This window comes from Spirulina sp. LEGE 11439 (genome assembly GCF_059821285.1).
The window spans coordinates 98,033-155,703 of sequence record NZ_JCAMRX010000003.1 but is presented as its reverse complement, the minus strand read 5'-3'; the positions used below and the strand labels follow the sequence as shown (position 1 = coordinate 155,703).

Below are 57,671 nucleotides of genomic sequence, written 5' to 3'. Positions count from 1 at the left end.
AATCGCAACAGACTCCTCTCCTCCCACATCTCGCACCACATGAGCGCAAGTGAGAATATAGGACGTGCCACTGTTTTCATGAATCACAAAACCAGTGCCAAATTTTTTGTTATTGGGTTGCGTGCTAACAATTGAAACAATTGAATCTTGAAGATCGCGATCGAGCAACATTATTTTGCCTGTTCTTTTAACGATTTGCTGGTTTTTTGGGTTTCAGAATCATTTTTACTGTTAAATTTGCACCTGCTTTTGATTTGGTAATATAGAGATTGCCCTCGCTTTCAAAACTCAAACCAATTTCGACCTCTACTCCTTCTACCTCCATCTCTGTATTTAACTCTTTCATGGCACTCGCAACGGGTTTACAGGTTTTAACAATGAGTGTTTTAGCACGCTCTAGAGTAGACTGTACTTTATCCACAAAATTCGTCCCTCCCGAAATTTCCTCCGTTTGTTCTCCCGGTATTTCCACCTCCACTAAAATATCATCTTCCTCGAGTTGAATGAGTTTGCTAGCCATTGCGTGTTTCTCGTTAAAAGTAGTTGAACTCTAAAACGATATAAGATTCGATCGCAATTTGACAAGGAAACTAGAATTCCAGACAATCTCTATCTCAAGTAGCCCTTCAGTTTCTATTTCCTGAAGTCAAGTCAAGACATCGCGATCGCATCTTTTAGCAACAAGGGCTATCGGCCATCAAGTATACTGGTTACGACCGGCCATAACTCCCCCGTCCACATCCCAGATTGCACCGGTCACCCAAGCAGCTTTATCAGAGAGTAAAAAGGCGATCGCTTCGGCAACATCTCCAGGAGTCCCGACGCGACCGAGGGGATGAAAGTTGTTAAAGCCCTGTAAAGCAGAATGTACTTGGTCTTTAGCGATAAAGCCCTCATAAATCGGCGTTTCCACGACGGCTGGAGATACGGCATTGACGCGAATATTTTTCTCGGCCAGTTCCATTGCCAAATGTTGGGTTAAGGAGTGCAAACCCGCTTTAGCCATAGAATAAGCTGAGGAAGGAGTCGCTTGCACTGCTTGCTTAGCCCACATGGAACCGACGTTAACTATCGCTCCCTTTTGTCCGTGCTTGACCATTGCTTTAGCGATCGCTTGGGTAATGAAAAATGTGGCTTTATTGAGTTCCATATAGAGATCGTAGTCGGTTTCGGTTTGTTCTAAAAATGATTTAGGTAAGAATACCCCCGCCGCGTTGACCAATAAAGTTGCATCGGTATGATTGCGATCGAGGCGAGAAATTAAGGCTTCTCGGTCTTGGCGATCGCTAATGTTGGCGCGTTCTCCAAAAACTCGACCGTATTGACTCAGTTCGGAAACGGCAGCCTCTAATTTTTCGGCACGGTTGCCAATCAGTACCGCAGAGCCGCCACGTTCTAGGATAAGTTGAGCCGATGCTTTCCCTATCCCGCTACTTCCGCCGACAACAATCAGTTTTTGACCTACAAATTCTTGGGACATGATAAACCTCTCTATTGATTAATAATGGCGATCGATTAAATTCTTTGTTCATTTACCTATTAGTAGGTAGATGAACGGGTAAAAAAATTACCTTAAGGAAAACTTGGCAGCAAGCAAAGGATAAACCAGTTGTTCAAAGGCAGCATTACTATCCTGTGCCGATCGCGCCAGCAATTGTGCGCCTTGTAACAGGGCAATTAGACCTTTGGCTTCTTGCTCGCTGGAAGGAGAGCACTGCCAGATTTTAGCGTCACAGCCCTGCTGAAGCAAGGTCGCCAGCCAAGTCTCTGTTTGTTGGAAAAAGATACGAATTTCATCCTGCACGGATTGAGGCAAAACTGTAAAGTCAGCCGCTAACATGGCACACAGACAAATTTGATTTTGCTGCAAGCCATCTTGGTAGAGCTGGGCAAATTGTCTCAATTGCTGAGGGGGACTTGCGGTGGATTGGGCAATGCGATCGCATTTACGAGCCATGCCTTCTCGGTATTGTTGCACCAGTTTCCTCACTAATTCATCTTTCGAGGGAAAGTGGTAGTGAATGCTGGCTTTGCGAATTCCCACTCTCTCGGCAATGTCGGCGTAACTGAAAGCACTGTAACCTCGGTTTCGCACGATGTCTTGCGCGACATCCAGAATGTTTTGAGCGGTATTTTTTTCCATACCCTTATTATCTACCATCTAGTAGGTAGATGTCAAGAGCATGGGCAAAATTATTTTAGGTTAAATGCGATCGCCCTTTTGGAGGTCAAGGAAGCAGCCTTAAGATTGCGAACGGCGCTTGCTGGCAATAAAACCGAAAGCGATCGCACCCAAACCCAAAATCAGACTCGGTTCGGGAACAGAAAGATCGACTTCTCCTTTCACAGCCACGCCATCATTGCCGCATTCTAAAATAATGTGAGCCATAAAGTCATTCATTCCTGCCGGTAAAACGCCTTCAAGAGAAGATTTTTCAATTTCAAAGCCAAAGACATCGGATCCCACGGCATTAAAATTCTCGAAATCTAAACCATACTGGCCTTTTAAGGCGGCAAAATCAAGCATAGCAATATCAGCGATTTTCGTTCCCGATTTCATCCCACTTAAAAACGGTGTATTGTGGTTCGCGGGATTTTGGGCGACGGTCTCCCCATAAAAATACTCGTAAGCAGCCTCCTTCGTCGGTAAATCGGTGCCGTAGGTGTTCGGTCGCTCGAAACCAGCGTTATAGTATTGTTTCAGGCTGCCATAATAGCCACTGTGGTTAATATTCGCAAAGTCGTTAATATCGCCGACAATGACATCTTTATATAAGCCCGCGTTTAAATCCGTGTCATTGGGCGCAAATTTAATCCCTAATAGGCTTGATGCCTTAGTCATGCCTTCCCCGGGGAAATTAAGAATTAAATCTCCGTGAGTAAACTTTCTGTTGCTTTCTTCGTCATAATCTAAACCCCCACTCAACGCAAAGATAACTTTATCAGAAGTTTCGGTGAAGGCCAGTCCTTTATATTCATAAGCACTGCCCCCAGAACCATCCTCGAAACTATCAATACCATAGTTCCAAGTAAATCCATTATGCGTGTGGAGTTGTCCTCCCCGTGCGGGAGTGGCGATCGCGCAGGTTATCCCCACTGCTATAAGAGCGATCGCGATCGGTTTGATGACTTGCACGATCTTCATCATTTTTCCCTCCTCCTCGGCCGCGAATTTCAAGAGGCCGGATCTCAAGCAATTTGTTCCTCACATCCTTCGATCTAATTTAATCCTAACATTCGGCAGTTGATTTTTAGCGTAATTTATGGTAAAGAGAATTTTATTTTTGTAAAGATTATTCGCAAAAAAAAGGAAGGGCTAATTTTTAGCCCTTCACTGTATTGACCGTTCATTTCAGACTGTGCGATCGCACTGAATTGAATCGCTAAGGAAAAAACTAAGCCGACTGACGGCGCTTGCGAGCCAAGAAAGCCAATCCAACAGCACTCAAACCCAATAACGCTGAAGGCTCGGGGACGACTTCATCATTATCATCTGGCATATCGAAAGTACCGGCTAAAGCAACACCATCATTCGCGCACTCGAGGAAGACATGAGCCATAAAATCGCTAATTCCTCCCGGGAGAATTCCTTCTAAAGCAGATTTGTCTAAGGAAAAACCAAAGGTGTAATCTTTGTTTCCCGTATAAGTATCAGTTGCGAGGAACGGATCGAACTCTAATCCTTGAGCCGCAAGTTCGGCTTCAGTTAATTGAGTAATACTCGCGACTTTCGTTCCTTCTTCAACAACATTAAGAATGCGCTTATCCGTGCCAAAGTAGTCCGTTACCTCTGCTTTAGAACCCAGATCCGTTCCCATTGCCTTACCTTGAGCATCTCCTTTGTTCAAATAGTTATTGTAGTGATTCATGTCTCTGTAACCCAAATTATCTGTAGTAATGCTTTTGAGGGAGTCTACAGAATAAAGACCATATTCACCACCTTGGTCGTTGGGGGCAAACTTAATGGCTAAGAGGCTCTCCTTATATTCGTCTTTGACATCATAAACGTGATCGGCTCCTGGATTATCATAATCGATCAGGTCGGTAAAATCGGTGGCACTTCCATCAGCTTCAGTGCTGAAGTTAAAGAACATATCCCCCCAGCCTACTTTGCTGCCACCGGCTGAAGAATTATAATGACCATCCAAATCTGTTCCTCCCGTTAAACCAATGAAAATCTTATCCTCCGTTTCCTTAATGGCAAAACCTCGAATATTGTATTTTTCACCCCCAGAACCATCATGGGATGCACCTTGATCGCTAAACGCATCAATGCCGTAATTCCAACCGTTGTGCATTTGTCCCGCGTTTGCTGGGGTCGCGATCGCAAGTCCCAGAGTCGCGATCGCGCCACCAACCAAAGTTGCCATTTTAAAATTTTTCATAACCCTTTGCCTTTCCTTGAGTTGATTGTGTACTGGTTTAGAGAGTGACAAGCACTGTTCTGAAAATGCAACCTGAGAACTTCTCAATTAACTTTAAACAATAAGATTAGGAAAACATCAACCTAACACTTCGTTTAATCCTGCACTCGGAAGTCTTATCCAGACAGCCCTTCAATGACTAATCTATTGCTTCTTCTCAAGAATAACATTAGATTTTGCTGGGTTTCATCAAGATATGATTTAGATCGAACGATTTTCTGTAAAGATTGTGCAAAATTTTAGGGTTGGTAGAAAAACTCCCTGTTTCTGTAGAAAATCATTCTTTTTTTGACCTATCCCACGATCTCTATTTTGTCATCAGACAAATAACCATAATGAAGAACCACCTCAAGCAGTTCTTCATATAACTTAAAGATACTTAATAGTAACCTTTGCATCATTACTTTACGTGGGAAGTGCGATCGCAATTGTGATTTCCCTTGCACTTCAAAAAGGCCAAGCCTATAACGCTCAAACCCAATAAAGTAGAGGGTTCTGGTACAGTTTCTCCTTCCGAAGGAACTTCCTCAGTCGGGATATTGATTCCCCCTTGAATGGCAACTCCATCGCCATATTCCATCGCAACATGAGCAACCAAGTCTGCCAAACCATTCGGCAAAAGTCCTGCAAATAAAGACTTATCGATCGCAATGCCAAAAATATCCTCATCAGCCGCACTAAAATACTCGAAATCTAATCCCAAATTCGTTAAAGCAGCTTCATCCAGCATAGATACATCGCCAATTTTTGTTCCAGACTGAATGCCATTGAACAGTGGCGTATTGTGAAGTGTGGAAGTATTCATATTGACGGAGTTAAAGTAATCGTAAACATCATCGGGGTGATACAGATCCGCACCGAAGGAATTAAGCGCTAAGTTATTGGCAGAATAGTAAGCCTTTAAACTATTCCAACGAGAACCTGCCAACCTTCCAGCCACAACATCTTTGTACAAACCTAAGGCTAAATTCGTATCGCTTTTAGGAGCAAACTTAACTGCAAAGAGCTTATCGCCACCATTAGCAGTATGGAACTTTTCTCCGGAAAAGTTTAAGAATAAGTCTCCGTGAGTTGTATTGTAGATACTACTTTCCTCGTCATAACCGAGATCGGAACTTAATGCGAAAATATATCGATCGTTGGTTTCCGTTAAGGCCATGCCTTTATAATTCAAGGTTCTACGATCGTAACCATCTTTGATGCTATCAATACTATAGTTCCATTCAAGATCGAAGCCCGCTTTTGTGTGAAGTGTTCCTGCATTTGCAGGGGTGGCGATCGCAGTAGTCACTCCCAAGATTGCGATCGCGCCACCGATTATAGTTTTAGATAATCTTTTCAACATGAATCTTTCCCTCTATCTGAAATTTTTGCAAAAATAAACGCGATTTCTTTCCCTTTCATTCACGGTATCACTGTGAATAAAGATTGAGATTAAAGAAGTTGTATAAATGTTTCTCGCTTCTATAAAGTTTGTGTGAAGTTTGCATGCGATCGTATTAGGTTTTTATGGCTTTGGAGCTTGATTATTTTTATTCTGTTGCTAAAAATACTTGTTTTTTCTGTAATTTCCCGGAGAAATAAGATTTACTTTATGAAGATAAAAAAAAATGCGTAAGTGATTCGAGTTGAGTTCGGCAAAAATTATTTTTATTATTCTTTAAAGCGAGCCATTAAATGGAGGAAAACCACAATTTTTTCAGTCTTGAGAAAGATACGCCAAGGGACTGCACCGATAGAATGAGCAACAGGGAAATCCTTGCGAGATACTATTTTGAGTTTGGCGATCCCTTCGTATTTTGAAAAAATGGGTAGGATTGGGATGGTAAAATTAGGAGTTAAACCTCCCAAGATTCACTGAATGACCTCCCTAACCATTCCTTCTCAACTCCAAAATTTTCCCCTCACGGCAGTTGTCGGGCAAGATGCGATCAAGTTGGCGTTATTATTAGCCGCCGTCGATCCCGGACTGGGAGGGGTGGTTATTGCTGGTCGTCGAGGAACGGCTAAATCGGTTATGGCGCGGGCAATTCACGCCCTTCTGCCTCCGATCGAAGTGGTGGAGGGATCTTATTACAATGCCGCCCCCGAGGAAGAAGCGGGAGAAACCGCGATCGTTTCCGCCCCATTCGTACAAATTCCCTTGGGGGTAACAGAAGACCGCTTATTAGGGTCGGTGGATGTGGAAGAGTCGGTGAAGCAAGGAGAGCCTATTTTTCAGCCCGGACTGTTGGCGAAGGCACACCGAGGCGTTCTCTATATTGATGAAATTAACCTCCTCGATGACCAAATTAGCAACCAACTTTTGACGGTTTTAACGGAGGGCAAAAATCGTATCGAACGAGAAGGGATTAGTATCGAACATCCTTGTCAACCGATTTTAATTGCCACTTATAATCCTGAAGAAGGGGCATTGCGGGAACATTTGCGCGATCGCATTGCCATTAGTTTGTCGGCGGATGGGGTTTTGGCGTTAGATAGTCGGGTGGAAGCAGTAGAAAGGGCGATCGCTTATGCGGGTTCTCCTCAAGCATTTATCGCCCAGTACGATGAGGAAATTGAGAATATTAAAACTAATATTTTATTGGCCAGAGAGTATTTAAAAGAGGTTGAATTAACGGACGAACAGATTGCATATTTAGTGCAAGAAGCCGTTCGCGGCGGCGTACAAGGACATCGGGCGGAACTCTTTGCCCTGCGAGTGGCTAAGGCGGCGGCGGCTTTGGAAGGACGGGAAGAAGTGACCCCGGAAGAGCTGCGCCGGGCGGTAGAATTAGTTATCGTGCCGCGATCGTCGTTTATGCCGCCACCAGAAGACGAACAACAAGCACCGCCCCCTCCTCCGCCTCCCCAACAGGAGAATCAAGGGGAAGAGGAAGACGAGGAAGAAAAAGAAGATGAAGAGAAGGAAGACGAAGAACAACAAGAACCCCCACAAATTCCCGAGGAGTTTGTTTTCGATCCGGAAGGGGTAATTCTCGATCCGAGTGTCTTGTACTTCGCACAGATGGCTCAACGACAGGGAAATACGGGGGCGAGGAGTATGATTTTTTCTGACGATCGCGGACGCTATATTAAACCCATGTTACCGAAAGGAAAGGTGACGCGGGTGGCTGTCGATGCGACTTTACGGGCGGCGGCACCCTATCAAAAACTGCGACGGTTGCGCCATCCTAACCGTAAGGTAATTGTTGAACGAGGAGACTTGCGATCGAAGCGGTTGGCACGAAAAGCGGGGGCATTGATCGTGTTTGTGGTGGATGCCTCGGGATCGATGGCGTTAAACCGAATGCAGTCGGCAAAAGGGGCGGTGATGCGTCTGTTAACAGAGGCGTATGAAAATCGAGATCAAGTGTGTTTGATACCTTTTCGAGGAGAAAAGGCAGATGTTTTGTTACCGCCAACGCGATCGATTACTTTAGCGAAAGGACGTTTAGAAAAATTACCTTGTGGTGGTGGATCGCCGTTGGCACACGGGTTATCTCAAGCGGTTCATGTGGGGATGAATGCCAAGATGTCGGGAGATATCGGTCAAGTGGTGATTGTTGCTATTACCGATGGACGAGGGAATATTCCTTTGGCGCGATCGCTGGGAGAAACGCTACCGGAAGGCGAAAAACCGGACATCAAAGGGGAACTTTTAAACATTGCCGGGCGCATTCGCAGTATTGGTTTTAAATTGTTAGTGATTGATACGGAAAGTAAGTTTGTTTCCACAGGGTTTGGGAAAGAATTAGCGAAGAATGCTGGGGGAAAATACTATCAGTTACCCAAGGCGACGGATAGTGCGATCGCAATGATGGCTAAGGGGGCAATTTCCGAGCTAAAGTAGAGATGCAATACATTTGTTTGTCTTTGAGGGAATTTTCCGGATACCGGGGGGTCTCATTTTGGGATTCCCTTTTCAAGTAGGGTCAAATGTAGATATAGCGAGGGTTTGACTCCATTTTTACCCGGCAAGGGGTATCCGGAAACGCTGAATGCTTTATTGAGCAAGGGTTTAGCGCGATTTTTTCTGGAGGGTCTTGCGCGATCGATGGCTGAAATGCTACATTGAGCCTCGGTATACGGAACTGAACCTTGAAAACTAAATACAGCAAAGGTTTCAACACCGGGCAGTTTCAATAAACGTTAATCCCTATGAGGGATTGAAACTCGCGGCCGCGGGGACAATCGCGGGGATACTTCAGTTTCAATAAACGTTAATCCCTATGAGGGATTGAAACCCGATTTCATCCTAGCACAAGGCTTGGATGATTTGCAAGGTTTCAATAAACGTTAATCCCTATGAGGGATTGAAACTTGGAATATCCAATTTTTGAATATTCCTTCTGACCCGTTTCAATAAACGTTAATCCCTATGAGGGATTGAAACCTGTCCTAGATAAAAAGACTCAAAGAGTAGGATTTCAGTTTCAATAAACGTTAATCCCTATGAGGGATTGAAACGCGATCGGTGGCTGATGAAGGGGGGAAAGTTTACCGTTTCAATAAACGTTAATCCCTATGAGGGATTGAAACGAGACAATTCTCAACTTTGCTAAAGAGATCTTTAGGTTTCAATAAACGTTAATCCCTATGAGGGATTGAAACCTGCGAGAAGGAGTTTACCATAACGAAGGTTTGTTTCAAGTTTCAATAAACGTTAATCCCTATGAGGGATTGAAACTTTTTTGACAGTATGCGGCACTTACTAACAGCAAAAAGTTTCAATAAACGTTAATCCCTATGAGGGATTGAAACTGCAGCTTCCCCAACAAAGGGAACACTTCTTGTGAAGTTTCAATAAACGTTAATCCCTATGAGGGATTGAAACTCAGTTACACGAAATTGACGAAAAAAGAAAAGGAAATGTTTCAATAAACGTTAATCCCTATGAGGGATTGAAACCCGATTGCCGCACCGCTATCGATGCCTGTTGCCTCCCAAGTTTCAATAAACGTTAATCCCTATGAGGGATTGAAACATGAGTTCGAGGCTGCTTTTAATATCCCAAATCTCCTCTAGTTTCAATAAACGTTAATCCCTATGAGGGATTGAAACTTGCGATCGCTTTTTTAACGGTGAAATGGACAAGTTTCAATAAACGTTAATCCCTATGAGGGATTGAAACTTTTCTCGGGCAATTGGGCTTAAATTGCCCAAACAAGTTTCAATAAACGTTAATCCCTATGAGGGATTGAAACGTGATTCTGGCTAAAACTTTAGAAGAATCATTGAGTTTCAATAAACGTTAATCCCTATGAGGGATTGAAACTGAGGAATACGAAGTTTATCGAAATCGTCAGAAATTAAGTTTCAATAAACGTTAATCCCTATGAGGGATTGAAACTAATGATACAACTTGCTCGTAAAGTAAATCTTCCTGTTTCAATAAACGTTAATCCCTATGAGGGATTGAAACCTTAAATCTCGATTGAGCAGCTCTAGCTCTCTTACGTTTCAATAAACGTTAATCCCTATGAGGGATTGAAACGATATGAATAAACGAACCGGGGGAAATGGCTAAAGTTTCAATAAACGTTAATCCCTATGAGGGATTGAAACCTATATTGTTGCCACTTTGGAGAGGTGAATCAATAGTTTCAATAAACGTTAATCCCTATGAGGGATTGAAACGAAAACGATCGTCCCTATTAACGAAACCGAAAGTGTTTCAAGTTTCAATAAACGTTAATCCCTATGAGGGATTGAAACAATAATCTGCTAGAAATCTGCTAGAAATCTTGTAGTTTCAATAAACGTTAATCCCTATGAGGGATTGAAACTCGGTGGATTGCGACATCGGGGAAGTGAGAGGAGGTTTCAATAAACGTTAATCCCTATGAGGGATTGAAACAAGGAAGATATGGCGATAAAGAGATCGCCGCCCTGTTTCAATAAACGTTAATCCCTATGAGGGATTGAAACACAGCCCTCTTATCACGCCCTCTTCGACTCCTCGTTTCAATAAACGTTAATCCCTATGAGGGATTGAAACGTGAATGAGGTTGAAGGCGAAATTCTACAAGATGAGTTTCAATAAACGTTAATCCCTATGAGGGATTGAAACTTAAAAGGATCGGGGACTTGGTTTGACGGACAGTTTCAATAAACGTTAATCCCTATGAGGGATTGAAACTTACGGGAACAGCTAAGAACATTCTCGAAGAATGTTTCAATAAACGTTAATCCCTATGAGGGATTGAAACCAACTCAAAAAGGCGATTCACGTAGCCATCGGAGTTTCAAGTTTCAATAAACGTTAATCCCTATGAGGGATTGAAACTTGGAGTCTAAATTAGAGTAAAAAATATTCATAAAGTTTCAATAAACGTTAATCCCTATGAGGGATTGAAACGCAAAGTTCTTCCGCCTTTTGTAATTGCTGCTTGTTTCAATAAACGTTAATCCCTATGAGGGATTGAAACTTTGTCTCCATTTGCCGCCCCCTCAGATACAGTAACGTTTCAATAAACGTTAATCCCTATGAGGGATTGAAACTGCAAAGGATTGCCGATCGCGAAAACTGGGAATCCCGCAAGTTTCAATAAACGTTAATCCCTATAAGGGATTGAAACACAACATCATTGATAGCATCAGATTTATACTCAAGTTTCAATAAACGTTAATCCCTATGAGGGATTGAAACGATCGCTTTATTGAGGACGCGGGACTCGATGATAGGAAAGTTTCAATAAACGTTAATCCCTATGAGGGATTGAAACTGTCGTAAAATGAGTGGGAGGAACTGACCAATTGTTTCAATAAACGTTAATCCCTATGAGGGATTGAAACATCTCAACTGTGATGGATATGGCAAACCCAAGGTTAGTTTCAATAAACATTAATCCCTATGAGGGATTGAAACAAAGTAAATGCTTGATTATGAAGCTCTAATATCTTGTTTCAATAAACATTAATCCCTATGAGGGATTGAAACCCATCTAACGGGACTATTGCAAAATGCTTCGAGTTTCAATAAACATTAATCCCTATGAGGGATTGAAACAAAGCCCTCGACGTGGCATGGAAAAACCCCCGGCGGGTTTCAAGTTTCAATAAACATTAATCCCTATGAGGGATTGAAACCAGTCGAGACAAGCTGCGTCCCCACAACTTACTCCATGTTTCAATAAACATTAATCCCTATGAGGGATTGAAACAGGTCAGATGCCGTCATCATAAATCAACTCATCATGTTTCAATAAACATTAATCCCTATGAGGGAGTATTATTCATTGCTAGAAAAAAGACTCAACAACAAACATAATAAAAATTGGTTAATGGGTTATCATCCCAACCAATTACCTTCACTTGTGGCGACCTATCGTCAATATTTACAGCAGTGGGATAGTAATGTAAAAATTCTGTTAGTTGAACCCGATCCTCTGCACTTTCTAGCCAAGTTTTGTGCTGCAGTCATCGAAAACTATCCTGTTTTTCTCTGCAATCCTGATTGGGGCGATCGCGAATGGGAACAAGTTTTTCAACTGGTGCAACCCAATCTCGTTTGGGGATCTTTAACGGTTTCTAGCGAGCATTTTACCGCATCTGAGGCAGTGAGAGAGATGCCCTCAGAAGCGAGAATCATGATTCCGACGGGAGGAACATCAGGAAAGATAAAATTTGCCATCCACGATTGGCGATCGCTTTCTGCCTCAGTCTATGGATTTCAGCAGTATTTTGACCAACCAGCAATCAATTCTTTTTGTCTTCTCCCCTTATATCATGTTAGTGGCTTGATGCAGTTTTTGCGATCGCTACTCACTGGAGGAAATCTTTTTATTTTCCCCTATCAATCTTTAAAACAAGGAGAGTTAGGAATTGAAAATCCGAGGGATTTCTTTATCTCTCTCGTCCCTACTCAACTACAATTTTTACTCGATTTTAATCCGCAATGGTTGTCTCGTTTTCAAACAGTTTTATTAGGCGGTGCGCCGATATGGAAAAAGTTGCGCGATCGCGCCCGTCACTATAAAATTAAACTAGCCCCAACCTATGGCATGACGGAAACGGCTTCTGGAGTGGTAACGCTGAAACCCGCAGAGTTCTTGAAGGGTAACGAAAGTAGCGGTCGAGTTTTACCCCATGGGACAGTTGAAATATTAGACGATCGCGCAACAAAATTACCTCCAAATCACATCGGTACGGTCTGCATCCAAGCAAAATCAAGTCATTGGGGCTATTATCCCCCCCCAAAAAAGTTTTTAAAAACCGCGATCGCTACGGACGATCTGGGCTATTTCGACGAGGACGGCTATTTATATCTCGTCGGGCGAAAGAGCCAAAAGATAATCACTGGTGGAGAAAATGTCTTTCCCGTGGAGGTAGAAGCGGCAATTTTAGAGACGAATTTAGTGCGAGATGTCTGCGTTGTTGGCATTCAGGATACAACGTGGGGAGAAGCGATCGCCGCCGCTTACGTTCCCAAAAATCCCGCGATCGCAGAAGATGACATTAAGCACCAATTGGCAGGAAAATTGAGCAAATTTAAACAGCCTAAACATTGGCTGGCACTCTCGGAATTACCGAGATGCGATCGCGGTAAACTCAATTATGCCCAAATCAAACAATTATTTCTGCCCCAATCTTAAATTAAACAAATATGGCCTTAATTATTGCTGGAGAACGAAGCGGCTCGGGAAAAACGACGATTACCATGTCTCTACTGGCTTTTTTGGCTCGTCGCGGTGACAAGATTCAATCGTTTAAAGTCGGTCCCGATTACATCGATCCCATGTTTCATACTGCAATAACAGGGCGTGCTTGTCGCAATCTCGATCCGATTTTAACGTCTGAAGATTATGTCCGATCTTGTTTTTCTAAGCATGGACAAGGGGTAGATTATGTCGCGATCGAAGGAGTAATGGGCTTATTTGATGGCATTAAAAAACAAGAAGCCGATATTAACGATTATGCCAGTACCGCCCATATTGCTCGTATTTTAAATATTCCCGTTGTTTTAGTCATTGACTGTAGTAGTTTATCCGGTTCCATCGCCGCGATCGCTCACGGTTATCGTTCCTTCGATCCTCGCGTCAAAATTGCCGGAGTTATCCTCAATCGTATCGGTAGCGATCGCCATCTGGAACTGCTACGAGAAGCCCTAGAACCCCTCAAATTACCTATTTTAGGAGTATTATATCGTCACGCCGAGATTGCCATTCCTGCAAGGCATTTGGGTTTAGTTCCCACGGACGAACTCAACAACTTACAGGGATTGTGCGATCGCCTCTCCGAACTCGCTCAAAGTTGTTTCAATTGGGAACAATTACTCCCTCTCCTCTCTCCCGAATCGCCTAAATCTTCCGAATCTTCTGAATCGCCTGAATCTCCTCTAGCTTTGAAAAAAATAGCGATCGCCCGCGATCGCGCCTTCAGTTTCTATTATCAAGATAATCTAGATATATTATCTTCCCTCGGGGTCGAATTAATCCCTTGGAGTCCCCTCGAAGATGAAGCATTACCCGACAATATTCAAGGACTTTATTTCGGGGGCGGATTTCCGGAAATGTTTGCCCGAGAATTAGCCGAAAATAAAGCAGCACGTCACGCTGTTTTCCAAGCCATTAAAAGCAGAATGCCAACTTATGCCGAATGTGGAGGATTGATGTATTTATGCGAAAATTTAATTGATTTTGCGGGAGACAGTTGGGAGATGACAGGTATTTTACCAACGACAACTGTAATGAGAAAACGCTTAAATTTGGGTTATCGAAAAGCGATCGCATTACAAGACAGTCCCGTTCTGAAAAAAGACGAAATAATCTGGGGACATGAGTTTCATCGTTCTTCTTTAACCCACGAACCCAAACAACCTTTATTTTCCTTGCAGGGATATCGCCGCCCGAGTAAAATAGAAGGATGGCAATGCGATCGGCTTCATGCTTCTTATCTTCATCTTCACTGGGGAAACCAACAGCAATTACCCCAAAGATTTGTAGGTTGGGTTAAATGATAGTGAAACCCAACCAAAAACTAAAATCGGGTTTTGTCCCTACAGCTAAAGCCACGCTTCGCGAACAAACCAATCTATAAAACTCAATAACGTTTCATTGCCCGTTGCATATCCCGTTTATCTTGACGTTGTTTAAGCGTTTCGCGTTTATCGTGCAGTTTTTTCCCGCGTCCTAATCCGAGAACAACCTTAACCCAACTGCCTTTAAAATACATTTTTAACGGGACGAGAGTTAACCCTTGCCGTTCTAGTTTACCAATTAGCTTGTTAATTTCCTTGCGTTTGAGTAATAACTTGCGCGTGCGTCGGGGATCGTGGTTAAAGTATTGACTACTGGCTTGATAGGGAGAAATATGGACGTTAATTAATATCGCTTCACCATTGCGAATGAGTCCGTAACCATCCCGTAAATTGATTCTTCCCGCACGAATAGACTTGACTTCCGTACCCACCAATTCAATTCCCGCTTCGTAGGTTTCGAGAATTTCATAAAGATAGCGTGCCTGACGATTATCGGCAATAATTTTAATACCGTTGCTTTTCTCGCCCATATTATCCTTAAACTCTTCTAACTTGAGACTATTTTATTGCATTTGCTATTATAACATTTTCTATGGATTTTTTCAAAGGTTATCTTGCTGCTCTGTGCGATCGCAATTTTGTCCCAACTGGATTAAAAGTCGCTGCGATCGTCGGGTCTCTCCTGTTTGCCATTAACCACGGATCCGCACTAATCAATCAAAAAATGACGCGAGAACGCTGGCGATCGGCTCTATTAACCTATCTCGTTCCCTATGCCGTTAATATTCACGGTCAATTTGTCAGCCAACAGAAAAAGAAAAAATCTAAGTATTAGTTTCGAGAAACTTCTTAATTTTTGTTTTCACACCAATCAGTCTTTTTCGCCCTTCTAGATTGGTTACACTAATGGTTGCATTGTGAAAATATCCTTCAGCAAGAGTAGAGAGAACCTCTAAATTAAACGGACTGGCATCATCAATATTTAAACTAATTTTCGGCTTCTTTCCTTTTAATTTTAGAGTCAATTGACCTCGTAATTCTGCATCGAGAACGCGTTCTAAATAGTCATCAGATAGTTGGGGTTGCAAGCGAAGATAGCGATCGCTATCCTTATCATTTTGCAAAACAACTTGTCTGGCGATATATTCATCAATATCCAAAGGCGCATCCATCAAAACATCAAGAATTCTTGCTGCCCATTGTGTCATTCCCCAGTGTTTGGCTTCCTTGTAAGGATAACCATTGATTGCCTCTCCCGTCCCAATAGAAAGAACGCGAATTTCTTCTAATTTATGCCCCAAAACAATAGCCTCTGCAATCGCACAAGCCGCAGGATTATTGACACCAACTCCACCATCAATCATCGAAAAAATTTGACCGCGATGCTCGAGAGAATAAGCTGGAAAAAATGTGGGTGCAGAAGCCGAACAAACACAAGCCTCCCAAATCGGAACTCGGGAGTACCATTTTTTAGTTTTCCAAGTTTTAAAGAAAATAGGTTGGCGATCGGCAGTATCGTAAGTGGGAATTAATAGATAAGGACTGCGGCGATCGCTGTGAATTTCAGCTAAAGTTTGATTGCCTAATTCCTCTTGTAAAACTCTTTTTAGTCCTCTATGAGAAAATTTAGGTGCAGATACGCCATGTTGTACGAGTAACGGCAATCTTTGCGGCACAAAATAGCCTTGGTTTCCCCAATAAGGAAAAATATCGCGACCTCTTTCTCGATAAAGCTGCACTAATTCTTCTCCAGTTTTCCCGATCGCAACGCCTGCGGCTAATATCGATCCAGTGGAAGTTCCCGCGACAAAATGAAAGTATTCTTGTAGAGTTTGACCCGTGAAAATATGAATTTCCCGTTCGATGAGAGAAAGCAATTTTGCTGAGAGCATTCCTCGCATTCCTCCTCCATCAAGACTCAAAATTCTGTAAACCATCTTTTCAGTTATCAGTTATCAGTTATCAGTTATCAGTTATCAGTAGGGACGTTGCATGCAACGTCCGTACACCAGTTATCAATTATTAACTCCTATCCTTCATCCATGAGTTCGTGAAAGCGATCGCGTCCGGCATCATAATCTTTACTGGCATAGCCTAATACGGTGCGGATAATCCATTTTTGCGGTTTTCCGGCTTTGATGAGTTGCGCGATCGCATCTCGTAAAAGCTCGTCTTCGTCTACAAATTCTTGTAAAAACCAGTCTCGCATTTGATTAAATGCAGTACGATTATTCGCCTTATCTCCTTCGAGATACTTTTCGCCGATAAACTGTTTAAATCCTTTTCCTGCATCATTTCCCAAGTTTTGCGAGTGCGCTTTATAGTCAGCGACACGAGCTTTGCCGATCGATTGTCGATGAAAGAAATTTAAGGTTTTCACATCGACTCCCGGTAGCAAGCGATAGAGAAGATTAGCAACGATCGCATTCAATAAAATATTCCCTAAATATTTAACTTGAGTTACAGGTTCAACGCGATCGCTAATATCTTGCAGGCGACTTTCTAACAGAGGGGAAATAGCGTGTTTGATCAGCCAATTCCTCGCTTGAGGAAAGCCGCGATCGCAGTGAATGGCTCCAATCAGAGCGAGAAAGGCAAACTCAAAAGGATTATTCTTTTTCTGGCGCAATAAGGCACGTTCTTCTTTCAAGGCCAAAAAGGGATAAGATTCCCCCAAACCCAATTGAAACCATGTTTTCGTCAGTTGTTCGCTACCGATGAGCTTTTGCTGTAAGCCTTTATAATTAGCGACAGGAAGATAGGGACAGTTGTAATAAAGATAATGAGTTAGGGTCATTTTATAGACCGCTTCTCCTAACCATCTCAATCGTTGATTATGGGCATCGGGATCGCCAAATTCTTTGGCATAAGAAGGATGGCTTAAAGCCAAAAATAATAGATCGGGATGTTTGAAGTTAAATTCAATTTGCGTTTCGATCGCAGCGTGATTCCAGTCCATCTTGTTTAGATGCTTAGAGGGAGTGACACTAGAATAGCGCATTCTCAGGGCGATCGGGTTGTTTCCTGATTTTTCGACGTTTTTGCAGATGGGAACGAGCTTGAGAAGTTTTTTAAGTAAGGTTTATGATTTTCTTCGCAAAACTACCCTCAATATTTCTCTTTTAAAATACTCTATATTGTCAGTTTTTTGTCTGCAAGAACATTTTCCTCCGCTATGTCATGCGTGAGAGCAATATCCCTCAAGGAGTCATCAAAATTAAGCAAAATGGAGATTTTTTTCTGCCTCAATGTAATGAGCGCTACCTTGAGATTAAATAGACCAACCGAGACAAAATAATGACTCAAGCAGCCACTACCAATTCTGGTGAATTTTTCAATTTTGAATTCTCTCCTCCTTATCCCACTCAAGACAGCGAGCTTCTCAAAGCCCTATCATTTATCCCCAGCTTGCAAGAAGTTTTAATGTTGCGTCAGGTTCATGCCCTCGAACATGCAACAGTTTGGGTTTTAAGCGAAATGACCAATATTTCTGCGAACTCCAATCAAAAAGATGATAATACTTTAGGGGGATTGTCCACAGAAAAAGGGTTTTATTTATACGGTACCGTCGATCTCTCCCATTTGCGCCAAGCCGTTCGACGCGCTCTCGATCGCCTGCAAGGAGGAGAATGGGAACTCGCCGTTCATCCACGCTGCGGAACGAATGTCTCCGTATCTTTACTTCTCGCGATCGGATTGGCAACGACATCCTCTTTCTTTTTACCACGCAATCCCCTCGCGCAAATGTTAGGATTGGGACTGGCAACTGTTGCCACAACTCAACTTGCCCCGGATCTCGGCGAAATGGCACAAAAATATATCACCACTTCAATCCCTTTTAATTTGGTTGTCGAAGAGATTGTCCCGACCTCGGATTTCTGGGGACGTTCCGCTCATTTTGTTCGAGTGTGCTGGCAAGATTAATTGTGTTAGCTCTCGCCTTGCTTAATAAAACTTAAACACGAAAGCGGGTAGAGGCTTCCCGTTCAATAGTAGGCTGTAAGCTATAGAATCAAAGGAGAATAATTTATGGTTAAACGCAACGACAAAGTAAGAATTCTTCGTAAAGAATCTTACTGGTATCAAGATGTGGGTAAGGTTGCCAGTGTTGACAAAAGTGGTATTATCTATCCCGTCATCGTTCGTTTTGATAAAGTTAACTACTCGGGTGTAGCCACTAACAATTTTGCCGAAAGCGAACTCGAAGTAATTGGGTAAGCGTTGGCCAAATTATTGCTGTGTTGTTGCCCGATTGGGTGTTAATAAGACTAATTGTGCCGGAATTACCAGAAGTCGAAACGGTACGTCGAGGGTTAAATCGCCTGACCCTCGATCGCGAGATACAGGGTGGGGAAGTATTGCTCGAGAGAAGCATTGCCTCCCCTGTTTCTGTGCAAGAATTTCTCACGGGTTTACAAGGAGTCTCGATCGCTTCTTGGCAGCGACGGGGAAAATATTTACTTGCATCCCTGCGAAAAGCTGAAGGTAAGGGGGGTTGGTTGGGAGTTCATTTACGCATGACAGGACAGTTATTGTGGGGCGATCGCAACGATCCCGTGTCTCCGCATACGCGAGTGCGTTTGTTCTTTCCAGAGGGTAAAGAATTGCGTTTTGTGGATATTCGCACCTTTGGGAAAATGTGGTGGATTCCCCCCGATCGCGATCCCGAAACGATTGTCACGGGATTACACAAGTTAGGACCCGAACCCCTAACGAAGGCTTTTTCTCTGACTTATTTACAAAATACTCTAGCCAAAACAAAACGACCCATTAAGGCCGTTCTTCTCGATCAACAAGCGATCGCGGGATTGGGTAATATTTATGCTGATGAAGCACTCTTCAAAAGCGGCATTCGTCCCGATACGATCGCTGCCCATTTAGACAAACAACGAGTGGAGGATCTCCATCAAGCAATTGGAGAAGTATTGTCAACCGCGATCGCAAAAGGCGGTACTACCTTCAGTAATTTTCTCAGTCTCCTCGGCGTTCCGGGAAATTACGGAGATACTGCCCTCGTCTACGGACGCAAAGGACAACCCTGCCGGCATTGCGATTGTGCGATCGAGCGCATCAAAATAGTTGGGCGTTCTTCTCACTTTTGTCCTAGATGCCAGCAGTGAAATTGCCGATAGTCAAGTTGTCTGTCGTGAAATATTGCGATCGAATTCCTGCAAGAGCGAATTTAAGAGCATCAGAATAAACAACCCTTGACTCGGTTTGTTTATTCGTTGGTCATTTCCTTAACAATCCATAGCGGCCAAAAGAGCGGAATTTCTAACTTTTGTAAATTCGAGAGAGATTTTCCTTCGCGATTTTTTTCAGCCCGTAAAGCCAAATAGCACACCGACCCCGAAAATAAATATGCCATTGCAGAGGAAGTTAAAAATAAAGCGGCTAACATAGCAATGCACTCCTTATTACTAGAAATGATGGAGAAAATGATGGAAGCAGTAAAGATAAAGCGTTGAGTTCTATAGTATAGCGATTGACCTGCTATAAATCTTCAGCTTCCGCATTTTTACTGATTCTTCTACAAACGTCAACTCAGCCCGAGAGAGTTGAAATTCACCCTTAATTTAAAAATATCCCACGCTTGGGACGATTTGTTCGGGTAAATTGCTGAATATGTTTAACTTTTTTTCGGCCAGATGACCTTAATCCCTGCATCGAAAATAAATTATCAGAATTGATACAATTAGGTTATCGAACTGATAAGCAATTTTTATTGGAGTCGTCCTCTAAAAGGAAGAGAAACTCTTGGACGAGAAAAAGACTAAAATAAAAAATAGATTTGCCAATATTAAATTTTATTTTGTTCATGCCTCTACACCGAATCATTATTCTTATTGTTGGGATTAGTCTAATTCTCGGCTTAATGTTATGGCTGGTGGATTCAATCTATCGACTTTATTTGCAAATTTCTTTTACGGCTCCTCTTTTAGCTAATCTTGTTCTCTTATTGTTAGTCATTTTGTTAGGATTGCTTATTGCTGCCTTTGTTTACTATTTTAACTTATTTACTCTCAAAAACTCTCGACAAAAAAATACGAAAGGGCGCATCTTAGCAAAACTTCCCGAAGAAAAAACAGAAGTTGCTGGCGAAACCTTAAAAGCCGTCCGTCAACAAGTCGAAAAAATCCAAGATCGTATTAGTCGAGAAGCACTATTGAGTCGATCTCGAGAAATTGAAGCCAATTTAAACCGAGGAGAAATTAAAGTCGTCGTGTTTGGGATCGGGTCTGCTGGCAAAACCTCTCTGATTAATAGCTTAATCGGTCAAATGGTGGGAGATGTTGGGGCAGCAATGGGAACGACGCGATCGGGAGAAACTTATTGTCTGAAATTACAAGGTTTAGAACGGACTATTTTGCTCATCGATACCCCCGGAATTTTAGAAATCGGGAGTGAAGGAATGGCAAGAGAAGGAATGGCAAGAAAACTCGCAACAGATGCCGATCTTTTATTATTTGTCGTGAATGGCGATCTGCGACAATCGGAATGCGATCCCTTAAAAATTCTCGCTCAAATTGGCAAGCGGTCTGTTTTGGTCTTCAATAAAATCGATCTCTATACGGAAGAAGAAGTCGAAACGATTCTACAGCAATTACAAGACCGCGTGCAAGATTTCATTGCGGCCTCTGATGTCGTGACGGTTTGTGCGAATCCTCAACCCGTTCAATTAGAAACCGGGCAACTTATGAATCCAGAACCAGAAATCCTCCCTTTAATCAAACGTTTGGCAGCCATTTTACGAGCAGAAGGAGAAGATTTAGTCGCCGATAATATCTTGTTACAATCTCAGCGTTTGGGAGAAGAAACTCGCAGTTTAATCGAACAACAGCAACGCAAACAAGCCGACAAAATCATCGATCGCTTTCAATGGATCGGCGCAGGGGCAGTGGTCGTGACTCCTTTACCCGTTGTCGATTTGTTAGCAACGGCGGCAGTTAATGCTCAAATGGTGGTAGAAATTGGGAAAGTTTATGGTTGCGAATTAAATATGGAACGAGGGCGAGAATTAGCCCTTTCTTTAGCAAAAACCTTGGTTAGCTTGGGGATTGTCAAAGGAGCCGTTAAAATGCTTTCAACGGCATTGCAATTTAATGTCGCGACCTATTTCATCGGTAAAACCATTCAAGGTATTACGGCTGCGTATTTAACTCGCATTGCTGGCAAAAGTTTTGTGGAATATTTTCGACAAAATCTCGACTGGGGAGATGGAGGGATTACAGAAGTGGTGCAACAACAATTTAAGTTAGTACAAAAAGAAGAATTCATCAAAGTCTTTGTCAAAGATGCGATCGCCAAAGTCGTGCAGCCGTTACAAAAGACTTTTACGATAGAAACGCCAGAAACTGAGACTCCAGAACCCGAAACCAGTCGCGATCGCATTCCCAAAGCGGCGATCTCCCCCAATAGAAGATCGACAGAGATCGTCACAGAGATTATCGAAGTTGAGTTACCCGAACAAGCCTTAACAGCGATCGATGATTGGGACAGTCCACGCCCTTCCCAATCTGATGATTGGTAGCTAAATATTTTAGCGTCTTTTGGGTATAAAGCCTAGCTTAGTCTTATTTCTTAATATTTAAATAAAGATATTCAAACTATTGAAGAAAACAGTAAAACTTGCTACGATAGTAACAACGAAAGAAATAATAAATCATCAAAGAAAAGTAAGGGGAGGCGTGACATGAAAAATTTAAGAATTGTTGCTCCCATAGCCGTTGCGATCGCTCTATTCGTCGGCATACCAGCACAAGCAGAAAATCCCGGTCACGTCGATCGGCTATTATCTACAGGTCAATGTCGCGGATGTGACTTATCAGGAGCAAATCTCTCAGAAGAACACTTAATTGGAGCCGATCTGAGGGAAGCCAATTTACAAGGGGCTAAGTTAGTCAGAACCAATTTAGAAGGTGCAGATCTAACAGGAGCCAATCTTACCGATGCCAATTTAACCGAAGCAATGCTCTCTGATTCTATCTTGGATAAGACCATTCTCAATCGCGTTAATTTGACGAATGCCAGGCTCTATAACATTACGGCAGCCGGAGCCGAAATGAACGATCTCATTTTAACGGGAGCCGAAATTTTAGATACCACTCCGGGGATTGGTGGCGATCGCGAACAATTTGATGAAAATTCGATAGAAATGGATGCAAACTAATAACAAACTCTGCATCTTTAGCATTACAATTGCAAGATAGAGGCGTTTTCCATAGCGCCTCTTTTCAATGAACAATTATCAATGAACAATGAACAATAAAATAATAAACAATAACCTATGTTTAAAGTCCTTCATGTTATTCCCTCTGTGTCATCGATGCGAGGGGGACCGACTCAAGTTGTCTTAAATTTAGTGAAAGCATTGCGCGATCGCGATGTGGATGCAGAAATTGTCACCACAAATGATGATGGTGTGGGCGTTTTAGATGTTCCTTGCGATCGCTGCATTGAATATGAAGGAGTTCCCATTTGGTTTTTTCCTCGTTTTTCTTCTGTAAATAATACAGTTTCTTTGGGTAACGATCGCGGATTTCTCTTTTCTTGGCCGTTGACGCGCTGGATGTGGCAAAATTTGGGGCATTATAATGTTTTAGATCATCATTATTTATTCTCTTATAGTTCGACTTGTGCGGGGGCGATCGCGAGATGGCAAAATATTCCCTATACTGTCCGGACAATGGGGCAGTTATCTCCTTGGGCTTTAGCGCAAAGTCGCCGTAAAAAACAAATTTATTCTGCACTTATCGAAAGGCAAAATCTCAATCAAGCGGCCTTCATTCACTGTACTTCCCAAGGAGAAGCCGAAGATGTGAATAATTTTGGCGTGACTGCACCCAAAGCAATATTACCGTTGGGCGTGCGATCGGGAGCAAAGATTGATAATGCTGGTTTAAAACTTCGTCAAGTTTATAATATTCCTTCAGAAAGTGCGATCGTTCTCTTTCTTTCTCGCATTCATTATAAAAAACGTCCTGAATTATTACTCGAAGCACTTCATTCTCTCAAATCTAAACATAATTTTCATCTCATTTTCGCAGGGACAGGGGATAAGGATTACCTGAAAACAATTGCAAATTTAGTTGAGTCTTTTCATTTAAGCCAAAATGTTACCTTTGCTGGGTTTGTAACAGCAGAAAGCAAGGAGTTAGTTTTACAAGGTTCGGATTTCTTTATTTTGCCCTCCTTTGCCGAAAATTTCGCCATTGCAGTCGCAGAAGCAATGGCCGCAGGATTACCCGTTATTGTCACCCCGCAAGTGCAAATTGCCCCAGAAATTCGCGCTGCAAATGCCGGATTAGTGGTAGAAGGGAAAGTGAAGTCAGTTGCAGAAGCGATCGCGACTCTCCTCACTTCTCCTCAATTGCGCCAAGAATTCGGTCAGAATGGCAGAAAATTGGTCGAGACTCGCTATTCTTGGGATGCGATCGCGGGAGAACTTATCTCAGTTTATCAAAAAGCGATCGACAGTAAACAGTAAACAGTTATCAGTTATCGATGAAAAACTCACCCTCTACCTCTTCTGAGAGAGGAGAAACACAGGAAAACAACCCACGACCAACAACCAATAACCAACAACTTTGCTTGCATATCGGTTGCGGTTTGATTATTGCTGAAGATTGGCTCAATTTTGATGCTTCTCCGTCTTTAAGATTAGTAAAAATTCCTATTATTGGGCGTTTTTTAATTTCTATTCTCAATCTGCCTGAATGGTCTGAGAATGCACAATATGGCAATATTGTCAAAGGATTAAATATTGCGTCAAATAGTTGCGATTTGGTTTATGCTTCCCATGTTCTCGAACATCTTAGTATTATAGATTTTCATATTGCAATGGATCGCATTTATTCTTATTTAAAGCCTGAAGGTATATTTCGAGCAGTGGTTCCCAATTTAGAAGATTTAATTAATATTTATATTCAAGAAAGAAAAGAAGAGCAATTTGCTTCCCAAGCGTCTGTTAATTTTATGACCAATTCACTCATCGGACATTTGGGGACAAGGAGAGTGTTGCGCGATCGCTTGCGAGAAATGTTTTCTAATAATCGCCATCAGTGGATGTGGGATGAATCTTCTCTTACCAATGCCTTTCTCGAACATGGATTTCAAGAGGTTTGCTGCTGTCAGTATCAAGAATGGAGAAGCGATCGCTTTTCGCAAGTGGAACATCCCGAAAGTTTTGAAAATGCGATTTGCATTGAAGGCATTAAACGATAACTTATATGGAACAAACTCTCCTTGCAACCCTCAAACAGCTTTTCTCAGACAAGAAAGTAATCCTCTCAAACCTAGCGTGAAAAGCGATCGCAAAATTCCCTCTCTGTGAGAAATCGCTAAACTCCCCTATGTTGTCAGGTTAATGCGATCGCCTTATCTTATAAATGCTCCTTGATTGAAAGAAAAAAGAGGAAGACTTATTTGTCTTTCACCCTTTATTCTTTGTTTAATTGGCTTTAACCTTTTCGGTCGTTTTATTTAAGAAACTACTAAACACTTGTACGATTTGATAAACGCCTTCCGTACCACCAGAAATTAATGCACCGGTTAAAAAGACATCCATAATATTAAAACCCAAGGCTTGATATTGTGACATTTCTTTCAGTTGAGCGGGATCGATTAAGCTACCTAAGATACGAATGCCGACAACACTGACAAAAACTCCCGAAAGGAGAGTAATCCACAAGGCCAGTTTTCTCGTTACCGTTTTAAACTCTTTAATTTTAATATCAATTTCTTTTCGCTCTAAAATCCACTGTTTGCGCTGTTCTGGGGTTTCATCTTCGACTTCGAGTTCGGCATCTAATCGCTCGATTTCGGCTTTGAGTTTTTCTTGTGCTGGATCTCGCCAAGTAGACATAATAACTTCGACGGCACTATGTTGTAGTGCGGCAACAAAACCAATGATAGTTAATAACTGAAAAATATCATTCGGTCCAAAATCACCAACACTAATAACATCGGGAGAAACTGCTGTTAATGCTAACAATCCGATCAATAAGATCGTGCCAATTATTTGAATCATTGTGTTAAACTCCTGAAGATTCCTAATTTGAGTGAATTAGCTTGCAGTTTAAAGGGGATTTTTCCATTGGTCAAGAGATTGAGAAGAAAAGGCAATAATATAAAGATTGAGTAAAGATTTGATACCCAATCTTTAAGGATTTTTGGTATTTTTGCAATGAGAGAATTAAACTAGAGAATTAAATTTGCGTGATATTGACTTCAATAATTAAGTCATTGAAGTCATTATCGCCCCCATTCACGAAATCTTCAAAACCAAAGGTATTATTAGCCAAGAGGCGAATGTGATCGACTCCATCGGGATTTGCCCCGATGAAAGGGAAGTAAGCAATAATATCGCTGTTGATATTATTAGCGTCATTTTCAAGTAAGAATTGACCCGGTGTTCCATTTACAGTCATAAAGGGCATTAAAAGGGAACCCGCAGAAAATTCATAGGAGAATTCATTAATCCCTTGATTGGCAACAGAGAGTTCGATATCGGTCAAGCGATTATTAATTGCTGCTGCTGCATAACCGTCATCACCTGGCGTTAAACCATTAACAGTCCCATTTTCATCGCTGGCTAAGAAAAAGCCGATAGAATTGCTAAAATTAGCCTCTCGGTAAACTGTAAAACTACTACTGACGAGTCCAGAAATACTCCGTAAATCAAGGAATTCTTTGCCTTGTTTTTGAATGCTGCCTACGCCGAGAGGAGTTCCTTCGCTGGTTTGTTCGAGCAACACAGAAATCCCTTCTGTGAAGTTGACTTGAAAGCGTCCGGTGGTAATTTCTGCAAAGCTGACTTCTTGGGTAAGAATGTCGCCATCAATGGTTTGTAATTCAATCTCAAAACTTTGGTTGCTGTTAATTCCTTCTAAAACATAAGTTTGTCGGCTGGCATTGAATCCGTTGGGACGAAAACGGGCGGGAAGTGCCGTAAAGAGAACGTCGCTGAGGGTTCGATCGCCATTGGTATTGAGGTAAACAATACTAATTTGGGTAATGCGATCGCTGCTATCATTGGAGAGTTGCAGTTTGAGATTCCCTCCACCTTGACTGCCCGTGGTAAATCGTTTGAGACTGGTATCGACGTGCAGGCGATCGAAAAAGGAACCGCCGGAACCGGAATCTGTGACGGGTAACTGATTAACCATGCCACCGATATCAAAGTTATAGATACTATCGCTTAACCCTGTATCGTCGGTTTGAAATGATAATTCTCCGCTATAGTCTCCCACTAAAGAAGCATCGAGTTTTACCGTAAACGTTTCCTCGCTGCTGGCGGCGATCGAGACGGGAAAATCTCCCATGAGACTAAACCCATCGGGTAGCATAAAATCGCTCAAGCTGACCGTATCGCTACTGACATTCTTCAGGGTAAATGCGATCGCAAGCGGTTCATCTTTGTTGGTGCCGCCAAATTGAAAAACTCCCGTATCGTCGGGAATAAATAAACTATCGGCGAAGACCTGTAATTTAACATTGGGATCGAAAACTGTTCCCTCAATGTCAAAATTGTAGGTACTATTCGTTAAATTGGTATCGGTGGTTTGGAAAACCAATTCCCCTTGATAAGTTCCTAACGCCGTCGCGTCTAATTGAATCGTAAAGGTTTCCTGTACGGGATTGTTCGGATCGCTTGTCCCGGCAATGGTACTCGGAAAACTCCCCACCAAACTAAAACCGTCGGGTAAAATTGGATTTTCCAATGTGATGGCCTCAGTGTTGGGATTGCTGAGGGTAAAGGTAATCTGAACGGTACTATCTTTATTCGTCGTGCCAAAATCAACATTGCCCGAGTCGTCAGCAATTAAATTGCTATTGGCATCCAAAACTTGCAGGATGAGAGGCTGGGTGACTGTTCCCGTGAGGGCGAAATTGTAGGGGTTTTGGGTTGAGTCATTGGTTTGGAAAGAAAGTTCCCCAGCAAAGGTCCCGATGCTAGAGGCATCTAATTGAATCGTAAATGTTTGTGTTTGGGGGGCATTGGGATCGCTGGTGGCTGCAACGCTATTGGGGAAACTGTTGACAAGGCTATACCCCGTCGGGAGGGTCAAGTTGCTCAAACTTAGAGGGAGGGTTCCCGTACTGGCGATCGTCAAGGTTTGCTGAAGAACAGTGCCTTGAGCGGTTGCCCCAAAATCGACACTTCCTGTATTGTCGGGAATGAGGATACTGCCAGAATCTCGAACTTCTCCGCTACTTTGAGCGCCGCTTTCGTAAGCACCAATATCGGGAACTCCGATCGCTACGGCTCCGCGTTGATCGGTGGTAAAACTGCTGCTTCCCGCATCAATTGCCGGACTTCCACTCACTAAAGCATGAGTCAAGGGATCTCGCTCTAATAACCCATTGTCGGCTAAAGTCGTGTTGAGAATGTCTGTAATGGCAAGGTTCAGATTGCCAACATTCACAATATCGCTGCCTGTTCCGATTGAACCCGTACTACCCGCAGTATCGCCAATTAAGTTATTTTCTGCCCCGGTAATGGCTCCGCTCAGATCGGGGTTAGCGCCAATATTGCCCGCGATAATTGAATTCTTAACAGTAACGGCTCCTCCCGTAGAATCGTTATAAATGCCGCCCCCGCCACTCAGACCGGTATTCTGAGTTAGGGTACTGTTGTTCACTTCCACAATACCGCCATTGCGATTGCGAATGGCTCCTCCTTGGTCGCCTTGATTACCACTGAGGGTACTGCTATTAATGATTAATTTGGCGATCGCTCCCCCAGAGCCATCATTTTCAACAACCCCGCCATCTGCGGTCGTCCCGAGGGATTTATTACTGTTAATCGTGCTACCATTAATCGTGACTTCTCCAGAGAAATTGGCGATCGCTCCTCCTTCATCAAGTGCCTCATTATTGCGAAGGGTGCTATTATTAATTGTGATTTTGCCGCGATCGTTAAAAATTGCGCCACCATCGTCACCACCAATAGTTGCAACCCCGCCAACAATCTCTAGATTGGCATTTCCATTTTCCAGGGTAATATCATTGAGAATTAATTCTCCAATTGTGGTTTTTGTCTGGGAAGTCGTCCCGTCAACATAAATCAGGCGAAATGTTTCCGAAACACTAGAACTTCTGCGAACGATAGAATCATTCCCATTAATCGTCATTTTTGTCAGAATAGCAGGCAAGCCACTCAAGCCGCGATTGAGATTGGGACCATCTGCGGGAGTATTAAATGGGCCGGTATGACCGAGCAAATCATAAGTACCATTCGAGGCAAGATTAATGGTTGAATCCCCTCCTTCATTCGCAGCATTAATCGCGTCAATTAATCCCTGAACATCTCCATCAGCAATATCGATGGCTAAGACTGCCGGATAAGTTGCCATCACCTCGGGTTGAAAGGCTAAAGCGGCCTGCATTTTCCCGGTTTGATAATCCAGCCGCCACGTTCCCCCCCAAGCGGCATTTCCGGTTAAATCTATTGAGGCGGCAATGGGGGTGGTGGTAATTTTACTTAATGCCTTGACAAATTCGCGACCTCGTGCAGTCTTGGCGACTTGACAGCCATAGAGGAGAATTTCGCGATCGCCACCTTTACCCCACTGTTGCAGGACGGGAACATACTGCGCCAAATTATCGAGACTGAGTTTGCTGCTGCCCAGATAGAGACTTCCGGGTGCACCGTGACCTAAAAGATGCAGGCTCGTAAATTCTGGATGCTGCTGTAAATATTCGCCGATTTGCAGGATGCCATCTCGAAGGGGATCGAGTTGAAACACTGTGGCACTCGGCAAAACACCTGTTGCCAAAAGATGGGCATCGGCCAGACTCGGGTCGATAATGACGAGCATTCCCTTTCCTTGGGGGGCGAGGGCTTTTTCTGGGTCGATGCTGGACGCCTGAAGTAAATGATTCATTGGTACTATCTCTTTCCTCTGAAATTCAAATTTAACTTTAAAGTTTGTAATATTATCTGTGTTTAATTCGAGAGCCGATATCAGGATAGCTTGCCGATCGCGCGATCGCATCTGGAAAAAATATTATTTTAAATCATCCCGATTGCCAATTCTCAATTTATCTCACTTCCTTGAGACTTTCGATACTATCGGTAAACAGTTCGGTAAATAAGCTGATCACCTTGCGATTTTCGCGAACTTTGATATTGATGGTGACATCCATCCCAGATTGCAAAGAGATCTGACGATCTTTAGTAAGAAGATATTGGGTATCCAAACTCACTTTTGCTGGGAAACGATGGTATTGATAAATTTCATCAGGGGGAAGGGCATCGGAACCAATAGAAATCACTTCACCTTTCACGTCACCAAATTCACTAAACGGAAAAGAGGTGAAGCGAACATCAGTTTTCATGCCCTCGCGCACGAAACCGATATCTTCGCTGGTAATGAAGATTTCTGCCACAAGATTATCTTCAGGAACAATGGAGAGGAGGGTTTCGCTGGGGTTGGCAACAAAGCCCCGATATGCTTGCAAATCAAAGACTTTTCCGCCGACGGTTGCCGTTACTTCTTGATATTCCAAGGTTTGCTCGAGTTGGAGGATTTTGCCAGCAAGCTCTTTAATTTGCTTATCATTGCTGACAATGATATTGAGAACCGCTTGAATGAGTTGACTGTCAATTTCAGCGATGCGCTTGTTATTTTGCGCCATGGCCTCCCGCACGTCTTTGACAGTGACGGTGGAGGTATTAATCGATTCTTGTTGGGCTTGGGCAATACTTGCTGTTAGGCGTTGCTGTTCTTTGTTAAGCCGGTCGATATTGGCTCGACCTGTATTGATTTGCTTGCGCTGTTCTTCCTCTTCAATGCGGGCATTATCCTGTTCAATGCGGGCATTATCTTGTTCAATGCGGGCATTATCTCGAATTTGTTGGATTTCCGACTGGATTTCGCTCACCCGGAGGCGCTGTTGCTCGTATTGATACCGTGCCATTGCGCCTTGTTTGACAATCGGGGCCATATCTTTAAGAATTCCTTCTTCAATGCTCAGGGCTTCAAGTTTGCTTTGAATCTCATTTTGAGCGCGTTGCTGCGTTTGTCGAGCGCGTTGCTGCATTTGTTGAGTACGCTGCTGCATTTGCCCGAGGAGTTGGCGATCTGTTTTGAACGTTGCTTGTGCGTCGGCGATTTGGACTTGATTTTGTTGTCGTTCTCTGGCTAATTGAACGACTCCTAACTGGGCTGCTGCTTCTCGCGATCGCGATTCGGCGTTGGCCACTTGCAACCTCGCCTTTTGATCGGCAGCTAAATTACTCCCATTGCCACTTAATTGTGCCTGATAAAAGCGATTTTCTGCAATCAGTTCTTCACGGTTGCGAGTGAGGAGAAGAATGCTGGACGGGAGTTTTAATTCAATAATGGCCTTGCGAATGGCATTCGGATCTTTAGTTTCAATGAGACCGCGATAAAGTTTATTTTCTTCCTCGAGGGATTTCTTGAGCGATCGCGAGGTTTCCAATTCAGCCAAAGCAGCAGTCGAGTCAAAAGCCATGAGAACTTGCCCCGGTTCCACCGCATCCCCTTCCTCGACAAAAATTGCCTCTACTACCCCTTCAAGAGGCGCTTGGACTTCTTTAACTGTTGCTTGGGGTTTGAGTTGACCCTGCGCGGGAACGACCTGCTCGATCTCCGCCAGATACGCCCAACCGATGCCAAAGGTCACTACGCCTAAAATCGTCCAAACAATGAAGCGCGACCAAATTGGAGACTGACGCAATACTACGGGTTGTTCAAAGACTGGATAAGCCAGTTGTGTCGGTTCGGCCTTCACCAATTGTCCGCTCTTTTGGGGAACGAGGGCAGATTCTTGGGGTTTGCTTCCCTGTTTGGGTTGCTGATAATCGCTCTTTTTGTCCGCAAAGTTAATGCGCCGTCTTTTCGGTTTGAAGCCGTTGCCGTTCATAGGATCGATGGGGGATGCAATCTTTTTAATTTATACCGCATTGCCCTAGCAATATTCGCTTTCTTCTAGTACCGATAAGGGTAATTATCGGTATTAGAAGGAAGTAAATAGCGCGATCGCCTTGACAGAGAGTCTCTTTTTTTTGTAACAATATTTCGTCAAATCGAGAGCGATCGCTCTCGATTTGACTTGCAATTTAACCAGTGGTTTTACGAGAAATTTTATTCTTCGTCTAACTCCGAGTCCTCATCATCTGTAATTTGTTTCAGATGAATATGTTTGCGTCCGAGAGAAATTTCAAACTCATCGCCAGGCTGTAATCCCATTTTTTTCGTATAGGCCGAGCCGATTAAAAGATTGCCATTAGATTGTACGCTAATACGGAAACTCGCAGAACGTCCGCCGCGTCCGCCACCGTTGCTCGCACCATCTAATTCAATCCCCTCTGCATCAATAAGAGCATTGAGGAACTTCATCATATTAACGCGCTCGATGCCATTCTTTGTAACGGTATAGTAACCGCATTCTCTGGCTTTTTCTTCTTTAGGGCGATCTTCAAGAGCTTTGAGTTTATCAAGGAGATCTTGACCGACTAAGGGGTCGGGATTTTTGGTCGTACTCATTAATTTAATGCTCGGTGTTGGTTGTTCTTCGTCTTGGTTCTTCTTATTGTCCGATAACAGAGGTGTAAAGACAATAGTTTTAACTTTTAACTTTCATCACTTTACCATATCCAACTATATTTTTTGTCTTGAAGTCAACCAGAGTTTAAACTTATTAAAGAGGATTGGAAGCAAACATGAGAAAATCGTAACATTTTGTACCTGCAAGCCTTCCTTGCTCATAACAGCCTCTAAGTTTATCGAACAAACTAACTGATGAAACTGACAACTCGCGGGCATTACAGCGTCAAGGCTTTATTGGATTTGAGTTTACAACCCAAGAATAAACCGGCTTCGGTTTGCACGATCGCACAACGTCAAGATATTCCGGCTCCCTATTTAGAAAAACTCCTGATTGAATTGCGTCGAGCAGGTTTAGTCCAATCAATACGAGGTTCTCGAGGAGGCTATCAACTTGCTCGCCATCCGTCACAAATTTTTCTAGGACAAATTTTCGCGGCAGTAGGAGAAGAAGTCGCGCCTTTACCCAAACATATTCCCGATGCCGATCGCGCAGAAGATTGGGTCGCATTGAGTTTATGGAAGCGCTTGGACGAACAACTCAAAGAGTCGCTTTATCGCATCACTCTTGCCGATCTTTACTACGATGCTCGCAGTTGGCAAGCCACGCGCGGAGAAGAAGCTAGTTTTGTTGTCTAAAATAGGAATATATCTTCACTTGCAAGAAAAAACTTGACTTTAAAGACGTAAAGACCTCGTGAGAAAGCATTAATAATCTGCTGGCTCTTTGTCTTGCCTCTCCTACAGACTCAGAAATGCTAAATTGAGCTTAAACTCTTTCTCTACAAAGCATTACAGGAATTATCGAAGGGTTATTAATTTGACAGACATCTCTCGATGCTTGTAAGATCGAAGCCGAATTTGCAGCGTTTTGCATTCCCAGTGTTCTATTTTCCCCTATTTTACGATCGCGGATTTCTCGGCAATCCATTCTCGGTCATGCTGGCAATTTCTGACAAGATTTAATTCAATTAGCGAGATAACTTTTTCGTTGATTTTTACATCATTAGCTTGTTCCTTACCTGTTGTTCTCAAAAAAAAGTAATCATCTTTCCGATGAGAAGGCGATCGCATTGTTAGCAAGCCTCCAAAATCATCTGATTTTATCGGTTTTAGGTTCTGGGAATAGTAGAGATCGGCACTCCTTCGAGTCAGAAAGAAATTAGCGATCGCCGAGTCGCAAACAGGAGGCTTCTGCCAATTTAATCGGGTAAGAGAGAGCGCGATCGCCAGAGTGGAAAGATGATTTTATAGGCTGGACCGATAATATTTTCGGCGGGAAGAACCCCCCAAACATGAGAATCAAAACTATTATTGCGATTATCCCCGAGTACCCAATAGGAATGAGGGGGAATCTGTTGAGAAGGAAGTTCGTAGGTAGGAAAATCCGTCAGATAGTTTTCGGATAAGGGTCGATCGTTAACGTATACCAATCCTCTTGTAACTTTCACTGTTTGTCCGGCAGAAGCGATCGCTCGCTTGACGTAAAAAATCTCTTCTTGGGAGTGAACTTTTGAATCGAGGGCGCGGGCATTTTGAGGCGCGACAAACACCACTAAATCTCCCCGTTGCGGTCGATAATGAGCAAATTTACTGACCAAAATACGATCGCCAATTTGTAAGGTAGGCTGCATCGAAGAACTGGGAACGACAAACATTTCGATATAATGCGCCAATCCAAGGGGAAGATAGCGAATAAAAATGCCCCAAATTAAAATTGCGATCGCCATACTCAGAACCAGAAATCTATTCCCCTTGACGTTATGTTTTCGAGGAAAAGCAATATAAGCAACAGCAGCAGCAAAGGCCGCGATCGCACCCGTGACAACCGATAAAATCGGCAGGAAATCATCTGCAAACGAAAAAATAATTGTCAGTCCCAAAAACAGTCCGCCCAAGGCCGCATCTTGCAGGTAAAATTGTCCCAATCCGGGGAGAATGCGGGATAAGAAAACAGCAAACCAAGGATTTTTACGAATTCTCGGTATTTTTTCACGCTTAGGGTTGTTCGAATGGAGATCGAGTCCTGGAAAAAACAGAGAGAGATTAACCCCCAACCACGGATCTTTAACCTTCAACAATGACTGATTCCCTCTTGTCCATGACCCATTCTTCTACATCTTCGGCAAACTTGGGTAATTTTTCTGTTAATACTTTACATCCGGATTCAGTCACTAAAACATCGTCTTCAATGCGAATGCCACGCACGTCTGCGAATTGTGCCAAACGTTCCCAATTGACAATATTTTTGTATTGAGTCTGCGTTCGTGCCTGCTGAAGTAAAGCAGGAACTTGATAAAATCCGGGTTCGATGGTGACAAGCATCTGAGATTGCAGGGGACGATCTAAACGCAAGTATCCCAAACCAAAGCGATCGCTACGTTTTCTCCCCTCTGCATAGCCGGCTAAATCTCCGAAATCTTCCATGTCGTGTACGTCTAAGCCTAACAAATGTCCGATACCGTGAGGAAAAAATAAAGCATGGGCATCGCAAGCGACTAATTCGCAAGGTTGACCTCGTAAAATTCCTAAATCTATCAATCCTTCTGCGATCGTCAAAGCGGCAAGGAGATGAATCTCTCGATACTCTACCTCCGGCGCTATGAGATCGATACATCGCTTTTGTGTCGCCAGAACCAGATCGTAAATATCCCGTTGTGTTGGCGAAAATTTCCCTGTCACGGGAAAGGTACGGGTAATATCCGAAGCCCAACCCGAGGGGGTTTCTGCTCCCACATCGGCTAAGATTAAATCCCCGGGTTGCAAGGGGTGATGATAGCGTTCGTTATGCAGGACTTCTCCGTGTTTGGTGACGATACTGTTATAAGCACAAGTCATATTGCGAGCAATAATGACCTTTTCCATTGCCCCTCGGACTTCTGCTTCCGTTTTTGCTCTCGTTACTGCGGCCATTCCTGCTTTATGCGCTTCTATGCCAACCTCAATCGCTTGTTGCAACTCCGATAAGGCATCGCGATCGTGGGTTAATCTTAAAGAAATAATCGCTTTAATCAGTGCTAAATCTAGATCTTCACTCTCTTGTGGCGGTTGTAGGGGACGATTTAAAATTTTAATTTGTTGTTGATAAGTAACAGCATCTTGAATGGCGATGGTTGCTGCACCTCGAGCGCGATCGCTTAATTCGGTGAAGGGATAAGCGGCATTCGCGCCAATTTGGGCGGCAATTTCGTCGCGATCGCGTTGCTGTCCGTACCAAAGGGTGCTTTCTGCTGAAGGGTTATCCCAATATAATTCTAATTTGCCACCATCCAAATAAATAGCGGCATTTTCTAACGGCAATCCCGCAAAATAAAGGAAATGACTGCTGGCGCGAAAGGGATACAAATTAGCGGGAAAGTTTCGCGATCGCGCACATCCCGACCACAAGATCGCGGGAAAATCGATCTGGCGATCGAGATTTTGGCGGCGTTGGCGCAGGGTAGAAGCAATATCTCGATTGGAACAATACATTCAAATACATTCCTACATCACCATATCTGGGATAAGGTATTGAGATCGAACAAACCGATGCGATCGCGCTTGTCGAATGCGTCGCATCTGAATTCAAGAAATTCACAGGGAATTAGAGGGCAAAACCAGCCAAACTCGCCGAACCCACTAAAAACTGTCCAATCATTCGCCCGATAAAACTTAAAGCGATCAGAGCCAATATGGGAGAAAGATCAAATCCACCTAAAGGGGGAATAAACGAACGGAAAATATTGAGATAGGGATCGGTAATGGGGCCGAGAAAACCAATGATTTGTTGCGCCCACTCCGCAGTCTGAAACCAAGTCAGTAAAATGCGAGCGATCAGCAGGTAAGAATAAATAGTAATGAACGTAGACAGGCTTGTAACCAAGAGGATAATAATAGACGAATCCATGTTGTTAACTCCCTTAAATCGATCGTTTTTTCTATTGTACAAGCTCTCGTTTCGAGATATAGCCGGGAAGTATCGAGAAATCATTCACGATCGCCATTTTCGCCACTCACGGGACTGCTCAATTGTTGCCGCACATCCTCAATGGCTGAATTTAACTGGGCGATCTTGGCCTCTAAACTACGACGGGCAATTTCAATACTGTGTTCGGCACTCTGTTCGATACTTTCAGATCTGGCCGCAGATTGGAGGATATCATCTTCATTGGCTGGCACGCTCTCTGGGTTTAAAGCATTGCGTTTAGAGGTTGCCAGCACTCCCACGATACCGCCGATCGCGCCGCCCACGATCGCGCCGAAAATAAATCCACTCGGAAATCCATCTCTTTGACTCATATTCCCCTAGCTCATCTTTCGTTCTGAGTTGTTCTTTCTTTTAGTTTAACGGTTTAAGTGCCAAAGGCGCGATCGCCAGCATCTCCCAAACCGGGAACGATATATCCTTTTTCGTTTAAAGTTTCGTCAATAATTGCCGTATAAAGATTGAGGTTGGGATAGGTTTGGCTCAATTTTTGCAAGGCGGGATGAGCGGTAACCACGCAAATCACTCGCATCAGTTCTGGGTTTGCCCCTCGTTGGGTCAATTCTTCGAGGGCCGCGAGCATCGACCCTCCGGTCGCGAGCATGGGGTCGAGAAGTAAGATGCGGGTTTGCGGATCGAAGCGATCGGGGAGTTTATTGAGATAACAACTGGCTTCTAAGGTTTCTTCGTCTCTCACCAAACCGAGGTGATAGGTCGTCGCAAGGGGAAGTAACGTTTGCGCCCCATCTAACAAAGCCAGTCCCGCTCGCAAAATGGGAACGATCGCTAAAGGTTGAGTCGGATCGATTAAGGTCGCAGGGGCAGGGGCAAGGGGCGTTTCTATCGTCGTCTCTCGAGTCGGCAACCAATGACGACAGGCCTCATAGGTCAACCACCGTCCCAGTTCGACGATCGCGCTTTTGAAGAGAACTGAGGGGGTATCGCGATCGCGGGCGACTCCCAGCCAATGCTTGATTAAGGGGTGATCGGGAACGTAGACGCGAAATTGCAAGCTCATCGTTATCGGGATTTTTGTCACAAACTCGACCAGTATACTGCAATTGCTCCGCGATCGGAAAATCTTCCCAGTAGTTGAGAAAATTTCTCATTTGCTATTGACATTTATTTTCAATAAGGTTATCTTGAATTCATGGTGTTCTCCTCTTATAGGAATACAACAAAGCGGGACGGGGCATGGATAGCAGCCGAGTCCCGTTTTTCTTCGTTTGGGGGTACACTGGGGATTGCTTTGAAAGAAGAAGGCTATGAATACCCCAGTTAAATCTGTACGAGAGAAAGAACCTGTCACCCATTGGGATGCGATCGTAGTTGGGTCGGGAATTGGTGGTTTAGTGACAGCGACGCAACTGGCGGCAAAAGGCGCAAAAGTGCTGGTTTTGGAGCGCTATCTCATTCCGGGAGGAAGTTCGGGATATTTTGAACGAGAGGGGTATCGCTTTGATGTTGGAGCCTCAATGATCTTTGGGTTTGGGACAGAGGGCACGACAAACCTGTTAACTCGCGCCCTTGATGCAGTGGGAATGAGTTTGGAGACCATTCCCGATTCCTGTCAGATTCACTATCATTTACCGGCGGGTTTGGATTTAAAAGTTCATCGCGATTATGAGAAATATTTGCAAGAACTGGGCAAACATTTTCCCCGAGAAAAAGCAGGAATTCGCAAGTTTTATGATGAGTGCTGGCGAGTCTTTAACTGTTTGAATGTGATGGAATTGTTATCCCTCGAAGAGTTGGGTTATTTAATGCGCGTCTTTTTCCAGCATCCCCTCGCTTGCCTCGGTTTAGTAAAATATTTGCCTCAAAATGTCGGAGATATTGCCCGTCGCTATATTAACGACCCAGTTTTACTCCAGTTTATCGATATGGAATGCTACTGTTGGTCGGTGGTTCCCGCCGATCGCACGCCAATGATTAATGCAGGAATGGTGTTTAGCGATCGCCATTATGGGGGAATTAACTACCCGAAAGGAGGAGTCGGTCAAATTGCCTTGAAATTGGTAGAAGGCTTGGAAAAGGCTGGAGGACGCATTCAGTATAAAGCGCGGGTGACAAAAATAATAATGGAAAACGGGAAAGCGATCGGGGTTAAGTTGGCAAATGGGCAAGAATATCGAGGCAAACGCATTATTTCTAACGCAACCCGTTGGGATACCTTCGAGAAATTATTACCCCCAGAAATGATGCCGAAGAAGGAAAAGAATTGGCAAAAGCGTTATCAGAAATCACCCAGTTTCTTGAGTTTGCATTTGGGAGTGAAAGCAGAAATTTTACCCGAGGGGACAGAATGCCATCACATTCTTTTGGAAGATTGGCAGCGCATGGAAGACCCAGAAGGAACAATTTTTGTCTCTATTCCCACCCTACTCGATCGCGACCTCGCCCCAGAAGGACACCATATTATTCATGCCTTTACACCGAGTTGGATTGACGATTGGCAAGGACTTTCCAGTAAAGAATACGAAGAGAAAAAAGAGGAAGCCTCTTATCGCTTAATTGAACGTTTAGAGGCAATTTTTCCCGGTTTAATTGCCGGTTTGGACTATCAAGAAGTAGGAACCGCACGTACCCATCGGCGCTTTTTAGGACGGGAAGATGGCACCTACGGACCCATTCCTCGACGCAAATTAATGGGGTTATTGGGAATGCCCTTTAATCGGACTTCGATTCCGGGTTTATATTGCGTGGGAGATAGTACATTTCCGGGTCAAGGATTAAATGCAGTGGCGTTTTCCGGGTTTGCTTGTGCTCATCGGGTGGCAGTAGATTTAGGTTTATGATGCAGGAAAGCGATCGCAATTCCTATCGATTAGTAATTTAACATTTTTTCAAAGAACATCCAGATGGATAGACTTACAATATACATTGAACAATCAATCTTTGTCTCCTCCCAATATGACCTACTTAGAAGCAACAGCACAGTTTTATAAAGAAGTTGCCGAAACTCCCGAAACAGGACTTTGTTGCATACAAAGCCCCCCACAACAATTTCCCGGTTTAAATGTCCCCAACATCATGTATGACATGAATTATGGGTGCGGAACAACCGTACAAGCCACCGAACTCGTCGGGCAGCCCAAAGTACTTTATATTGGTGTTGGAGGTGGTTTAGAAGCATTGCAATTTGCTTATTTTTCTCGCCAACCCCAAGCCGTTATTGCGGTCGATCCTGTCGCAGAAATGCGAGAAGCAGCCACGAGAAATCTCCTCATCGCTTCAGAAAAAAATGATTGGTTTGAACCTGAATTTGTCGATATTCGCGTCGGAGATGCCTTTAATTTACCCATTGCTGACAATTCAGTGGATGTAGTCGCGCAAAATTGTTTATTTAACATTTTTTCTCCAGAAGATTTAGCTCGAGCCTTGGGAGAAACTTATCGAGTCTTGAAAAGAGGAGGACGGTTATTAATGAGCGATCCTATTGCGACTGTTCCGATCCCCTTTCATTTGCGAGAAGACGATCGCTTGCGGGCCATGTGCTTATCAGGAGCGCTAACCTATGAAGAATACATCCAGCAATTGGTGGATGCAGGTTTCGGACAAGTTGAAATTCGGACGCGTCGTCCCTATCGTCTCCTCGATCGCCAGACTTACCAATTAGAAGAAGATTTGTTATTAGAAAGTTTAGATTCTGCTGCTTTTAAAATTCCCACTCCTCCCGATGGTGCTTGCATTTTTACAGGGAAAATGGCAATTTATCGAGGCAGCGAAGAAAATTTTAACGACGGTAACGGTCACATTTTACAGCGCGGCGTACCTCTGGGCATCTGTGACAAAACAGCAGCACATTTTACAACTCATTTTAGCGATCGCATTACTCTCACACCTTCGACTTGGCACTACAACGGCGGCGGTTGCTGCTAATATCAATTCACAAAATTAACCTTAAATCAGGGCAATACGCCAATTTTTGCCCTGATTTAAGGATTTAGCGTTTTGGCTCAACCTGAACTCCGATGAAAAAGGTATTTAAAAAGCGATCGCGATCCGGTATCATATACTCTTGGTTATTTAAGCTAGATTTTAGGTATATCTCGTGTTAGCTCAATTTCGTCTTAGTTTCCTATTGGCTGTTCTTTCTTGTCTTCCCTTTGTTCTACCTCAAAATCTTCGCGCTCAATCGATTGTTTCAGCTTCCGATCGCACTAATACGATAGTCACGCAAAATAATGATATTTATACGATTACAGGAGGAACGCGATCGGGGTTTAACCTATTTCACAGTTTCCAAGAATTTGGCTTAACACCTCACGAAATTGCCGATTTTATTACTCATCCTCAAATTAACAATATTTTAGGGCGAGTCGTGGGCGGAAATCCTTCAGTGATTGAAGGACTAATTCGCCTGAGTGGTGGAGATAGTAATTTATATTTAGTCAATGAAGCAGGATGGGTCTTTACTCGCGGGGCAAGATTAGATGTACCGGGAAGTTTTGGCATTTCAACAGCAAATCGGATTGGGTTTGACAATGGCTTTTTTAATGCCTCGGGAACGAATGATTATTCGTCTTTGACAGGCAACCCTACAGGTTTGTTTTTTGATACCCTGCAACCCGGAGTAATTGTGAATGGAGGTGATTTAGCAGTTAAACCGGGAGCAAATATTTATGCGATCGCGGGATCTGTATTCAGTACGGGAACATTTTCTGCACCGGGAGGAAATGTTACCATTGCCGCAATTCCGGGACAAAATCAAGTTAAGATTTCTCAAACCGGAATGCTTTTAAGTATTATTCTTGATGTCGAACCCGTACAAGCTGGAGACCGAGAAATCACGGGCTTAAAACTATCAGATATTCCTCGTTATTTGCTAGGAGAAAGCAAGACTGGATTGATAGAAAATACAGAAGGTACAGTTCACTTGGCCGATCGCAATATGCGTTTACCCGAAACAGCAGGAACGGTCATTATTTCGGGTGCGATCGCTACGGCAACGCGATCGCCAAACTTAACCCCGACCATTGATATTATTGGCAACAACATCGGCTTACTGGCTGCAAATTTAGATGCGTCTGGAGTCAATAACGGTGGCAATATTCGCATTGGGGGAGGCGATCGCGGCTCGAGTTCTCTTTCTATCGCAGAACAAACTTTAATCAGTTCCGATACCATGATTCAAGCCAATGCTTTAACTTCTGGCAACGGGGGACGAGTGATTGTTTGGGCAAACGAAACCACTCGCTTTCATGGAGAAATTGCAGTACAGGGCGGTCAAAATGGAGGCAATGGGGGATTTGTTGAAGTTTCTGGAGCAAATTTTTTAGACTTTCAAGGTCGCGTCGATACTTCTGCTTCTCAAGGAGAATATGGGACATTATTACTCGATCCCACGAATATCGAAATTGTTGCCAGTGGGGGCAACACCAACAATACAACATTGAATTTTAGCGATACACCTCTGGATGCCAAATTAAATGTAAGTTTGATTAACAATGCAACAGCAAATGTAATTTTAGAAGCGACCAATCGTATTACTGTTAGTAGTGCGATCGCCCTATCAACAGAAGGAATCGGATTGCAGGCATCTGCGAATAATGGCATTATCATCAACGCCAACATCACGACAAACAACGGTTTTGTCAAGTTGAATGCCGATGCCGATAATCGTAACGGCGGAGAACTTGCTCTGAATAATGCGGCGATCGCCACGGAAACCGGAGATATTACCCTCATCGGTCGAGGAACAACAGGTTCTGACGGCGGCGGGACAGGAGGAACAGGAATTGCGCTCAATAACAGCAGTTTGACCACCACAAGCGGCAATATTTCCCTCACAGGGGTCGGTGGCGATGGCGGTACGGGAACCCACGGTGCAAATGGTGCAAATGGTGGCGTAAATACTTTGGGAGGTGCTGCAGGAACAGATGGAGGAAGCGGTGGTAATGGAGGAAGCGGAATTTCCCTGACTAATAGCTTAATGAGTTCTACAAATGGTTTAGTAAGTTTGATTGGAACGGGTGGAAATGGTGGCAATGGTGGAATTGGCAGTGGTGGGAGTGGTGGTGGTAGCAATACCGGTGCAACTCTCCCCTTGGGGGGAAATGGTGGAACAGCAGGAGGGAATGGAGGTAGTGGTGTAGGGGGTAGCAATACCGATCCCGGTGGTGGCGGTGCAGGTGGTCGTGTGGGTGGAGGCAATGGTGGCGGGGGTACTGGGAATGGATCGGGGGCAAAAAAACGAGCAGGAGGTGGCGGAGGAGGAGGAGCTTTGGGAGGTGCTGGCGGCTCGGGAAGTTCAGATTCTAGCACTCCTAGTAACGGCAATGTAGGTGGAATAGGTGGTGGTGGTGGTGGTGGCGGTACTTCTAATACAAATGGTGGCGGCGGCGGTGGGGGTAGCGGTTTAGGCGGTGGGGGCGGTGCTTCTGGTGGTGGAAATGGTGGAAGTGGTGGCGGAAATGGCGGAAATGGAGCAACAGGTAACACTGCTGGTGGAACAACTAATAATGATGGGAGTGATGGAGGGACAGGGAACGGTAATGGTGGTTTTGGCACAACTGGCACAAATAACGGACAAAATGGTTCTGCTAATGGACAAGGTGGTAATGGTGCGCCTTTGAGTGGTGGTGATACAGGTGGTGGCGGCGGCGGTGCGGGTGGTAATGGCGGTGACGGGGGAAATGGGGGAGAAGGACTAACTTTGATTAGCGGCCAGATTTTTACCTCTCCGGGGAACTTAACCCTCAATGGGACGGGAGGAAATGGGGGAAGTGGTGGTAATGGCGGCGGTGGCGGTGGCGGCGGTCGCGGTGTTGGCGGTGGCGGTGGCGGTGGTGGCGGTGCTGGTGGAATGGGAGGTACGGGGGGTTTTGGTTGGTCGATCGCAGGGGATTTTCAAATTCTCTCGGGGTTTGCAGAGTCTAGCACTCTCACCCTGATACCCGCAGAGATCGGTATCCTGTCCATTACATTGAGTCAACTAGAAATCGAAGATAGTGCAACGATCGCACCGAGTTGCCTTTCTCCTGTTTCTTGGGAACTTTTCACAAAAGTGCCAAGAATGTTGGCAGCGCAATTACCAGAAAATTGCGCTTCATTCGAGTCTTTCTAAATCAAAGTTGCTGGAGAAAAAGAGCGCATTCACCCAAGACAAAACGATTTCCATTCTCGATTATCCTACAGTCATTGAGAAAGAAATTAATAAGCGCCATTCGTCGTTATTATCGTCAAGCTGCACTTTATCTTCGGGAATATAAAACAGTTTGTGACGAACCGACTTGGCTAAATTATATGAATTTGCTGCGCGATCGCTATGTTTTTTTGCGCTCTCTTTTTAGCCAATCTTTACGAGACGTTAGAAAATTACAAGCTATCGACTCATTATGCTCAAAAGCATTTAGCGCTTTCACGGCAAATTGGCGATCGCAGAGGAGAAGGTGCTGCGTTACATTCTTTGGGAATTGCTTTACTCGAGCAATCCAAATTTTCTAAGGCACTAGATGTATTGCAGACGGCACTAAAGATTTTCCAAGATGTTGAGAGTCAAAGTGAAGAAGCTCAAACTCTTGCGGATTTAGGAGTAATTCACCCGGATGGAATTTCCTCTATTGTTCTAACAAGTCATACTACGAATTGGCACATTGACCACTTGCAATACGGTTGACCTCACGAAAAACGCATTTTGTAAAGTTTCGTAAATCAAAGCGATCGCCTGCATAAAAATTTCGGACATCACCAAAGAAATATTCAGAGGGCATATTCCCGATTAGTTATTCCCATTTGTTGAGTTCAAAAGTATCTATCATGTCCGATCGCGCCCAACAACAGCAATTTTCCGACAGCGAAATCGATCTCCTCGAGTCACCTTTTGGTCTCTTCACCGCAGGAGAGACTGGAAAAGTGAGTTTCGACCTACTCTTTGAGAAAAATCGAGTCGGTGGAGACTTGGGATTATTTCGCTTGCAGGGAATGGAATCCCTAGAAGTTGACTCGGTGGAATTCAAGCGAGAAGCAATCCAACGTGCCAAAAGTCAATCGGTTTTAGGTCGCTCGATTTTTAGCGATCGCACCTCCATCGATGCGACTCCCAAAACGCAAACCGTACAAATGAATCCGGGAGAGACCTTTGCACTGGTCTTTTTTCCCAAAAATAGCAAAGGCGCGATCGCCAATCCGACCCCAGTTTTATCCCTCAATGCCGGGAAATTTGCCGATGTAGGAGATGGTTGCACGGTGGCGATGGACATTGCTAAAAGTAGTCAGATTGATGCTTTAACAGGACAATTAGAGCGTCTCTATACCGATTTGATTTTCCGGGTAGAAGGAGCAACGGGACAACTTGAAAAACTGGATGTATTGGTAACATCAGAGCAGGATTGGCGTACAACTTCTTTTGGTCAAGAAATTCTCACTTTTACTGCAAAATCTGTTGTTGAAATGCAAGAGCAAAGTGTCGTTGAAGTAGAGGAAGTTGAAACAGAAGCGATCGATTTGTTTGTTGATGCTGGAGAATTGGAAACGAAGTCCGGTTTTGAATCTCAGATTTTTAATGAGAGTAATGGTGAAACCGAGAAGGACGATCGCGAAATTGTTAACGATTTACCTCAAGAAGATTCTGGCAAAGATCGGAGCGAAATTGAAAGCGAGAATAATTTCGGCGACGCGATCGAGATAGAGGAAAATAGTTCGAGTTCTTATTCAACTCACAAACCGATAGAAAACAAAATTGAAACAACGCGATCGCATTCCGGCCAATTAGAGCAAACTCAAAAAATTCCCGACCATCCCTTTGCTTCGGGTGTTTTTACCGTCGGAGAAACTGGCGCAGTGGGAATTAATTTTCTCTTTGACGGCGGTAAGTATAAGAGCGAATTGGCAATTTTCAGCCTCGAAGGAATGGGCGAATATAAATTTGGCTCGACAAAATTTATTGAGGAAGCGACCCATCGCGCCCTGAGCAATTCTAAATCGGGCTACGTGGTCATTCAAGACCATGAAGAAGGAGCAAAATTTGAGGGGGAATTGGGAGAAAAAAGTTGGAATAAAGGAGAATATAAAGGCATTAAAACGTTCCAAATGGAAGCAGGAACTCAGTTCGGAATAATGTTAATTCCGAATGGAACAGTGAAGCAAGCCAACAAAAATCCCAAAATTGGCGGTGCGAAAAAACCACTCTTTTCGATGGCACTGGCCGGAAAAGATTACGGGCAGATTGCCGATCTTAACGGGGAAGGGCATACCTTTGCGATGGAGGATGTACAACCGACTCATAAATGGTTCGATCGCGATTATAACGACATTATTTTTCAAGTTAAAGGAGCGACGGGAACGGCGCAATCCTTCGATAATGCTATCAATCCAGAGAAAGATTGGCGACAGACACTCCTCGGTCAAGAAATTTTAGAGTATATTAAAACCCCCGATCGCGCCCCGGAAAATTTGCGTTTACTCAGCGATCGCCTTCATAATCCCGGCGAATCCCTTTCCTTTTCCGGTTGGGTCATGGATGCAGACGGTGGCGCAGATATCGATCGCGTGGATTTATGGTTGCAAAAAGATGGTGGTGAATGGCAGGATATTGACGATGCGACGGATTTTTCCGTCAATGGCGATCGCGCTTTCTTCCATCACGAATTGGGAGCATTAGAACCCGGTCACTATCACCTTAAAGCCATTCCTCGCGATCGCGGCGGTGCGGAAGGAGAAGCCTACGAACAAACCTTTACCGTACTCGGGGACAAACTTTCCAACCGCGTGAAATGGGCGATCGAGCGATCGATGAATTTGGATAGTTACGATTCCCAAGCCTTGCAAGCTACGCAGAAATGGTTGGTCAGCGTGCGATCGGGATCGTCTGCACTGCAACTGGCGGAACTGCTGGGCGCTCGAAATTTGGGGGCAACAGGACGCATTCCCAATACCCATACGTGGGAGTTTCCCCAAGGGACGGATCCGCAGGCGATCGCAGATTTGCTAGAGGGAACCGTCGGGATCGAATATGCCTATCCTCTCGTCGCCAAAAAGGTAGAGTTTTATAATACTCCAACCAATGAACCCCTCGTCACTAATGGCAGCCAGTGGCATTTACAAAGTAACGGCCAATTCGATGCCAATATTACCGAAACATGGTCAAAGCATGGCGTTTATGGCAAAAATGTCACCGTGGGTATCGTCGATGGTGGCTTTTCGGTTGAAGATTCTCACAATGAGACGCATCCGGAGTTTGTATCTAATTATCGGCAGGATTTAAGTTGGGATTTTGACGAGCAAGATAATACGCCTTCGGGTTTGTTGCGAGGGACGGCGGAATTGCCCCGGGAAAGTACAATTTTTCCCCATCCGTGGAAGGTCAATCATACCTTGCATTCTCTCGTGTTGGGGACGATCGAGCAGTTGTCTGTGGAAGTAGAAATCGACCATCCCGATATTGGCAGTCTGGATGTTAAATTGGTGAGTCCTAATGGCGATCGCATTGCCTTAAATCTCGATGGCGATGGGGAATTCGAGGGGGAAGTGACAGCTTTTAACGGACAGATTGCCGATGGCGATTGGAAACTGGAGATTGTCAACCCCCAAGAGATCGGTTTTATCAAAGAGTTTCGCTTGAACTTCACGACCGAGGATCACCACGGCACAAAAGTAGCCGGAGTCGCCGTCGCAGATGGGCGCAATAATCTGGGAGGTAGCGGTGTTGCGCCAGATGCAGAGAAAGCGTTTTTGCGGCTGGGAAGCGATGGCTTGACTTCTGAAGAGGTAGAAATCGGATTAAACCATGAGGAGAATCAAATCGATATTTTCAGCAGCAGTTGGGGATTAGCGAACATTTTTGACGTGCTTCCGGGAGGAGAAATTGCCCTCGAATACGGTGCGAAACAGGGACGGAATGGGTTAGGAAACGTGCATCTTTTTGCTGCCGGGAACAATCAAAAAGATAACTGGGGCGTTCATCGTTACGGGAATGTCAACTACAATGCTTTTGCCAATTCTCGCCATACTATAGCCGTCGGCGCGATCGACCATACCGGAGTGCAGGCAACCTATAGCGCCCCGGGTGCATCCCTCATCGTTGCGGCGCACTCCAATTCTGGGAAAAAGGATGGCAGCGATCGCCCCATTGTGACGACAAAGCAATATAGCGATGATAGCAACCCAGATAACGATTATACGATTCGTTCTTATGGCGAGGTGGGGGAAGATTTTGGCGGCACTTCGGCGGCGACTCCCCTCGTGTCGGGGGTGGTGGCGTTGATGTTGGAAGCGAATCCCGATTTAACGGCGCGGGACGTACAGGCAATTTTAATCGAAACGGCACAGAAAAACGATCCTAACGATAGTGATTGGGTGCAAAATAAGGCAGGATACTGGGTCAATCACAAGTATGGGTTTGGTGCCGTCGATGCTGATGCGGCGGTGGATTTGGCGAAAAATTGGGTTTCCCTCGGTCGAGAGCAAATGTTTGGGGGGAAAGCGCGATCGGGGGAATTCATTCCCGATCTGGAAGATGAGAACGATCTCAAACCCCTCACTTCCGAGATTGAAATTTCCCCCACCACCGATTTGGCGGTGGAGTGGGTCGAGATCGAATTTGTGGGCAATCATCAGTATTTGGGGGATTTGGAAATTGTCCTCATTTCTCCCGAAGGAACGCGATCGGTGCTGGCGGAACAGCATTATGATGCGAAGAAATACGGCCCGAGCGATCGCTTCTCCAATACTTACCATTGGTTCTTCACGTCGGTGCGGCATTGGGGGGAGTCGTCAACGGGAACGTGGAAGTTGCAGGTAACGGATCGATTTGTAGGCAACAATGGTTTTGACAATCCGCAGAATGTACATCACGCCAACATTTTGACGGGTTGGCAAATCAATCTTTACGGCACGGAATTCAATACGCCGCCAGAAGCGTCGCCTCTCAATCAATCTCACAATTACACGGAAGATGTTCCTTTAATGTTGACTCCGATTTTTGTAACGGATGCGGATGGAGATAATATTACGGCAGTATTGCAACTATCGGATGCGAGTGCGGGAGAGTTGCGGAGTGGAAGCGCGATCTCGAATAATGGGATTTTGACGTTAAGCGGTTCTATTGGCGAGATGAATGCGCTTTTAGCAACGGTGCAGTTTGTGCCAACGGAGCATTTTAACGGCAATTTGGTTGTTGAAACTTCGGTGACGGATGGAAAAATTGGCGTGCCTTTGCAAGGTGCGATCGCGTTAACGGGGACTCCGGTAAATGATGCGCCGACGTTGGAGGAAGTGGCGTTAAGTGGTGCGATCGCGGGGCAACCTTTGACGATTTCTCATGGGGATCTCCTCGCTGCGTCTAATGCAACTGATGTGGAAGGAGATGCGATCGCTTTTGTTATCGAGGCGTTGAATTCAGGGACTTTGACGCACAATGGGAATGCGATCGCTTTGGGAACGCAGATTTCCGACGGGGATGTGTTGGAATGGACTCCCGAGGGTCAGGGGGATGATATCTCTGCGTTTAGCATCAAGGCGACGGATGGGATGGATGCGTCGGCAAATGCAGTTAATGTGACGGTAGATGTTGCTGACTCTTATACTCCGGTTAAGATTGGCGATGAGTTTGCTATCAATACCCATACGATAAATAAGCAAGAAGGTGCTTCTGTGACAGCGTTGGAGGATGGAGGATTTGTCGTTACGTGGAGTTCTTGGGGACAAGATGGAATGCAGCATGGGATTTACGGACAGCGACACGATCGCCACGGAAATAAAGTGGGAGACGAGTTTCAAATCAATACCACAACCTACCAGATGCAAACGGGGGCGAATGTCACAACTTTGAATGATGGGACTTTTATCGTAACATGGCATTCTTATCTGCAAGATGGTTCGGATGAGGCCATTATCGGTCGTCGCTATGATGCTCAAGGCAATCCTCTCACGAATGAGTTTCAAATCAATACTCGCACGGAGTTCGACCAAGAGGGTCCGAATATTGCTTCTCTTACAGATGGAGGATTCGTAGTGGTTTGGCACACGGATGAGGATGGGAACAATGGTTATGCAATTTATGGTCAGCGTTACGATCGTAATGGCGTACAAGTTGGCGATGAATTTCGTGCCAATACTCATAGTACCGGAGGACAAATTACGCCTCGGGTTGCCGGGTTAAATGATGGCAGTTTTGTTGTTACTTGGTGGTCTCAGGAGCAAGATAGCGATTATAGTGAGGTTTATGCCCAGCGATACGGCAGTGATGGAAAAGCGATCGGAAACGAGTTTCGGGTGAATACAGAAACGATGTATAGCGAAAACGATCCGGCTATCGTTGCCTTAGAAAATGGTGGTTTTGCGATCGCTTGGACTTCTGGAATTCCGGGTCAAGGGATTTTCAATGGCATTCACGGTCAATTGTACGATCGCAATGGGAATGCTGTCGGGGGTGAGTTGCAACTCAGCGATACGAGTACGGGACAGTACACTCGCTGGCCGAAGTTGACGAGTTTGCAGGATGGCAGTTTTGTGGCAACTTGGGAATCGTGGTCTGATGGGGAAGTTTACGGACACCGATTTTCTGGGGATGGGACTCCTCTTGGGGAACAGTTTCGGGTGAATGATTACACCGACGGGGCGCAAACTGGCGGGACAATGGCAACGCTTAAAGATGGCAAATTTGTCACTACATGGACTTCAGAGGGTCAAGATGGCAGCGAAACGGGTGTTTACGGGCGCATTTTTGAGGTGACGGCGGCGAATGTTGCTCCCACTTTAAGCGCGATCGCAACGCTAACGGGTGCGATGACGGGACAACCTTATACGATTACCCATGCAGATTTGTTGGGTGCATCCAATGCGGTAGATGCCGATGGAGATGCGATCGCTTTTGCGATCGAGTCCTTGCTTTCGGGAAGTTTGACCATCAATGGAAATGCGGCGAATGTTGGCGATGAAGTGACCGCTACGGATACTTTGGTTTGGACTCCAGACAGTGCGGGGAATGACGTGGGGGCATTTTCTGTAAAAGCGAGTGACGGTCAATTACTTTCGGGAAATGCTGTTACTGTTGGCGTTGATGTGGTTAGTATCGCTCCTCCCAATATCGTCACCAATACCAAGGATAGCGGTGCGGGTAGCTTGCGGGCAGCAATAGAATGGGCAAACGCTAACCCCAGCAGCAATACCATTACTTTTGACATTTCTACCACAGACCCCGGTTACAATGCTGCAACGGGTACCTTTACCATTCAACCCCTTTCTGCTTTACCCGAGATTACTGACGCGATCGCGATCGATGCCACCACTCAACCCGGATTTACTGATAAACCTACTATCGAACTCGATGGCAGTTTAGCAGGCAATGGGGCGCATGGGTTGACTCTGAATGCTGCAAATAGCACCATTCGGGGATTTGTTATCAATCGCTTCGACGGCAGCGCAATCCATTTCAAAGGTGCGGATAATAATACGATCGCAGGCAACTATCTCGGCACCGATGTCACGGGGGCGATCGCTTTGGGCAACCAAGGATCGGGGATTAACGGTTACGGTACGGGGAATATTATCGGCGGGACAAATGACAGCGATCGCAACCTCATTTCGGGCAATCAAGCGGGTGGGGTTTACGTCTCAATGGGAAATACCCAAGTTATTAACAACTATATCGGTACGAACATTGCGGGAACACAAGATTTAGGGAATGGTTTTGGGGTTCGCTTTCACCACCATGCCGATAATGTCGTGAAAAATAACTTGATTTCTGGGAATGACAGTTATGGGATAGTTTTTGATGGCAATGGTTCGGAAAATAATATTGTACAGGGGAATTTTATCGGCACGAGTGCTGACGGGATGAGTGCGATCGCGAATGGGGGCGATGGAATTCTGCTGACTACTTCCACAAATAATATTATCGGCGGTACGACCTCAGAAACCCGCAATCTCATATCGGGGAATGGGGAATCCGGGATCTATATCCGCAATTTCCAAACTTTCTACAGTACGAACAATCAAGTCTACGGGAATTATATCGGCACGGATATTACAGGAACGCAGAGTTTGGGGAATGGGACATTTGGCATTAAAATTCGCAGCTATGACAATGCGATCGGCGGGACGAATGCGGGGGAAGGAAATGTTATTTCTGGCAATACTCTCGATGGGGTCTTTCTCGAAGGAGAAAATAATACAATTGTCGGCAACCAGATCGGCATCGATCAAAATGGTATAAATGCGTTGGGGAATGGCAGTGATGGCATTCAAATTGGTAAAGATGCGGAAGCTGCAAATCAGAATACAATACGCAGCAATACCATTGCATTCAATACCAAGGATGGCATTTTCCTCAATCAGGGGATCGAGAATATTTTCTCGGAAAATAACATTTATAACAACGATGGGGCAGGAATTGCCTTTAAACCCGGATATAATACCAATGAGGCTCAAAATGCTCCCGTGTTGGCTTCAGCGACAGTTAACGGCGCGACAACGACCATTGAGGGAACTTTGAGCGAAACGCCGAATACTGCCTATCGTTTGGAATTCTTCGGTAATCCCGATAATGATGGCGAAGGCTTTACTTTCTTGGGTTTTGAGGAAGTAACGACGGATGGAAATGGCGATGCAAGTTTTAATGCCAGTTTGTCGGGACTGGTGGGGGGTCAGTTCGTGACGGCGACGGCGACGGATGCAGAGGGGAATACTTCCGAGTTTTCTGGGGCGATTGAGGTAGAGTTACCGCCACTGCCAACGCAACAAGTAACAGTGACAGTGCATCGCATTAAAGAGGTGGATAATATGGATTTGTTTGGTGATGCCGATTTCCGCACGACGATTGGCATTAATGGGGCGGGTTGGACGAGTCCCATTCAACACAATCGAAATGATATCAGTCCCAATTGGCAGTTTACGCAAGACGTAACGGGGACGGCAATTCCCATTTCTCTCAAGGTGGAAGAAGAAGACACAATCTTTGGTTCGGAAACGTTTGAAGATGTGGATGTTAATCCTCAATCGGGAAATACGTTAAATCTCACTTACAATCTGCTGACGAGAGAAATTACGGGGTCTGGCGTGAATGGCGTTGCAGGACAACAGATTTTTGTTCGCGGTGGGGGTAGCGGTGACGATCGCGCCGATCTCTGGTTTAGTATCGATGCCAATACACCGCCGAGTTTCAGTCAAGTTACGCCGTTAACAGGGGCTTTTGCGGGGCAAGGGTTTACCATTACCTATGCCGATCTCTTAGCTGCGTCGGATGCGACGGATGCGGATGGTGAGGCGATTTCGTTTGTCATTGATTCGTTGACTTCGGGGACTTTGACGAAAAATGGTACACCCGTGAGTCAGGGGACAACTTTGGCGCAGGGTGAGTCGTTAGAGTGGACTCCAGACGGTGCGGGGGATGATGTGGCGGCGTTTGCGGTGAAGGCGACGGATGGGAAGGCTGTTTCTGGGGATGCTGTGAAAGTAGCGATCGATGTTGCTGCACCTGTTGCCCCGGTTTATAAGATTGGGAATGAGTTTCAGGTTAATAGTTATACAAATGGACAACAATCATGGCCAGATATTACCGCTTTATCAGATGGAGGATTTATTATTGTTTGGAAATCTTATATTCAAGGTAATAACGCTCGTGGAGCATACGCCCAACGTTATGATAGTCAAGGGAATTCTGTGGGGAATGAGTTTCAGATCAACTCTCACAATAACACCGGTATGGCTACATCAATAACGGCGTTAAACGATGGAGGTTTTCTTGTTACAGGAGAATCAATGGGGCGAGATGGTAGTAGTTATGGAATTTACGCCCAACGTTATGATGTTCGGAGTAATCCCGTGGGTAATGAGTTTCGGGTTAACTCTTATACTAATGGTGCACAGTATCGTCCATCAGCAACAGCATTAGAAGATGGAGGCTTTCTCATTGCATGGGAATCTATAAATCAAGATGGTAGTGGCGATGGAATATACGCTCAACGTTATAACAGTCAGAGCAATCCTGTAGGAAATGAGTTTCAGGTTAATTCTTATACTGATGGTGAGCAATATTATCCATCAGTAAAAGCATTAAAAGATGGAGGCTTCCTAATTACATGGACTTCTAGTAGTCAAGATGGTAGTAGTGATGGAATATATGCTCAACGTTATAACAGTCAGAGCAATCCTGTAGGAAACGAGTTTCAGGTTAATTCTTACACTAATAATGATCAGCAGCACTCATCAATAACAGTGTTAGAAGATGGAAGTTTCGTGATTACTTGGGATTCTCTGAATCAAGATGGCAGTAAAAATGGAATATATGCTCAACGTTATGATAGTCAAGGGAACTCTGCTGGTGGTGAATTTCAGGTTAACTCCTATACTAATGATTGGCAGAGCTATCCATCAGTAACAGCCCTAGAAGATGGGGGTTTCTTGATTACATGGGAATCTATAGGTCAAGACGATAATAATCGTTGGAATTACGGAATATATGCCCAACGTTATGATAGTCAAGGGAACTCGGTTGGTGGTGAATTTCAGGTTAACTCCTATACTGATGAGTCACAAGCTATTCCAACACTCACGACATTAAAAAACGGAGATGTTGTAATTGCTTGGCATTCTAAAAATCAAGATGGCAGTGATTGGGGAATCTTTGCCCAACGTTTCGGAGTAACCCCCACAACACCCCAAGCCCCACAACCCGCACCCCCCAGCCCGAGCGTTTTCCACCACCTCAACCAAGCCTATAACGGTTTGCAAGATAGCCCCTTGCCAGAGGGTGCAATGCAAGTAGAAACCTTTGAGGATGGGGTTTTGGATGCTCTTGGTGTTGTTGCTTCTGCGGGTTCTCTCGCTCCTTCCTCTCACTCTATCGAGGACAATGGCAATAGTTGGCAGATGAACCAAGAAAGTCTCACTCTCACTTTTGACTCTGACCTCCTCGGTGCATTACCGACCCGTGCGGGAGTCGCCGTCACGGATATCGCCAACGCAGACATCGGTACCGTTGCAATGGAAATTTTCGATTCTCAAGGGGTTTCTCTCGGAGTCACCCAACCCGAAGCATTAGGGACGGGCGATCGCTTTTTTGGAGTCGAATACGAGGGGGGAATTTCCAAAGTTATCGTTACCGCAAATAGCAACGATTGGAACATTGACCATTTACAATACGGTTAATGGATATTGAGAGATTAACGGTTTGTATCGGGATCCGCCGAGGATTAAAAATCCCCGTCTCATAGGAAAAATCCATTAAAATGGATTCGGGCAAGGGAGATCGCTCGGGGGACAATAAGACCCAATCTAAAGCTATGATTAGCTCATGCGATCGCCCTCATCTTCCCCCAATCCTCTTCAGAGGATTTCTCCTATGAGACAGGGAATTCCATTCCCTGGCGGCTCCGATGGAGCGGGTAAATGCTTAAATAACGTAATATCGACCACTTACAATACGGTTAATGGATATTGAGAGATTAACGGTTTGTATCGGGATCCGCCGAGGATTAAAAATCCCCGTCTCATAGGAAAAATCCATTAAAATGGATTCGGGCAAGGGAGATCGCTCGGGGGACAATAAGACCCAATCTAAAGCTATGATTAGCTCATGCGATCGCCCTCATCTTCCCCCAATCCTCTTCAGAGGATTTCTCCTATGAGACAGGGAATTCTATTCCTTGGCGGATCCGATGGAGCGGGTAAATGCTTAAATAACATAATAATTATGGCATATTGGTGTTTATATTATCATCTTGTTTGGGTGACAAAAAATCGGCGATCGCAGTATTAGAAAAAATTGAGAATCGAGATAATTTTCCGTCCTTTCATTCTTACAGCGATCGCATTTCACAACCTTAAATCCGTTAAAATAAAGTGCGAATTTGGAGATCGAACATGGTTGTTGCAAGTCCCATCATCCAACAATTAACCCTCTTAGAGTTTTTACAACGTCCAGAAACCAAACCCGCAAGCGAATATATCAAGGGAGCAATTGTTCAGAAACCCATGCCTCAAGGAAAACATAGTCGCATTCAAAGTCGCCTGTGTGCGGAAATTAATCAAGCTGGCGAATCGCAAAAATTGGCTTTGGCATTAACCGAGATTCGCTGTACATTTGGAGATCGCTCTGTTGTACCCGATATAGCCGTTTTTGCATGGGAAAGAATCCCCAAAGATGAGAATAACGAAATTACTAATCGCTTTACCATTCCCCCCGATTGGACAATTGAAATATTATCCCCCGAACAATCGGCAAATCAAGTTATTGAAAAAATTGTTTTTTGCTTGCACAATGGCTCTCGGTTAGGCTGGCTGGTAGATCCCAAAGATCGCTCCGTGATGGTTTTTCAAGGCGATCGCTTGCCCGCCATCAAATCCGGTGACGATAGTTTACCCGTTTTAGAGAGTTTGCAAGATTGGCAACTATCGGCAGAAGAAATGTTTAATTGGTTGGTTTTTTAAGAAAAAGAACATTGAGCCACCAAACCCCCCATTCTGGGCAACTCTCATCGAGATGCGCGATCGCATTTGCCCGACGCAAAATTAATGGGAAATAGCGCATAAAAATCCCCGCGAATCCTAGAGAGAAAAGAGAAGCATATCGAGGAATCATGATGCACTCTGTCAACAATGGATTCTTAAAATTGGCCGCGCGATCGCTTTTTGCCAGTGGTGCAATCGCGATCGCCCTGAATTTTGCCCCCTCTGCCCTCGCCGCTAAATTCGCCGATTTTCTCTTTATCGTCGATGAATCGGGATCCATGAGAGGGGAACATCTCTGGCTGGAAAATACCGTAATGGAACTCGAAGCCAGCTTGAAAGCCGCAGGAGTCGGCGCGGGAATCGAAAGCAATCGTTTTAGTTTGGTCGGCTACGGCGGACGGCAAGGCACCTTCGGCAATAGCATTCTCATGAATGGCAATCTCTTCGGTTCTGCCAATGACTTATCCAACGCAACCAAAACCCTTCAAGTCGGAGGCGGTTTTGAGGATGGCTATGCTGCCATAGATTTTGCCCTGAGCAACTATCCATTCCGCCCAGATGCCGCCGTGAATATCGTTTTGATTACCGATGAAGATCGCGATCGCGGTCAAGCGATCGGCTTCAACGATATTTTCCAAGATTTGCAGTCAGAAAACGCCCTGCTTAATGCCGTAGTCAATCACCATTTTGCCGATGCCTCCGGACACAGTGCCATTGGCGTAGATTATCGCGGCGACGCATTTGTCGCTGACGGTACGGGAGGTCATGCCACCAGCGCAGGAGGTATAGCCACGAATGGCGCGGGAACGACCAAAATCGATTACGTCGATTTGGCGTGGGCGACGGGAGATAATAATATCGGCGGTGCAGCTTGGAATCTTAACGTCCTTCGTTCTGGCGGAAGCGCCGCAGACTCATTCACCTCTGCTTTTGTTGCCACGAAAACAAAGGAGGTGTTATCCATCGGCGAACCTCCCACAACCTCCGTACCAGAACCCGCTTCTCTCTTGGGTTTGCTGGCAATGGGTTCTCTTGCGGTCAGGTCCCTGATGAAACGCGATCGCCGTTCTGAGAGTTAACAGTGCAACCTTCCGACTTTTTCCGCATAATTTTTTAAATTTTTCCCAAAGAAAGTAATAGAACAAACGACGAATCGATCTCGTATAACCTTTTCAATTGAAGAGGTTGAGAGAGAAATTCGCGTCAACTTGTAATGACTGAAGAGGCTTAAATTATGTTGTTTGGTTCGCGTCAGAAAAAACGCTCGAAACCTCAAGGATTTCAACCGAAAAAGAATGCCAAAACCCTCATTCTCGAACCCTTATTAACGCCGATGGGAGTCTTGGATGGTTTCGGAGACGAGATGCCCGAATTGGTGGACATTGAAATGCCCGATGCGGGGGATGTGGAGATCCCAGAACCCGCAGATTTACATTGGGAAGCCCCGATCGCACCTGTCGAAGACCTCGAAACCGAACCTCTCTCTTTTCTCAGTCTCGAAGATGCGGCAATGACTCCCCCTCACGTTATCGATGATTGCGGCATTCCCGAATTTGAATCCGGTGTCTTTACCGTTGGCGAAACCGGAGAAGTTTCCATCGATTTCCTCTACGATGGCGGTAAATATAAAGGTGAACTGGCGATTTTCAGTTTAGAAGGCATGGAAGACTTAGAACCCGGTTCTCGGGACTTCGTTGAAACTGCCGCTACCCGCGCCGCCAGCAATACGGAAATGGGCTATACCGTCATTAGCGATCGCGCTGAGGGCGCTCGGTTTAGCGGCGATTTAGGCGAGCCGAAAGACTGGAATTCGGGACAATACCTTGGCGAAAAAACCTTTACTATGCGATCGGGCGATAAGTTCGGTATCATGCTCGTTCCCAATGGCACGGTAGATGATGTGATGGAAAATCCCGAGATTGGTGGCTCGAAAACCCCTCTCTTTTCTCTCTCAACCGCCAACCCCGAAGATAATCTCCAAATGGGTCAGATTGCCGATGTAACAGGAGATGGCAGCACTTTTGTCTTTGAGGACGTTCGCAGCGACCATCAGTGGTTTGACGAGGATTACAATGATTTCGTCTTCAAGGTTAAAGGTGCGACTGGAGAAGCGATCGACCTCGATGAAGTTATCGATCCGGCTGATGATTGGCGGGAGACGGAGTTAGGTCAAGAAATTCTCGATTATGCGATCGATCCGGTAGATGATTCCAATCCCGATCCGGTAGATGATTCCAATCCCGATCCTGTGGATGATTCTAATCCCGATCCGGTAGATGATTCCAATCCCGATCCGGTAGATGATTCTAATCCCGATCCGGTAGATGATTCCAATCCCGATCCGGTAGATGATT

The 57,671-nt window shown here is 44.6% G+C and carries 43 protein-coding genes and 1 CRISPR repeat array (1 of these 44 cut by a window edge); of the genes, 21 read left to right on the top strand and 22 right to left on the bottom strand.

The genetic code is table 11. The features are described from left to right. The 7 genes from AC6RV6_RS03280 to AC6RV6_RS03250 all read right to left on the bottom strand — a co-directional run. On the bottom strand, positions 1-171 hold the 5' end (the start) of the coding sequence (locus tag AC6RV6_RS03280; RefSeq protein ID WP_500238884.1) for a trypsin-like peptidase domain-containing protein. The gene continues 1,209 nt to the left of window position 1, outside the view; only the first 171 of its 1,380 coding nucleotides appear in the window; the start codon lies at positions 169-171; the stop codon falls past the left edge of the window. Positions 172-187: 16 nt separating this feature from the next. Continuing rightward, on the bottom strand, positions 188-520 hold the full coding sequence (locus tag AC6RV6_RS03275; RefSeq protein WP_500238883.1) for a CU044_2847 family protein: 333 nt from the start codon (positions 518-520) through the stop codon (positions 188-190). Between the two features lie 177 nt (positions 521-697). Continuing rightward, on the bottom strand, positions 698-1,480 hold the full coding sequence (locus AC6RV6_RS03270; RefSeq protein WP_500238882.1) for an SDR family NAD(P)-dependent oxidoreductase: 783 nt from the start codon (positions 1,478-1,480) through the stop codon (positions 698-700). Between the two features lie 87 nt (positions 1,481-1,567). Beyond that, positions 1,568-2,143: a TetR/AcrR family transcriptional regulator gene (locus tag AC6RV6_RS03265; RefSeq protein WP_500238881.1), complete on the bottom strand. Its 576-nt coding sequence runs from the start codon at positions 2,141-2,143 to the stop codon at positions 1,568-1,570. Positions 2,144-2,242: 99 nt separating this feature from the next. Next, positions 2,243-3,148, bottom strand: coding sequence for a PEP-CTERM sorting domain-containing protein (locus AC6RV6_RS03260; protein ID WP_500238880.1), 906 nt, complete (start codon positions 3,146-3,148; stop codon positions 2,243-2,245). Positions 3,149-3,395: 247 nt separating this feature from the next. Next, positions 3,396-4,385 (bottom strand): PEP-CTERM sorting domain-containing protein, encoded by a 990-nt coding sequence (locus AC6RV6_RS03255; protein ID WP_500238879.1) that lies wholly within the window; start codon positions 4,383-4,385, stop codon positions 3,396-3,398. A gap of 439 nt (positions 4,386-4,824) precedes the next feature. Continuing rightward, positions 4,825-5,769: an XDD3 family exosortase-dependent surface protein gene (locus AC6RV6_RS03250; RefSeq protein ID WP_500238878.1), complete on the bottom strand. Its 945-nt coding sequence runs from the start codon at positions 5,767-5,769 to the stop codon at positions 4,825-4,827. Positions 5,770-6,285: 516 nt separating this feature from the next. Between AC6RV6_RS03250 and bchD the strand changes: the two genes are divergently transcribed. The 3 genes from bchD to AC6RV6_RS03235 all read left to right on the top strand — a co-directional run bounded on the left by bchD (position 6,286) and on the right by AC6RV6_RS03235 (position 14,364). Then, complete coding sequence (gene bchD / locus AC6RV6_RS03245) at positions 6,286-8,256, top strand: magnesium chelatase ATPase subunit D (protein WP_500238877.1); 1,971 nt, start codon at positions 6,286-6,288, stop codon at positions 8,254-8,256. A 286-nt stretch (positions 8,257-8,542) separates the two neighbouring features. Next, positions 8,543-11,641: direct repeats of the CRISPR family, unit length 37 nt; unit sequence GTTTCAATAAACGTTAATCCCTATGAGGGATTGAAAC. Positions 11,642-11,644: 3 nt separating this feature from the next. Beyond that, positions 11,645-13,000 (top strand): 2-succinylbenzoate--CoA ligase, encoded by a 1,356-nt coding sequence (locus tag AC6RV6_RS03240; protein ID WP_500238876.1) that lies wholly within the window; start codon positions 11,645-11,647, stop codon positions 12,998-13,000. A gap of 11 nt (positions 13,001-13,011) precedes the next feature. Next, on the top strand, positions 13,012-14,364 hold the full coding sequence (locus AC6RV6_RS03235) for a cobyrinic acid a,c-diamide synthase CobB (protein ID WP_500238875.1): 1,353 nt from the start codon (positions 13,012-13,014) through the stop codon (positions 14,362-14,364). An 83-nt stretch (positions 14,365-14,447) separates the two neighbouring features. Here the strand turns inward: AC6RV6_RS03235 and smpB are convergent, their stop codons facing one another. After that, on the bottom strand, positions 14,448-14,915 hold the full coding sequence (gene smpB / locus AC6RV6_RS03230) for an SsrA-binding protein SmpB (protein ID WP_500238874.1): 468 nt from the start codon (positions 14,913-14,915) through the stop codon (positions 14,448-14,450). A gap of 62 nt (positions 14,916-14,977) precedes the next feature. Between smpB and nrtS the strand changes: the two genes are divergently transcribed. After that, a complete protein-coding gene (gene nrtS, locus AC6RV6_RS03225) occupies positions 14,978-15,220 on the top strand; it encodes a nitrate/nitrite transporter NrtS (RefSeq protein ID WP_500238873.1) in 243 nt (80 codons plus the stop codon). On the opposite strand, the gene AC6RV6_RS03220 is transcribed toward nrtS, so the two are convergent. Further along, positions 15,210-16,322 (bottom strand): patatin-like phospholipase family protein, encoded by a 1,113-nt coding sequence (locus AC6RV6_RS03220; protein ID WP_500238872.1) that lies wholly within the window; start codon positions 16,320-16,322, stop codon positions 15,210-15,212. The two genes, nrtS and AC6RV6_RS03220, sit on opposite strands and share 11 nt — an antisense overlap. A gap of 92 nt (positions 16,323-16,414) precedes the next feature. Then, a complete protein-coding gene (locus AC6RV6_RS03215; protein ID WP_500238871.1) occupies positions 16,415-17,344 on the bottom strand; it encodes a ribonuclease III domain-containing protein in 930 nt (309 codons plus the stop codon). A 338-nt stretch (positions 17,345-17,682) separates the two neighbouring features. Between AC6RV6_RS03215 and AC6RV6_RS03210 the strand changes: the two genes are divergently transcribed. From AC6RV6_RS03210 to AC6RV6_RS03200, 3 genes are all read left to right on the top strand, one after another. Next, positions 17,683-18,309 carry a DUF6391 domain-containing protein gene (locus AC6RV6_RS03210; RefSeq protein WP_500238870.1) on the top strand — a complete coding sequence of 209 codons (627 nt, stop codon included), beginning with the start codon at positions 17,683-17,685 and terminating at the stop codon, positions 18,307-18,309. A gap of 105 nt (positions 18,310-18,414) precedes the next feature. Then, positions 18,415-18,603 carry a photosystem I reaction center subunit IV gene (locus AC6RV6_RS03205; protein WP_500238869.1) on the top strand — a complete coding sequence of 63 codons (189 nt, stop codon included), beginning with the start codon at positions 18,415-18,417 and terminating at the stop codon, positions 18,601-18,603. A 56-nt stretch (positions 18,604-18,659) separates the two neighbouring features. Next, a complete protein-coding gene (locus AC6RV6_RS03200; protein ID WP_500238976.1) occupies positions 18,660-19,505 on the top strand; it encodes a DNA-formamidopyrimidine glycosylase in 846 nt (281 codons plus the stop codon). Between the two features lie 101 nt (positions 19,506-19,606). On the opposite strand, the gene AC6RV6_RS03195 is transcribed toward AC6RV6_RS03200, so the two are convergent. Continuing rightward, the gene (locus AC6RV6_RS03195; RefSeq protein ID WP_500238868.1) at positions 19,607-19,786 is read right to left on the bottom strand and encodes a hypothetical protein; all 180 of its coding nucleotides are present in this window, start codon (positions 19,784-19,786) and stop codon (positions 19,607-19,609) included. A gap of 417 nt (positions 19,787-20,203) precedes the next feature. Here AC6RV6_RS03195 and AC6RV6_RS03190 point away from each other — a divergent pair, with 417 nt between their 5' ends. From AC6RV6_RS03190 to AC6RV6_RS03175, 4 genes are all read left to right on the top strand, one after another. Beyond that, a complete protein-coding gene (locus AC6RV6_RS03190) occupies positions 20,204-21,916 on the top strand; it encodes a YcjF family protein (RefSeq protein WP_500238867.1) in 1,713 nt (570 codons plus the stop codon). Positions 21,917-22,078: 162 nt separating this feature from the next. Next, complete coding sequence (locus AC6RV6_RS03185) at positions 22,079-22,555, top strand: pentapeptide repeat-containing protein (protein WP_500238866.1); 477 nt, start codon at positions 22,079-22,081, stop codon at positions 22,553-22,555. 117 nt (positions 22,556-22,672) lie between these two features. Next, positions 22,673-23,872: a glycosyltransferase gene (locus AC6RV6_RS03180; RefSeq protein WP_500238865.1), complete on the top strand. Its 1,200-nt coding sequence runs from the start codon at positions 22,673-22,675 to the stop codon at positions 23,870-23,872. A 17-nt stretch (positions 23,873-23,889) separates the two neighbouring features. Beyond that, complete coding sequence (locus AC6RV6_RS03175) at positions 23,890-24,609, top strand: class I SAM-dependent methyltransferase (protein WP_500238864.1); 720 nt, start codon at positions 23,890-23,892, stop codon at positions 24,607-24,609. 226 nt (positions 24,610-24,835) lie between these two features. Here the strand turns inward: AC6RV6_RS03175 and AC6RV6_RS03170 are convergent, their stop codons facing one another. The 4 genes from AC6RV6_RS03170 to AC6RV6_RS03155 all read right to left on the bottom strand — a co-directional run bounded on the left by AC6RV6_RS03170 (position 24,836) and on the right by AC6RV6_RS03155 (position 31,901). Then, on the bottom strand, positions 24,836-25,414 hold the full coding sequence (locus AC6RV6_RS03170) for a hypothetical protein (protein WP_500238863.1): 579 nt from the start codon (positions 25,412-25,414) through the stop codon (positions 24,836-24,838). Between the two features lie 178 nt (positions 25,415-25,592). Then, positions 25,593-29,273 carry a DUF4347 domain-containing protein gene (locus AC6RV6_RS03165; protein ID WP_500238862.1) on the bottom strand — a complete coding sequence of 1,227 codons (3,681 nt, stop codon included), beginning with the start codon at positions 29,271-29,273 and terminating at the stop codon, positions 25,593-25,595. Between the two features lie 157 nt (positions 29,274-29,430). Then, positions 29,431-31,278 carry a beta-barrel domain-containing protein gene (locus AC6RV6_RS03160; protein ID WP_500238861.1) on the bottom strand — a complete coding sequence of 616 codons (1,848 nt, stop codon included), beginning with the start codon at positions 31,276-31,278 and terminating at the stop codon, positions 29,431-29,433. A gap of 221 nt (positions 31,279-31,499) precedes the next feature. Next, positions 31,500-31,901 carry an AbrB family transcriptional regulator gene (locus tag AC6RV6_RS03155; protein ID WP_500238860.1) on the bottom strand — a complete coding sequence of 134 codons (402 nt, stop codon included), beginning with the start codon at positions 31,899-31,901 and terminating at the stop codon, positions 31,500-31,502. A 255-nt stretch (positions 31,902-32,156) separates the two neighbouring features. Here AC6RV6_RS03155 and AC6RV6_RS03150 point away from each other — a divergent pair, with 255 nt between their 5' ends. Continuing rightward, complete coding sequence (locus AC6RV6_RS03150) at positions 32,157-32,600, top strand: Rrf2 family transcriptional regulator (RefSeq protein WP_500238859.1); 444 nt, start codon at positions 32,157-32,159, stop codon at positions 32,598-32,600. 258 nt (positions 32,601-32,858) lie between these two features. Here the strand turns inward: AC6RV6_RS03150 and AC6RV6_RS03145 are convergent, their stop codons facing one another. The 6 genes from AC6RV6_RS03145 to upp all read right to left on the bottom strand — a co-directional run bounded on the left by AC6RV6_RS03145 (position 32,859) and on the right by upp (position 36,943). After that, positions 32,859-33,035 (bottom strand): hypothetical protein, encoded by a 177-nt coding sequence (locus tag AC6RV6_RS03145; protein WP_500238858.1) that lies wholly within the window; start codon positions 33,033-33,035, stop codon positions 32,859-32,861. A gap of 128 nt (positions 33,036-33,163) precedes the next feature. Then, a complete protein-coding gene (lepB, locus tag AC6RV6_RS03140; protein WP_500238857.1) occupies positions 33,164-34,042 on the bottom strand; it encodes a signal peptidase I in 879 nt (292 codons plus the stop codon). Further along, positions 34,029-35,432 (bottom strand): aminopeptidase P N-terminal domain-containing protein, encoded by a 1,404-nt coding sequence (locus tag AC6RV6_RS03135; RefSeq protein ID WP_500238856.1) that lies wholly within the window; start codon positions 35,430-35,432, stop codon positions 34,029-34,031. Before AC6RV6_RS03135 ends, lepB begins: the two co-directional genes overlap by 14 nt. A 112-nt stretch (positions 35,433-35,544) precedes the next feature. Beyond that, positions 35,545-35,847 carry a YggT family protein gene (locus tag AC6RV6_RS03130; protein ID WP_500238855.1) on the bottom strand — a complete coding sequence of 101 codons (303 nt, stop codon included), beginning with the start codon at positions 35,845-35,847 and terminating at the stop codon, positions 35,545-35,547. 80 nt (positions 35,848-35,927) lie between these two features. Then, positions 35,928-36,239 (bottom strand): ssl2009 family thylakoid membrane protein, encoded by a 312-nt coding sequence (locus AC6RV6_RS03125; RefSeq protein ID WP_500238854.1) that lies wholly within the window; start codon positions 36,237-36,239, stop codon positions 35,928-35,930. A 53-nt stretch (positions 36,240-36,292) separates the two neighbouring features. Beyond that, positions 36,293-36,943: a uracil phosphoribosyltransferase gene (gene upp / locus AC6RV6_RS03120; protein WP_500238853.1), complete on the bottom strand. Its 651-nt coding sequence runs from the start codon at positions 36,941-36,943 to the stop codon at positions 36,293-36,295. A gap of 247 nt (positions 36,944-37,190) precedes the next feature. Between upp and crtH the strand changes: the two genes are divergently transcribed. From crtH to AC6RV6_RS03085, 7 genes are all read left to right on the top strand, one after another. Then, on the top strand, positions 37,191-38,723 hold the full coding sequence (gene crtH, locus AC6RV6_RS03115; RefSeq protein WP_500238852.1) for a carotenoid isomerase: 1,533 nt from the start codon (positions 37,191-37,193) through the stop codon (positions 38,721-38,723). 115 nt (positions 38,724-38,838) lie between these two features. Continuing rightward, positions 38,839-39,807 carry an arsenosugar biosynthesis arsenite methyltransferase ArsM gene (gene arsM, locus AC6RV6_RS03110; protein ID WP_500238975.1) on the top strand — a complete coding sequence of 323 codons (969 nt, stop codon included), beginning with the start codon at positions 38,839-38,841 and terminating at the stop codon, positions 39,805-39,807. A gap of 172 nt (positions 39,808-39,979) precedes the next feature. Beyond that, positions 39,980-42,994, top strand: a complete 3,015-nt coding sequence (locus AC6RV6_RS03105) for a two-partner secretion domain-containing protein (protein WP_500238851.1) — start codon at positions 39,980-39,982, stop codon at positions 42,992-42,994. 201 nt (positions 42,995-43,195) lie between these two features. Beyond that, positions 43,196-43,546: a tetratricopeptide repeat protein gene (locus AC6RV6_RS03100; RefSeq protein ID WP_500238850.1), complete on the top strand. Its 351-nt coding sequence runs from the start codon at positions 43,196-43,198 to the stop codon at positions 43,544-43,546. 140 nt (positions 43,547-43,686) lie between these two features. Further along, positions 43,687-54,015 (top strand): S8 family serine peptidase, encoded by a 10,329-nt coding sequence (locus tag AC6RV6_RS03095; RefSeq protein WP_500238849.1) that lies wholly within the window; start codon positions 43,687-43,689, stop codon positions 54,013-54,015. Positions 54,016-54,570: 555 nt separating this feature from the next. Next, entirely contained in the window at positions 54,571-54,693 is a 123-nt protein-coding gene (locus AC6RV6_RS03090) for a hypothetical protein (protein ID WP_500238848.1), read from the top strand. Positions 54,694-54,729: 36 nt separating this feature from the next. Then, a complete protein-coding gene (locus tag AC6RV6_RS03085) occupies positions 54,730-55,296 on the top strand; it encodes a Uma2 family endonuclease (protein WP_500238847.1) in 567 nt (188 codons plus the stop codon). On the opposite strand, the gene AC6RV6_RS03080 is transcribed toward AC6RV6_RS03085, so the two are convergent. After that, entirely contained in the window at positions 55,277-55,447 is a 171-nt protein-coding gene (locus tag AC6RV6_RS03080) for a hypothetical protein (protein WP_500238846.1), read from the bottom strand. The genes AC6RV6_RS03085 and AC6RV6_RS03080 overlap by 20 nt on opposite strands. Between AC6RV6_RS03080 and AC6RV6_RS03075 the strand changes: the two genes are divergently transcribed. Together AC6RV6_RS03075 and AC6RV6_RS03070 are read left to right on the top strand one after the other, a co-directional pair. Continuing rightward, positions 55,446-56,396, top strand: coding sequence for a vWA domain-containing protein (locus AC6RV6_RS03075; RefSeq protein WP_500238845.1), 951 nt, complete (start codon positions 55,446-55,448; stop codon positions 56,394-56,396). The two genes, AC6RV6_RS03080 and AC6RV6_RS03075, sit on opposite strands and share 2 nt — an antisense overlap. Before the next feature lie 155 nt (positions 56,397-56,551). After that, positions 56,552-57,671 (top strand): DUF4114 domain-containing protein (locus AC6RV6_RS03070; RefSeq protein WP_500238844.1); only part of this gene is annotated, 1,120 nt, incomplete at its 3' end.

Bases quoted from the DNA above. Each gene is read 5' to 3' on its own strand.
- AC6RV6_RS03160 (WP_500238861.1), bottom strand. From the start codon at position 31,278: ATGAACGGCAACGGCTTCAAACCGAAAAGACGGCGCATTAACTTTGCG.
- upp (WP_500238853.1), bottom strand. From the start codon at position 36,943: ATGAGCTTGCAATTTCGCGTCTACGTTCCCGATCACCCCTTAATCAAG.
- bchD (WP_500238877.1), top strand. From the start codon at position 6,286: ATGACCTCCCTAACCATTCCTTCTCAACTCCAAAATTTTCCCCTCACG.
- AC6RV6_RS03150 (WP_500238859.1), top strand. From the start codon at position 32,157: ATGAAACTGACAACTCGCGGGCATTACAGCGTCAAGGCTTTATTGGAT.
- crtH (WP_500238852.1), top strand. From the start codon at position 37,191: ATGAATACCCCAGTTAAATCTGTACGAGAGAAAGAACCTGTCACCCAT.
- AC6RV6_RS03175 (WP_500238864.1), top strand. From the start codon at position 23,890: ATGAAAAACTCACCCTCTACCTCTTCTGAGAGAGGAGAAACACAGGAA.
- AC6RV6_RS03195 (WP_500238868.1), bottom strand. From the start codon at position 19,786: ATGTTAGCCGCTTTATTTTTAACTTCCTCTGCAATGGCATATTTATTT.
- AC6RV6_RS03100 (WP_500238850.1), top strand. From the start codon at position 43,196: ATGTTTTTTTGCGCTCTCTTTTTAGCCAATCTTTACGAGACGTTAGAA.
- AC6RV6_RS03180 (WP_500238865.1), top strand. From the start codon at position 22,673: ATGTTTAAAGTCCTTCATGTTATTCCCTCTGTGTCATCGATGCGAGGG.
- AC6RV6_RS03220 (WP_500238872.1), bottom strand. From the start codon at position 16,322: ATGGTTTACAGAATTTTGAGTCTTGATGGAGGAGGAATGCGAGGAATG.
- AC6RV6_RS03085 (WP_500238847.1), top strand. From the start codon at position 54,730: ATGGTTGTTGCAAGTCCCATCATCCAACAATTAACCCTCTTAGAGTTT.
- arsM (WP_500238975.1), top strand. From the start codon at position 38,839: ATGACCTACTTAGAAGCAACAGCACAGTTTTATAAAGAAGTTGCCGAA.
- AC6RV6_RS03265 (WP_500238881.1), bottom strand. From the start codon at position 2,143: ATGGAAAAAAATACCGCTCAAAACATTCTGGATGTCGCGCAAGACATC.
- AC6RV6_RS03135 (WP_500238856.1), bottom strand. From the start codon at position 35,432: ATGTATTGTTCCAATCGAGATATTGCTTCTACCCTGCGCCAACGCCGC.
- AC6RV6_RS03075 (WP_500238845.1), top strand. From the start codon at position 55,446: ATGATGCACTCTGTCAACAATGGATTCTTAAAATTGGCCGCGCGATCG.
- AC6RV6_RS03145 (WP_500238858.1), bottom strand. From the start codon at position 33,035: ATGCGATCGCCTTCTCATCGGAAAGATGATTACTTTTTTTTGAGAACA.
- smpB (WP_500238874.1), bottom strand. From the start codon at position 14,915: ATGGGCGAGAAAAGCAACGGTATTAAAATTATTGCCGATAATCGTCAG.
- AC6RV6_RS03250 (WP_500238878.1), bottom strand. From the start codon at position 5,769: ATGTTGAAAAGATTATCTAAAACTATAATCGGTGGCGCGATCGCAATC.
- AC6RV6_RS03215 (WP_500238871.1), bottom strand. From the start codon at position 17,344: ATGGACTGGAATCACGCTGCGATCGAAACGCAAATTGAATTTAACTTC.
- AC6RV6_RS03095 (WP_500238849.1), top strand. From the start codon at position 43,687: ATGTCCGATCGCGCCCAACAACAGCAATTTTCCGACAGCGAAATCGAT.
- AC6RV6_RS03275 (WP_500238883.1), bottom strand. From the start codon at position 520: ATGGCTAGCAAACTCATTCAACTCGAGGAAGATGATATTTTAGTGGAG.
- AC6RV6_RS03165 (WP_500238862.1), bottom strand. From the start codon at position 29,273: ATGAATCATTTACTTCAGGCGTCCAGCATCGACCCAGAAAAAGCCCTC.
- AC6RV6_RS03260 (WP_500238880.1), bottom strand. From the start codon at position 3,148: ATGATGAAGATCGTGCAAGTCATCAAACCGATCGCGATCGCTCTTATA.
- AC6RV6_RS03205 (WP_500238869.1), top strand. From the start codon at position 18,415: ATGGTTAAACGCAACGACAAAGTAAGAATTCTTCGTAAAGAATCTTAC.
- AC6RV6_RS03185 (WP_500238866.1), top strand. From the start codon at position 22,079: ATGAAAAATTTAAGAATTGTTGCTCCCATAGCCGTTGCGATCGCTCTA.
- AC6RV6_RS03170 (WP_500238863.1), bottom strand. From the start codon at position 25,414: ATGATTCAAATAATTGGCACGATCTTATTGATCGGATTGTTAGCATTA.
- nrtS (WP_500238873.1), top strand. From the start codon at position 14,978: ATGGATTTTTTCAAAGGTTATCTTGCTGCTCTGTGCGATCGCAATTTT.
- AC6RV6_RS03155 (WP_500238860.1), bottom strand. From the start codon at position 31,901: ATGAGTACGACCAAAAATCCCGACCCCTTAGTCGGTCAAGATCTCCTT.
- AC6RV6_RS03235 (WP_500238875.1), top strand. From the start codon at position 13,012: ATGGCCTTAATTATTGCTGGAGAACGAAGCGGCTCGGGAAAAACGACG.
- AC6RV6_RS03125 (WP_500238854.1), bottom strand. From the start codon at position 36,239: ATGAGTCAAAGAGATGGATTTCCGAGTGGATTTATTTTCGGCGCGATC.
- AC6RV6_RS03080 (WP_500238846.1), bottom strand. From the start codon at position 55,447: ATGATTCCTCGATATGCTTCTCTTTTCTCTCTAGGATTCGCGGGGATT.
- AC6RV6_RS03210 (WP_500238870.1), top strand. From the start codon at position 17,683: ATGACTCAAGCAGCCACTACCAATTCTGGTGAATTTTTCAATTTTGAA.
- AC6RV6_RS03190 (WP_500238867.1), top strand. From the start codon at position 20,204: ATGCCTCTACACCGAATCATTATTCTTATTGTTGGGATTAGTCTAATT.
- AC6RV6_RS03255 (WP_500238879.1), bottom strand. From the start codon at position 4,385: ATGAAAAATTTTAAAATGGCAACTTTGGTTGGTGGCGCGATCGCGACT.
- AC6RV6_RS03130 (WP_500238855.1), bottom strand. From the start codon at position 35,847: ATGGATTCGTCTATTATTATCCTCTTGGTTACAAGCCTGTCTACGTTC.
- AC6RV6_RS03270 (WP_500238882.1), bottom strand. From the start codon at position 1,480: ATGTCCCAAGAATTTGTAGGTCAAAAACTGATTGTTGTCGGCGGAAGT.